Source organism: Marinobacterium ramblicola, from assembly GCF_019084545.1.
GTDB lineage: Bacteria > Pseudomonadota > Gammaproteobacteria > Pseudomonadales > Balneatricaceae > Marinobacterium_D > Marinobacterium_D ramblicola.
Genome location: NZ_JAHREP010000014.1, coordinates 87,051 through 144,721 on the forward strand (window position 1 = coordinate 87,051; position 57,671 = coordinate 144,721).

The window sequence follows — 57,671 nt, forward strand, 5'->3', positions numbered from 1 at the left end:
GCGCCCGTAGCTCAGCTGGATAGAGTACCTGGCTACGAACCAGGCGGTCAGAGGTTCGAATCCTCTCGGGCGCGCCACTTATTTCCCCCGCATACATTTCCCATGAAATTCATTATCAAGCTGTTTCCAGAGATTACGATCAAGAGCCGCCCGGTTCGCAAGCGTCTGATCGCACGTCTGCAGAACAATATTCAGATTATCCTGGCGCGGATAGAGCCGAGTGCGAAAGTGAGTAGCTTTTGGGATAAGCTCGAAGTTACCTTTGATCACGAGGCCGTTGGTGACGTCGCTGCCGTTCGTGATGCCCTGGTTGATGCCATGGCCAGAATACCGGGTATCCAGAATTTCCTCGAAGTGGAGCAATACCCACTGGGTGATTTTCATCAGGTCTACGAGCTGACTCGGCAGGCGTATGCCGAGCGTATCAAGGGCAAGACCTTCAAGGTGCGCGTGCGCCGCAGCGGTAAGCACGAGTTCACTTCGGTGGAGTTGGAGCGTTATGTCGGCGGAGGTCTGCGTCAGCATACCGAGGCCGCTGGCGTCGATGTGCATAAGCCGGAGGTCTGGGTCGATCTTGAGGTGCGGGACGACAGGCTGTTTATCATATCGCAGATCCACAAGGGGATCGGCGGTTATCCGCTGGGCACCCAGGAGCCGGTGTTGTCGCTGATCTCCGGAGGCTTCGATTCCATCGTCGCGTCCTGGATGACCATGCGTCGCGGTTGCAAGACCCACTTTCTGTTTTTCAATCTGGGCGGTTATGCGCACGAGATCGGCGTAAAACAGGTATCGCTGTATCTGTGGCGTCGCTATGGCTCATCCGCGCGGGTCAAATTTATCACCGTGCCCTTCGAAGAGGTGGTGGGTGAGATTCTGCAGAGTATCGATCGCTCGCATATGGGTGTTGTGCTCAAGCGGATGATGATGCGGGCCGCCGACCGTGTCGCCGATCGCATGAATATCCCGGCGCTGGTAACCGGCGAGAGTATCGCCCAGGTGTCGAGTCAGACGCTGCCCAACCTGAGTCTGATCGATAACGTAGCGGAGCATCTGGTACTGCGTCCGCTGATCACCATGGACAAGCCCGATATCATCGATCAATGTCGTGCGCTAGGTGCCTTTGAGTTTGCCAGCGCGATGCCGGAGTTCTGCGGCGTGATCTCGGATAAGCCTACAACGGCGGCCAAGCGTGATCGCGTCGAGCGGGAGGAGCGGGGGTTTGACTTTGAGGTGCTGGATCGGGCGCTGGCGGCGGCTGAAGTGATCAGCATCGATGAGATTGTGGAAAATCAAAATATCAACTCTGAGATCGAGGCGTTGACCCGGGTTGACGTGGATCAGGTTATTGTCGATATCCGCGCACCTCAGGAAGAGGAGAGAAAGCCGCTCAATATGCCGGGTTGTGACATATTGAAGATCCCGTTTTATAAGTTGGAGCAAGAGATTGAATTGCTCGACAAGCGTCGGAAATACCTGCTTTATTGCGAAAAAGGTGTTATGAGTCAGATGCATGCGCAGCATCTGACGGAAAAGGGATATCCCAATATCGGTGTCTTTCGACTAGCCGCTCCTAAATGAGCGGCTTTTTTGTACATGGAGGTATTTGTCCTGCGAGCACATGGATGCGCAGGAGCGGCAAGGCTCAGGAGTACTCATAATCAAAACCTTATTGTACTGATAAGGTTTTGATTATCGGTGATTTTTGTAAAAAAATTACATAATGTCGACGATGTTGCTTTTGCATTACCTCTATGGGCAGAATAACCCGCTCGGTTTCGTTGGTTTACATGTCTTGGTGACAAGTTTCCGGCAAGCCGGTTCATCTGTCCATCATGAGACTGCCCACAGATGTGCAGTCCGCGCGACCAAAAGCCGCTGATGGGCGAAAGGGTTACGTAACGAACAGGAGCACCCATAGATGGATAATCTGCTATCAGAAGGCCTTGAACTGCTGGTCTTCGGTATGGGTTTCGTCTTTGTCTTTCTGACGCTGCTGGTTATCAGCACCGGTTTCATGTCGAAGCTGGTCAACAAGTATATGCCGGCCCCTGCGCCCCAGGCCAAGCGCGCGCGCGCAAATGCTAGCGCTCTGCCCAAGGCGAATAGTGGGGCAAAAAACGACGAGCTGATCGCCGTTATGACCGCAGCCGTGCATAAATACCGCTCGTAAGCAGCACCTATAACCATAAACGAGATTGAGATAAGGCCAATCCCATGTCCGACGCTAAGAAAGCACTAGGCATTACCGACGTCGTGCTGCGAGATGCGCATCAGTCCCTGTTTGCGACTCGTCTGCGACTCGATGATATGTTGCCGATCGCCGAGAAACTCGACAAGGTCGGTTACTGGTCCCTCGAAAGCTGGGGGGGCGCGACCTTCGATTCCTGCATCCGTTATCTGGGTGAGGATCCCTGGGCTCGCATTCGCGAGTTGAAAGCCGTCATGCCGAATACCCGTCAGCAGATGCTGCTGCGTGGCCAGAACCTGCTGGGCTACCGCCATTATGCCGATGACGTGGTGGAAAAGTTCGTTGAGCGCGCCGCGGTCAGCGGTATCGATGTGTTCCGTATCTTCGATGCGATGAACGATCCGCGCAACCTGGAAACCGCGATCAGGGCGGTCAAGGCCACCGGTAAGCATGCGCAGGGCACCATCTCCTATACCACCAGTCCGGTGCACACCATCGAGATGTGGGTCGAGTACGCTAAAACGCTGGAAGAGATGGGCGCCGATTCCATTGCGATCAAGGATATGTCGGGCATCCTGACGCCTTATGGTGCTTTCGATCTCGTTTCACGCCTGAAAGCACAGACCGGTCTTGAGGTGCAGCTGCATGCACATGCGACCGCCGGTCTGTCCGATATGACCATTCTCAAGGCTGTCGAAGCCGGTATCGACCGCGTCGATACCGCGATCTCCTCCATGTCGATGACCTACGGCCACACCGCGACCGAGTCCGTTGTTGCCGCGCTGGCCGGTACCGACCGGGATACCGGTCTCGATCTGTTGCTGCTGGAAGAGATCGCTCACTACTTCCGCGAAGTGCGGAAGAAGTACGCGAAATTCGAGGGCTCTCTGCGCGGTACCGACTCCCGCATCCTGGTGGCCCAGGTCCCGGGTGGGATGTTGACCAATATGGAGAGCCAGCTGCGTGAGCAAGGCGCTTCCGACAAGTTTGATGAAGTGCTGCATGAGATCCCGCGTGTTCGCGAAGATCTTGGCTATATCCCGCTGGTAACGCCGACCTCCCAGATCGTCGGTACGCAGGCGGTGATCAATGTGCTGATGGGCGAGCGCTACAAGACCATCTCCAAAGAGGTGCAGGGCGTGCTCAAGGGTGAGTACGGTGCGGCCCCCGCGCCATTCAATGCCGAACTTCAGGCGCGTGTGCTTGCCGGCGGTGAGCCGATTACCTGCCGTCCGGCAGATCTGCTGCAACCCGAGATGGACAAGCTGGTTGGCGAACTGAAACAGCTGTCCGGCGAAAAGGGGATCAAACTGGAGCAGGGCGAGCGCGAAATCGACGATGTCCTGACCTATGCTCTATTCCCTCAAATTGGTCTTAAATTCCTGGAAAACCGCGGCAATCCCGACGCCTTTGAACCCGCACCGACGCTTGAGGACGCTAAAGCCATGTCTGCACCGAAGAAATCCGGACCGGAAGTCTACACCATCACCGTAAATGGCCAGAGCTACGTGGTACAGGTAGCCGAGGGTGGCGATATCACCAACGTCGCACAGGCACCTGCTGCATCAGCAGCTCCGGCTCCGGCGGCTGGTAGTGGTGAGGAGGTTCCTGCGCCCCTGGCTGGCAACATATGGAAGGTAATGGTCAGCGCTGGCGAGTCGGTTCAGGAAGGCGATGTACTGGTGATCCTGGAAGCGATGAAGATGGAGACCGAAGTGCGTGCGGCGCGTGCTGGCCATATCGTGTCCATCGATGTCAAAGAAGGTGATGCCGTACAGGTCGGCGATTCACTCGTTACCCTGGCTTGATCCGCAAAAGGTGTGAGTAATGGATAAGCTACTCAGTCTGTTTACGGCATCGGGCATATACAACATCAGCGCCGGTCAGGCGTTCATGATTGTGATCGGTCTGGTGCTGCTGTTTCTTGCGATCCGCAAGAACTTTGAGCCTCTGTTGTTGGTGCCGATCGGCTTTGGCGGTATTCTGGCGAATATCCCGGAAGCCGGTCTGGCGTTTTCGGCGGTGGAGAATGCGATTCACTTTGCAAAGCCGGAAGTGTTGACCGGGCTTGCCGCTGCGCTTGGCGTGGATGGTGCAGATCCTCAAGCACTGCTGCATGCGTACAAGGCGGCCTCGCACTCCGTGCATACCGCGGCAACCGATGTTGCCCTCGATGCCGGTTATAGCAACGGCATGCTGTATAACTTCTACCTGGTCGCCATCGCCTCGGGTGCTGCACCTCTGGTCATCTTCATGGGTGTCGGTGCGATGACCGATTTCGGCCCGCTGCTGGCAAACCCCAAGACTCTGTTCCTGGGCGCGGCGGCTCAGTTCGGTATCTTCGCCACCATCATGGGCGCTGTAGCGTTGACGATGCTCGGTGTCATGGATTTCAGCATCCAGGATGCTGCAGCAATCGGTATCATTGGTGGTGCTGATGGTCCCACCGCGATCTATGTGGCCAGTCTGTTGGCGCCGCACCTACTGGGCGCGATTGCTGTAGCAGCTTACTCCTACATGGCACTGGTACCGCTGATTCAGCCACCCATCATGCGCCTGCTGACCACCGAGTCTGAGCGCAAGATCAAAATGACTCAGCTGCGTCATGTGTCGAAGACAGAGAAGATTCTGTTCCCGCTGGTACTGCTGATACTGGTGGCCCTGCTGCTGCCGGATGCGGCACCGCTGCTGGGGATGTTCTGCTTCGGTAACCTGATGCGTGAGTGCGGCGTGGTTGATCGTCTCAGTGACACTGCCCAGAACGCGCTGATCAACATTGTGACCATCTTCCTTGGCCTGTCTGTCGGCTCCAAACTCAGCGCCGACAAGTTCCTGGATCTGGAAACGTTGGGCATTCTGGTACTGGGGGTTGTTGCCTTCGGTATCGGTACTGCTTGTGGCGTGTTGATGGCGAAGCTGATGAATAAGCTCGAGGGTGGCAATGCGATCAACCCGCTGATCGGTTCGGCAGGGGTATCGGCTGTACCGATGGCCGCCCGTGTGTCCAACAAGCTGGGCCTGGAAGCGAATCCGCAGAACTTCCTGCTGATGCATGCCATGGGACCCAACGTGGCCGGGGTTATCGGCTCCGCGGTTGCCGCAGGTGTGATGATCAAGTTTGTCGGCTAACGCCGGAGGTTGGAAAAAGGGCTGCCCGGTGCAGTCCTTTTTCGTTCCTGCTGCGTAGTTATTCGGCGCTCAGCGCCTCGATGTGGGCAAGGACGCTGAAGGCGAGGGCGACCGGGTTGTAGCCGCCTTCGAGTACCGATACGACGCGTCCACCGCACAGCGAATCGGCAGCCGACAGTATCTGCTCGGTTACCCAGCGGTAATCCTCCTCCTCCAGATTCAGGTCGGCCATGGGATCCTCCTTGTGGGCGTCGAATCCCGCAGAGATGAATATCATGTCGGGCTTGTGGGCATGCAACGCGGGTAGCCAGCGCTGTTCGATGGCATCGCGCCAATCGCTGGCCGGGCTGAACGCGGCCAGCGGGCAGTTGATGATGTTGGGGCGCTCGATTTCGGTATAGCGCTCCGGATAATAGGGGTGTTGGAAGGTCGAACACACCAGGACTTCCGGCCGATTCTGAAATATATCGACGGTTCCATTGCAGTGGTGCACGTCGAAATCGAGAATGGCGACGCGCTCGATTCCCTGGTGCTGAAGTGCACGGCATGCCGCGATGGCAACATTGTTGTAAAAACAGAAGCCCATCGCACTTTTGTACTCTGCGTGATGCCCGGGAGGGCGTACGGCGACGAAGGCGTTGCGGACCGAGCCGTTGAGCACGGCCTCAGTTGCAAGCACAGCCCCACCGGCTGCCAGATTGGCCGCATGCAGGGAGTCGGGACACAGGGCTGTGTCCTCGTCGGTATAGACGACCCCCTGCTCCGGCAGTTTCATCTCCAGTCGCGTCTGGTGCAGATCGGCGTGTGCCAGGCGGATCTGTTCAGCGGTGACCGGTACGGCTTCAAGTTGTAAAAGCCTGTCGAGCAGGCCGGTGCGTTCAAGTACGCGGCGAATTGCATGCAATCTGACCGGGCTTTCCGGATGCTCCGGACCCATATTGTGCAAGCTGCAATCCTGGTGGCTGACGAATGCTGTTGTCATTATTTTTCCACTGTCTCAATCTGCCGCCTATTGTAGGTGAAAAGCGCTCGCTCTCCCCTTAGGCATAGGTCTTAACTTGTTATATACCGTCCTAAATGCAGCTTGACTAATAATGGCGAGAAAGAGTGGTGCTCGATACTCCAGGAGTTGACTCAGATCATGATGTGCAGGCCGAAACTTAAGTACTCTGTACCTACAGCATAGAACTGTCTTTGGCACCGCGTGTTTTCACCCGACACCGGTGCCTTTTTCTTTGCCAGGTTTTTAAACCTGCTTGCTTCCGCACGGGCTGCAACCCTCTGTATACTCAATAAACCGTCATCTTCTCTTAGTGCGTATCGGTAAATTTGTCCGGTTCAGTAGGGTGAGCAGGGATCTGTGGCTCCATCAAAAATCAATTACGCCGACAAAAAGGTTCTGCTGGTCGAAAGCAGCGGCAATATGCGCGCGACCATCTTTTACATGCTGCGTGAACTCGGCGTTCAGAATCTGGTTGCAAAGACGGTTAACGACCGGGTTTTGGAGGCCATACGCGAAGAGTCGTTCGATATTATTTTGCTCGGGCATAACAGCAGCGACGCCGTAAGTGGATTGCAGCTGCTGGAGGAAGCGCGTTTTCGTGGTTACGTCAGACCGACCGCTGTTTGGGTGTTCATGACCTCGGACGCATCGCAGGAGGTGGTCCTGCATGCGATCGACAGTCGTCCCGATGCGCTGTTGACCAAACCCTTTTCTGTTGACGAGCTGAAGCAGCGCCTCGATCAGCTGGTTTCGCGCAAGCGCATGCTGTACCCCGTCGAGCAGGCGATCGAGATCGGTGATCTGGAGGCCGCCATCGATGCCTGTGAAGATATACCGCGTGCCCACCCCTGCTTTGATCAGGCCAGACGCTTGAAAGCCCAGTGCTTGATCGATCTTGGACGGGTGCAGGAGGCGTACGAGTTTCTCGAGCGGCAGTACTGGCAGGGGGAAGATAAGGATACCGGGCTGATCATGGCGAAAGCGCTTTACCTTCTTGATCGGCTTAAAGAGGCCGCGGAGCTGTTGAGCAAGCTGATCGAGACGCACCCGCTGTTGATCGCGGCCTATGATCTCTTGGCGCGAGTGCTTGAGCGTGATGGGCAGCTGCATCACGCCAGGGATACGCTGAAGGAAGCAACGGAAAAGGCGCCTCTGGGCATTCCCCGGCAGATGGAGTTGGGGCGTGTCGCGATGCAGACCGATGCTCTGGATGTCGCTGATGGGGCCTATAAGCGCTCAATCGTCTTGGGGCGGCAAAGCTGTTACCGCTCCGCTGAGCCTTTTCTTCGCCTGGCCAATGTGCGTCGTTTGGAGATGAAGGGAGCTCAGTCTAGGCAGGTGTTGGATCTCAGAAACGAGGTGGACACCCTGCTGAACACCGCGGAGTTCCGTTTTCCCCGTGATCCGGCGCTAAATGTGCGCACCGCCTTGTTGCGTAGCCAGGTTGCGCATGATTTGGCAGAGCCTGAAGAGGCCAGTAGGCTCAAGAGCGAAGCTCGTGCGTTGAATCAGCAGCTCGACTCGCCGCTGGATCTGACGCGTGAAGAGCTGGTGCTTAGCGGCGATAAGGTGCCGATGCTTGAGCCTGAGAGCGAGCTCAGACAGTTCTCGGAAGCTCGCAAGTCCAAGCGCGACCAGGCGATGGCGAGCAAGGTCAACCGCCTCGGTATCAAGCACTATATGGCTGGCAAGTATGCGCAGGCGATCCGGTATTTCGGCATGGCGATCGAGTATGATCCCGGCTATCCAGCGGCGTTGTTGAACCTGGCGCAGCTCTATCTGGAGAGTGCTCGCGACGGAGTGGAAAAGCGCGAGGAGCGGCTGAAGATGGTCGATCGCTATCTGCGATTGACTGAGCGTCTGCAACTGGCGGATACCGAACGGGAGCGATTGCTGCAGTTCAAAGGGCTGCGGACGCGGTCGGTAGAGTTTCTGACGGACGGGTCGCTCGGACCTCTGCTGAGGTAGTGGGCTGAGGTAGTGGCCTCCCCACCAGGATTCGAACCTGGATCTAACCCTTAGGAGGGGTTTATTCTATCCATTGAACTATGGGGAGACGGCGCGCATTGTAGCGATAAAAAGGATCTACTGCCAGGCGCGGTGAGCGGGATATCAGGCTTTGCCGATCCTGCTCTGGGTGCTGAAGTTGTTGCTCTTTCCTGAGCTGCCGTAAAGCTGGCTCTTCTGGTTTTTCCCCTGCAACATATTGAGGAGGCGCTCGGTGCTCTCCTGGCCGCGCAGAATGATCTGCTGATTGACCCTGCTTTCCTGTTGAACCTGTTCCAGAGTCTCGGACAGTGCCTGCCACTGTTCGCTTAATTTAAGCGCGTGTGCTTGCGGTAGGGAGTTCAGGTACTGCTCCCAGCCTTCCGCCGATAGCTCGACGCCGTGGCTGGACAGGAGATTATGGCGTGCGGTGAAGTTCTCCTGCACGGCAGCCAGTAGTGATTCCTTGGACGAGGTGGCACGCTGTAAGGCTTCTAGATCTCGACTTTCGAGCGCGCTGCGCTCCTCCTGCAGCCGTTTTTGCAGTTCGCGAAGCAACTCCACGCCCTGTTCAACCAGAGGGTGGAGTTGGTCAGGATTTGGCGGGTTCGACATCGGTTAGTCGTACTTCAACAGAGATCAGCTAAACAGGGACTCGATCGCGAGCATGCCCTTGGCAACGCGCTCGGCATCAACCTTGTATTCTCCACTTTCGATGGCGCTTTTCAGTTCAGCCACGCGGTCGCTGTTAACCTCGGGCTCGTCATCGCTGTTCTGTATGGCGTTGTGAATCGCCAGTGCTGCATCGCTGATCTTGACGGTGTCACTGTTACCGGGACCGGCCGATGGCTGAGCGCTGCCACCACTGCCGGTAGCGGCGGTGTTATTCTGCTGCTCATGGTTAACCCGATTGTTACGCGTCACACCCGTCTGGGTAGAGCCAACACCGGGAAGATCAATAGCCATCACATATACCTCTTAGCTGTTACGGGTAAGGGTATCGGTCTGTATTCGGAAAACTTTAGGGTAACTGATGAATTTTTTTGGCCTACCAGTACCGAGTACTGCCATCAGTATAATGTTTCCTTGGAAGGCTGGCCAAGGTGTGTCGTATGACGCGGGCGTTCAGTATAGCGTCACCACACCGGGAGCCGTAATCGTGCCCCGCACCTGGCGCCCGGAGCGACTGTTTTGTACATCGATCTGTTCGTTCAGTCGGCCATCCTCAAGCGCGATTGCGTCGGTGCGAATGAGCAGCGCTCCTTTGCGTACCTCGAGCGTTACCCGGTCACCGCGGCGCACCGCCAATGAGGGTTCCAGTACCCGTGCGGTGATGATCTCGCCATTGTTAATGGAGACCCGTGCTGTTTTGCCAACGACATCCTGCAGTCGGGTGTAATATCCACCGCTCAGGCGTGTAATATTCTGTTCGCTCAGGGCCAGTGCATCGCCGCTGATTCGGCTATCCCGGGTAATGGGTCGTCTGGCTGTTACCACTGCGATAAACTGCTGTACTCTGGCGGTAACGAAAATGCTCCAGGGCCTTGGGGTCGCGCAGCTGACCTTGGCGGTAACCCGCTCGCCGCCGCTGAAGGGGAGTTCGATCTGCAGCGTTGACCGGCAGGGCGTTAAAGAAAGTGTGCGGTTTATAGGGTTTACTGTTACGTTTACGCGACTCTCTGGTACTCTAGTCTCAAAATGCTGACGGATAGTCGACTCGACTTGTCTCTCTATGTCAGAGTTGGGCGGTTCGGCGGCCAGAAGTGCGCGGGCGGGAACGGCCAGTGTGATGGCCAGTAGTACGCACGAAACGATAAATTTGAGGAAGTTCACGCTGGAGTCCTGAAGCAGCAGGGCTTTGCGGTACGACATTACTACTCTGACCTCGGGGTTTGAAACGATCATGTCAGGTATCTTGGATAGTGTAAACCTACGTACCCAGATGGTAGGGCAGAACCGGCTGGAGCTGCTGTTGTTTGGGCTGGAAACCTCTCAGCGCTATGGCATCAACGTGTTTAAGGTGCGTGAAGTGCTGCAGTGTCCTGAACTGACGGAGGTGCCCAGGTTGACCACCTCGGTCAAAGGGATGGCGCACATTCGTGGGGAAACGATACCCGTACTGGATCTATCCGAAGCGATCGGGCGGCGTGCGATTCCCGCCGACGAGCAGCGCAAGTGCTTCCTGATCGTAGCGGAGTATAACCGCCGCACCCTGGCGTTTCTGGTACGCAAGGTGGATCGTATCTTCAATACCCAGTGGGATCAGATCATGCCGCCACCGGCGGAGATCGGTTCCGAGAACTACCTGACGGCGGTATTTGAGCTGGATGGCAAGTTGGTCGAGATTCTCGACGTGGAACAGATTCTGGCCGACCTCTACCCGATGGCGACCGATGTCAGCGAGGATGTGGCGGACAAGTCGGTGCGTGAGCAGGCGCAACAGCATCATGTGCTGATCGTCGATGATTCGGCCGTCGCCCGTAACCAGATGCAGCGCTCGCTGGAAAGCCTCGGCTTGAAGGTGACTTCGGCCAACAACGGCAAGCAGGCCTGGGATCTGCTACGGGGCATGGCTGACAAGGGGATCGATGTCGAGAAAGCCTTCCTGATGGTGATCTCCGATATCGAGATGCCGGAGATGGACGGTTACACGCTAACGGCTATGATTCGTGAAGACACCCGGATGCAGCGTATGCATGTGGTCTTGCATACCTCGCTTAGCGGCGGTTTCAACGTGTCGATGGTCAAAAAGGTCGGGGCTGATGGGTTCCTGGCCAAATTCAATCCAAATGACCTGGCAACGGTAGTGGTTAATCGAATCAGCCAGGTTCGCGAGAGTCGATGACGGACCGATCGGTGAATCAACGCTTCAGAATCACAACGGAGGATTTCCGTCAGTTCAGCGAGTTTCTCGAGCAGAGCTGCGGAATTCTGTTGGCGGAGCACAAGCAGTATCTCGTGCAGAGCCGGTTGGGCAAGATCATGAAAGAGCAGTCATGCGACTCGCTCAGTATCTTGGTCGACCGACTGAAGCGGCCCGGGGCAAGTGCGCTCAAGGATAGCGTTATCGATGCGATGACCACCAACGAAACCCTGTGGTTTCGCGATATCCACCCCTACGAGATCCTGGCCAAGCGGCTGTTGCCCGAGCTGACGGCTGAGCGGCGTGCGCAGAAGCTCAGGATCTGGTCGGCGGCCTGCTCCAGTGGTCAGGAGCCCTACTCGATCAGCATGGTGATCGATGAGTTCAAGCGCATGAATCCAGGAACGTTGTTGTCCGGTGAAGAGATTCTGGCGACCGACATCTCGACCAGTATCCTGCAGCAGGCGCAGAAGGGTGAGTACGAGATGCTAGCGCTGGGGCGTGGGTTGTCGCAGGAGCGGTTGAAAAAATACTTCCTCACATCCGGTGAGGGGAGTTGGCAGATCCGTCCCGAGATCAAGGCGCGAGTCCGCTTTCAGAACCTCAACCTGTTGGGCCCGTATACGTCGCTAGGGCAGTTCGACATCATCTTCTGTCGCAACGTGCTGATCTATTTCTCGTCGGACGTAAAACTCGAGATCCTGCGCAAGATGCGCCGTCAGCTCAAACCTGGCGGCTACCTGCTGCTTGGTGCTTCCGAATCACTATCAGGGCTTTCCGATATCTACAAGATGATCCACTGCCGTCCCGGCATCATCTACCAGGCCGTATAACCGCTTACCCCGCTGTTTGCCGCCGCCTGCAAGTCAGGCGGCAACGGCACCTCCCCTTGCCGCCCGGGGCGGAATCAGTTTGCCGCTTTCACTTTCCGTCGAGTAGTCCTGCGTCTTGTAGCCCTGTAACTGCGGCGTTTGGGTTTGATGGCACAGGCTTTGCTTAATTCCTGGCAGAAGGGAAGAGGAGCGATTGAATGGCCATCAGTTTTGAATCCGCATTGGGTATCCACGACGACGCACTGCTGTTGCGTGCCCGCCGCGCCGAAGTGTTGGCCAATAATATCGCCAATGCCGATACGCCGGGATTCAAGGCGCGAGATATCGATTTTGCCGCCGTATTGCGTGGTGAGCAGGATCAGCTCTCCACTGAGCCGGCACAGACCCAGGCTGGGCATGTCGGCGAGTTCATTGAGCCGGATTTCGCAGCAGAACTGATGTTCCGGACGCCTTCTCAGCCCTCGGTCGATGGTAATACGGTTGAAGTACAAGAGGAGATGGCGCGTTACAGTGACAACGCCATCCGGTATCAGAGCTCTTTCACGATGCTGAACAGCAAGTTCAAAGGGTTGGTAAGTGCAATTAAGGGTGAGTAACGATGTCGCTGTCTAACGTGTTTGGAATCGCGGGTTCGGCCATGAATGCCCAGAGCATTCGCTTGAACACCACTGCCAGTAACTTGGCTAACGCTGACAGTGTCAGTTCCAGCGAGGGAGATACCTATCGCGCACGTAAGCCAATATTCACCGTGCAGATGCCGGCGGAGGCGGATTATGACGCGATAGGTTCCGGCCAGGTGCCGGGCCAGGGTGTCAGGGTCAGCGATATTGTCGAGAGCGACGCGCCTCTGCGCATGGCGTACGAACCCAGTCATCCGATGGCCGATGAGAACGGCTATGTCTACTATCCGAATGTAAATGTGGTCGAAGAGATGGCCGATATGATCTCCGCCTCCCGCTCTTTCCAGATCAACGCGGAGATCATGAATACTGCCAAGCAGATGCTGCAGCGTACGCTGTCGCTTGGCCAGTGATTGAGGCATGAGAGGTAAGTGCCATGAGTACTGTTAACGGTACCAATAATAGCCAGAATATTTACGAAACGATCAATCAGCAAAATCAGCAGAACTCGACGTCGAAGACCAGCCAGGCCGCTGAAGACAGTCAGATGTTCATGAAGCTGATGATCGCTCAGTTGCAGAACCAGGATCCGACGAGTCCTGCCGATACCGCGGATTTCATGCAGCAGATCGCGACCATGAGCCAGGTCGAGAGCATCAATCAGCTTGTTGGCACGGTGGAGGATATGAGTGCATCCCTGCTCAGCAGTCAGACTGCGCTGCAGGCCTCATCCATGGTCGGGCAGCGGGCCTATGTGAATACCAATATCGCGCAACTGCACCAGGAACAGGGCTATGTGGATGGCCTGGTCAGCCTGGAAAACAGTGCCAGTGATGTGCGGATCACCATCTACGATGGTAGCGGCAACATGGTCGATGAAGTGAGCATGGGGGCGCAGCCTCCTGGAGATCACAACTTCGTCTGGCAGGCCGGTGAGGGTGTGCCTCCGGGCAACTATCGGATAGTGGCAGAAGTACCCAGTGGTTCCGACGGCCAATATGAAGAGGTCGCGACCTACATGGGCTTCAATATCAACAGCGTCACGCTCGGACAGAACGGTATTGGTATGAAGGTGAACACCAATATCGGTTCCATCGACATGAGTGAAGTGAAACAGCTCGGTTAATCAGGGGGAAATATGGCAGGTTTCAGCACTGCGGTTACAGGCCTGAAGGCATCCACTACCATGCTGGATGTGGCCGGTAACAACATCGCAAACTCAAGTACCATTGGCTTTAAAGCCTCCCGTACCGAGTTCGGTGATATCTATGCGACGTCGGTGGTCGGCGCAGGTTCGGCCAACGTCGCCGGTTCCGGCGTCACCGTGACCGATATCGCCCAGGATTTCAAAGCGGGTACCATCGAGTTCACCAACAACAACCTGGATCTGGCGATCAACGGTTCGGGTTTCTTCCAGCTGGATGATGGTCAGGGTGGCGTAACCTATACCCGGGCAGGCGCGTTTGAACTGGATAAAGAGGGATTTATCGTCTCCAAGACCGGAAAGTACCTGCAGGGCTACGGTTTGGATGAGGATGGCAACCGTCTGCCGATCGGTAACCTGGCGGTAACGCAGAAGGAAAGCCCGCCGAAAGCGACTGAAAGTATCGATCTGTCGTTCAACATCGATTCACGTAAAGACGCGGCCGAACTCTTGCCGACCTACGACAAGGACGAGCCCGGCTCGTTTACCTATACGACCACGGTGCGTACCTTCGACAGTCTGGGTAACGAGCATACGATCAAGTTCAACCTCGCCGAGCAGCGCCCGGTGAGGGAGCAGTTTGAATACGATGTGTCCGGCGATGCCGATGGTACTGTGTATATTTCGGGGCTGCCCCTTGATGCATCGACGGATTTCAGCGTCGCCAGCTACGCTGATTACTCCACCTTTGCGGCGGCGAATCCGGCGCTTTCGGCCCAGCTTGATGATATCGCTGCACGGGATCCTCGAATCGACAAGGAGTCGTTTGCATTATCCGGCGGTACACTGACCTTCGAAACCTTCGCGCAGTACACCGACTCCGGCGATATGGTGGTAACGGATGTGGATCCGCTGCTGACCACGGCAGTCAGCTACGACCGCCAGAACGCCTCGACGCCGACACGCGCAGCCAACGAAGTCAGAACCTACACCATTGACGAGACGGCAGGCGATAGCACCGTCGAAATTGGCGGCGTGACGATCAACGTCGCAGGTCTGTCAACGAAGAAGGATATCGCGGAAACCATCGAGGGGCGCGAAGCGGAGATCATCGATCGTAATCCGGCGATCGAGTCCGTTCAGGCGGTGCTGGAGGGTGGTGAGTACAAGCTGCAGATCACCTTCAAGGCCGACGAAGGCAATGTCGATGATGCCGACTATCAGCCGACCTCGGTGGCGGGCACTCTCGCCTTGGAAAGTACAGCCGAAGGTGACAACTCCTATCTCGGTGTGTATCGGATGTATGCCTACCTCAACGGCGAAGAGCAGCTGGATATCGGCAAGCTGAAAGATTGGGGTGAGGCCGGTGGCGGTCCCGCCGTTAGCGGTGGCGGCGGCGAAACCGAAGAGGGGCCGATCCTGGTCGAGTTCAACCCGACCAACGGTCTGCTGAGCGGCATTAATGGCTTGAACTTCTCGGCCGGCGGGCAGGTGCCTTCAATCACCATTGCCGGTGCTGACCCCGCCAACCCGTTGACTACCATCGATCTGGACCTGAGCAACAGTACCCAGTTCGCCTCGGCTTCGATCGTCAAGAGTCAGCTGCAGGATGGTTATACCAAGGGTGACCTGATCGGCGTGACCTTCGCCAGCACCGGTGAAATGGTGGCATCGTTCAGTAACGGCCAGAACCAGTCACTGGGGGTGGTCGCGGTGGCGACGTTTGAAAACCAGGCCGGTTTGCAGCCTAATGGCGATACCGAGTGGGCGGCGACGCTGACCTCCGGCGATGCCATCTTGAACCCGCCGGGTACCGGTTTGAACGGTACCCTGCGTTCAGCGGCACTGGAGGCGTCCAACGTCGATCTGTCCGCCGAGCTGGTCAAGTTGATCGAGGGGCAGCGCAATTTCCAGGCGAACTCCAAGACTCTGGAAACCCTGAACACCGTGACGCAGGCGATACTGCAGATTTAACGGCTTTTTTCTCCAGGTTCTAGAAGTAAAGGCGATGTCCCCTAAGGGACGTCGCCTTTTTGCATTCTATGGCACGGCGATTGCTTTAATCAGGTATGGATCGCTAAAAGCGGCAATCTTTTTCCTGATGGAGCTGTTATGGATAAGTTGTTGTACGTGTCGATGACTGGTGCGCGCGAGAACATGGTCGCGCAGCGCGTGCATGCCAACAACCTTGCCAATGTGACGACGACCGGATTCAAGACCGATCTGGAACAGGCCCGCGCCATGCGCGTGATGGGTGAGGGTTACGCCTCCCGTGTCTATGCCATGAGCGAGCGGCCGGCCACCGATACTACTGCCGGTACGCTCATTGCTACGGGGCGCGATCTGGATGTGGCAATCGATGGCGAGGGCTGGATTGCGGTCGTCGGACCGGACGGACGGGAAGCCTATACCCGTGGCGGCGAGCTGCAGATCAATGCCGCCGATCAGCTGGTAACTGGCAGCGGATTGCCGGTCATGGGCAACGGTGGCATACCGATCGTGATACCGCCGTCCGATAAGGTCGATATCGCCTCCGATGGCACGATAACGATCCGTCCGCAGGGGGATCAGGCGGCAGAACTCGCGCAGATCGACAGGATCAAGCTGGTGCGCCCTGAACCCGGACAGTTGTTCAAGGGGGAGGATGGTTTGATGCATGCCGACAACAACCAGACCCTGCCGATCGACCTGAATGTACAGTTACGTTCGGGCTATCTGGAATCGAGCAACGTCAATGCGGTGGCAGAGATGACATCGATCATCAGCCTGGCGCGTCAATTCGAGGTGCAGGTGAAGATGATGAAAACTGCGGAAGAGAATTCAACAGCAGCTGCGCGCATCTTGCAGCTGAGCTGATAGGAGGAGACCGGAATGCAAGGTGCACTGCATGTCGCCAAGACAGGGCTTAGCGCCCAGGATACTCAGCTCAAGGTTATTTCGAATAACCTGGCTAACGTCAGTACGGTTGGGTTCAAGAAAGACCGCGCCGTTTTCGAGGATCTTCTGTACCAGGTTCGCCGTCAGCCCGGCGCCGATACCGCGGCCGATTCCCAGCTCCCTTCGGGTCTGCAACTGGGTAATGGGGTGCGTACCGTTGGCACACAGAAACTGTTCGAAGAGGGCGAGTTTCAGGTTACCGGCGAGTCGTTCGACGTTGCTATCAACGGCAAGGGGTTCTTGCAGATACGGCAGCCGAATGGCGATATCGCCTACACCCGTAATGGGCAGCTGCACCTGGATGGCGAAGGACGTCTGGTCACCGCCGAAGGTTACTCGCTCGAACCGGAAATCACCCTGCCCGACGGCGTGCTGTCCATGTCCATCTCCAATGATGGCCGGGTAGAGGTCGTGGTTTCAGGCGATCCCAATCCGCAGGAGGTGGGTCAGCTGGAGCTGGCCAACTTCGTAAACCCTCAGGGGCTGCAGGCGATAGGCCAGAACCTCTATCTGGAAACGGCGGCCAGCGGTGCCCCCCAGCAGGCGGTGCCCGGGGAAGAGGGTACCGGCTTCCTGCTCCAGGGGATGCTGGAAGGCTCCAACGTGAATGCCGTTGAGGAGCTGGTCAACATGATCACCACTCAGCGGGCATATGAGATAAATTCGAAAGTGATCTCGACGGCAGACCAGATGCTGTCGTTCGTCACTCAGCAGCTGTAACGGTAAGCGGGAGAAAGTAGATGAGCATTAAGGGGTGGGTCGCTGCTGTTGCCTGTGCAATGTCGCTGACCGGGTGCGTCAATTCGCCGCCCAAGCCGGACAACCCCTACTATGCCCCTGTGCCGGTAACGCCTGTGCCCAATACTCAGCCGTCAACCGGTTCGATCTATAACGCGGCGACCTCGATGAATCTTTATGGTGACGGGCGTGCCTACCGGGTAGGCGATATCATCACCGTTGAGCTGGAGGAGAGCACCCAGTCCACCAAATCGAGCAAGACCTCGGTGGACAAATCCAGCAATACCGATGTGGGCGTCGGCTCTGTGATGGGACAAAATCTATCCTTGTTCGGTAACCCCCTGTCAGCGTCACTTGGCAGTAACCACGCCTTTGAGGGAGATGGCAGTTCCGATATGAGCAATAGCCTGACCGGCAGCATTACCGTGACGGTGCATGAGGTGAGGCCGAACGGCAACCTGCTCGTGCGGGGCGAAAAGTGGCTGACCCTGAACCAGGGCGATGAGTATATTCGCATCAGCGGCTTGATCCGGCCTCAGGATATCGATCCGTCCAATACCGTGATGTCGACAAAGCTGGCGGACGCGCGTATTACCTACAGCGGTACCGGCGCCGTGAATGACTCCAATGTCATGGGCTGGCTGGCTCGCTTCTTTATCAGCCCGCTATTTCCTTTCTGATGGTGAGCAACATGAAAACGGTCATCACGCTATTAATGCTTTGTACGCTGTTCGTCAGTCCGGTGCAGGCGGAGCGGCTCAAGGATATTACGACGGTGTCGGGTGTCCGCAGTAACCAGTTGGTGGGCTACGGTCTGGTTGTAGGTTTGGATGGTACGGGTGATGGTACCGATTTCACCTCGCAGACCTTCCGTAACATGCTGAACAACTTTGGCGTGGCGATCCCGGCCAATGTGTCCCCCGAGTCGGACAATATCGCTGCGGTTGCGATCCATGCCGAACTGCCACCCTTTGCCAAGCCGGGGCAAAGTATCGATGTGACCGTTTCCGCGATCGGCGATGCCAAGAGTCTGCGTGGTGGCAGCCTTCTGATGGCGCCGCTCAAGGGTGCAGATGGCCAGGTCTACGCCATCGCTCAGGGTAACCTCGTGGTCTCCGGATTTGGTGTCAGCGGTGATGACGGCTCGCGCCTATCGCTGAACATTCCCAGTGTCGGTCGCATCCCCAACGGAGCCAGCGTCGAGCGTGCGGTGCCCAACGCCTTCTCTCAGGGCGACTCGCTGGTGTTGAACCTGAACAATCCGGATTTCACCACGGCCCGTCGCGTTGCCGAGCAGATAAACGGATTGCTCGGACCCGATGTGGCACGTGCGCTTGATGCAACCTCTATCCGCGTCAGCGCGCCGCGTGATCCGTCCCAGCGTGTCTCCTACCTGTCGGTGCTGGAGAACCTGAGCGTGGATCCGGGCAAGGAGGTAGCGAAGGTGATCATCAACTCGCGCACCGGCACCATCATCATCGGCGAGAATGTGCGGGTGTCGCCGGTCGCCATAACCCATGGCGGTCTGACGGTCGCCATAAGCGAAGCGCCAGAAGTGTCCCAGCCGGATACCCCATTGGCCGGTGGCCAGACCGTGGTGACGCCGCGGACCGGTATCCAGGTTGATGAGGGCTCGGGGCATATGTTTGAGTTCAACACCGGTACATCGCTGCGTGATCTGGTGGAGGCGGTCAATCAGGTGGGCGTTGCACCGGGGGACCTGATGGCGATTCTGGAAGCGCTCAAACAGGCTGGCGCACTGAAAGCCGAGCTGGTGGTGATCTGATATGGACAGCAAGTTTCCGGGGCAGGTCGACTCCTCGTTCTATACCGATCTGACCGGCCTGAGCAAGATAAAGTCGCAGGCCAAGGGTGATCGCGATGCCGCGCTGCGCAATGCTGCCGAGCAGTTCGAGCAGGTGTTCATGAACATGATGCTCAAGTCGATGCGCCAGGCGACGGAGAGCTTCGCCGAAGACAATCCGTTCAACTCCAGCGATGTACAGTTTTTCCAGGGCATGCTCGATCAGCAACTGACCCTGGAGCTTTCGCAGAGTAAAGGCTTGGGGCTTGCCGACATCATCGTTCGCCAACTGGGTGGCAAGGAGATGACGCCGGATACGCTGCGCAAGGCGCTGCAGCTGCCCAGCGACGAGGAGCGGATTGACGACAAGCTGAACCAGGGACAGTCGCTGAACGAAACGCTGCTGAACCTGGCGGCACGACGTGTGGCAAACCATTCGCTGAGCGCTGTCGACCAGATCAGCGACCGGCTGGCCCAGCGCAGATCAGAGACCGCGGCCGTACCGGAGGTTGAGGATCTGGCCGCTGCATCCGCAGCAGAGGGCGCCGAACCCGCCGACTGGCAGGTCGAGTCGCCGGAACAGTTTGTCGAGCAGCTGTTGCCGGCTGCCGAGAAAGCCGCTCAGGCCCTTGGGGTGGATCCCCGTGTGTTGGTTGCACAGGCGGCGCTTGAGACCGGTTGGGGGCGCTTGATTATCCGTCGCGAGGACGGTGGCAGCAGCCACAACCTGTTCAATATCAAGGCCGATAGCCGGTGGGATGGTGAACGGGTTGGTGTCAATACGTTGGAGTATCGAGATGGGTTGCCACGCCCTGAGCGGGCTGATTTCCGAGTATACGATTCGGTCCAGCAAAGCCTGGAGGATTACGTCGATTTTATCCAGAACAATCCGCGTTACGCTGAGGCATTGCAGCAAGCAGGGGATCCGGTCGGCTATCTGCAGGCGCTGCAGCGCGCAGGCTATGCAACCGACCCTGAATATGCCGACAAGATCGCGCGCATAGTCAATGGCACGCAGTTGGCCAGCAGCGGTCATTTGCCTCAAGAAGGCTGAGTTTTTGCCGATAAATTGATCAATGGCGCCGATGCTCCGGTGCCATTATCGGGAGAGTAGAAAATGTCTTACGGTCTGTTGTCTTTGGGGGTTCAGGGTGTCAGGGCGAGTCAGTCCGGGCTCGCCGTCGTTGGTAACAACATTACCAACGTCAATACCCCGGGGTATAACCGTCAGGTCGCTCAGTTCAACAGTCTGGAGGGCGGCGGTGTTCTGCAGGACAGCACCCAGCGCATCGTCGACCAGTACATCACCCAACGGCTCTGGGCCGACAACTCCCGTTTCGAGGCTGCCAAGGCGTTCGAGGCGATGGCGAGCCAGCTCGACAATACACTGGCCAGTGACAGTGTCAGCCTTTCCGCAAAGCTTGACGATTACTTCGCTGCTTTGCAGGCCGCCAATGATGATCCGACGTCGATCACCAACCGGGAGCTGTTTATTGCCGAGGCGCAGGCGACGGCAACCCGGTTCAACGATCTCTATGACCAGGTGTCGCAGCAGACCGAAACGGTCAACACCCGTATCCGCGAGCTGGCTGAGGAGATCAACAGCGCGGCGCTGAATATCGCCGACCTGAACGATCGTATCCGTATCGCCAAGGCCGCGAACAAGGATGCATTCGAACTGCTCGATCAGCGTGATCAGGCGGTGCAGGAGCTGTCCCAGCTTGTCGACATCAATGTCATTGAGCAGGGCGATGAGTTCTCGATCTTCATCGGCAACGGTCAGCCGCTGGTGGTCGGGCAGAGCTTTAACCCGATGGTGTCGACGCCGAACGAGCTGGACCCGACCCGGCAGGAGATCGGCATACGGCTTGCCGGACGGGTGAACGATTTGACCGGCATGGTGGGCGGCGGCGAGCTGGGCGGCCTGCTCGCCTATCGTGATGACGTGCTGGACCCGACCCTCAATGAGCTGGGACGGCTGGCTGTCGTGTTTGCCGACAGCATGAATCAGCAGCACCAGTTGGGCATGGATCTCGACGGCAACATGGGGCAGAACCTGTTCGCCGATATCAACAGCGCCAACCTGCTGTCGACGCGGGTGCAGGCCGAATTCGCCGACGGTAGCGTTCAGATTGTCGATAGCAGCAAGCTCCACGCGTCGGATTACGACCTTGTCTTTACCTCCAGCGATAGTTTTCGGCTGACGCGTCTCTCCGATGGCAAGAGTTGGACCGATAGTTCGTTCAGTGTTGCGGCCACCAACACCGACGTGGATATGGATGGGGAAGCGTTCTTTGACTCCACGACCGGGGAACTGACCTTGCAGATCGATGGCTTCAGGCTCGATCTGTCCCGTTCCGGTGGCTTTGCCACCAATGAGCGCGTGTTGGTGCAGCCGGTGCGCACGGCGGCTGATGATATCGCGGTCAATATCCGGGATGGTCGCCAGTTGGCACTGGCGACGCCGGTAGTCGTAGCGCCAGACTCAAGCAATAATGGAACCGGCGCTGCCACCGTTCAATTGACCGAGCTGTCAAACCCCAAGTCGACCGATCCTCGCGACTCGATAGCCGCGCTGATGCCTAATTCGGGCTCCCAACTGACGGTAACGGCAGACTCGACCGTGGTGCCGGAAGGCTACACGGTGGTTAGCTCGGACGGCTTGGCGCTGTCGATATCGCTGGACCCCGATGACAGCAAGAACCTGATCATTCGTAACGCCGATCCCTCGCTGAACGGAGAGATCGTGATGCGGGTCGAAGGGGTGCCGCAGGATGGCGATAGTTTCGTTATCGACTTCAATTTCGACGTTGACGGTTCCGACATCATCACCAACGTTGGCGTGTCGGATAACCGTAATGGTCTGCTGATGTCAGATCTGACCAAGGCTGCCACCTCCCTGGAGGGCAGCTACCAGGAAACCTACGGCAGAATCATCGAGCGGGTCGGTATCGATACCAAGATCGCCCAAACCGATCTGCGTGCATCCGAGGCGGTACTGAAAAACACCACCGCTCAGCGCGAAGAGATCAGCGGCGTCAACCTCGATGAAGAGGCGGTCAAGCTGATCCAGTTCCAGCAGGCCTACCAGGCGGCCGCCCAAATTATCAGTGCCTCTCAGCGCATCTTCGATTCGCTGATCCAGGCCGTGTAACGGAGGTTCGGTATGAGACTTTCAACACAACAGTTCTTCTCCCAGAACCTGGATACGGTGCGCAACGGTAACGCCGAGCTGTTCAAGTACCAGCAGCAGCTCGCATCCGGTAAAAAAATCTCACAGGCATCGGACGATCCGCTGGCCGCGACGCAGATCAACAAGTATGAGCACGTCATTGCACGCAGTGAGGTGTTTGCCAGCAACGTCGATGTGGCCGAGCGCAGGCTGAAGCTGGAGGAGAGTACGCTGGCGCTGGTGTCGGACAGTGTGCTGCGTATCAAGGATCTGGCGATCCAGGCCAATAATGCCACGCTGAACGACACCGACCGGGAGATCGTGGCGGAGGAGTTACGCCAAATTCTGGATCAGCTGGCATCGGCAGCCAATACCCAGGATGCTCAGGGCGAATACCTTTTCTCTGGCTTCAAAGGCGGCGCGCCAGCCTACGCGCTGAACGCATCCGACCGGTACGAGTACCAGGGCGATCACGGCCAGCGTTTTCTCGATATCGGTGAAAACAATACCGTTGCGTCGACCGATCCCGGCAGTGCCATCTTCGGCGATGGTACGGCGAATATTTTGAACACGGTCAAAGATATGATCGAACTGCTCGATGGCACGACGCCGACAACATCCTTTTCGGATGACATCTCTGCTCTGCAGGGAGAGCTGGATCAGTTCTTCGAAGGGGTCGTAACTCAGCGCTCCAAATTGGGCGCGAGGCTTAATGTATTGGAGGCACAGGGAGAAGCGTTGGCCGATATCAAGCTGTTTACCACCAACTCCCTGTCCGTCGTGCAGGACACCGATTACTACGAAGCCACCAGCAAGCTGATGCAGCAGCAGACAGCGCTCCAGGCAGCCTACTCCAGCTTTGGGCAGATACAGCAGCTTTCGCTGTTTGACTACGTGGGGTAATGATGCAGTTCAACGCGGTTTACGAGCGCTGTGATGCTATCCTGAATGAACAGATCGACTTGCTGCAGCAGGGCGAAGTAGAGCCCATCCTCGTGCTAGAGCAGGAGAAAGATAAGCTGCTCAGGCAGGTCGAGTGGCAAGAGCTTGAGGGTAGCGAAGAGCAGTTGGCATTGGCGCAGGAGTTGTTGGCCAAGCAACAGGCGTTCGAGCACCAATGCGCTCTGGTTCGAGAGGATCTGTTCAGGCAGTTGTCAGAGGTCAGAAAACAACAGAAAGCCTTGAACAGTTATCTGGATAATCGATGAATAAATGATCATTGAGTGCTAAAGATCCCATTCAATCTGCCGATTAAGAGGCTAGATACCCGGAAGAAGATCGTCCGGACTTGGGATTGAAAGAGGCATCAACATGGCGATTGATTCACTCACAGGCGTTGGCAGTGACCGCGGTCAGGTGGTCAGAGACGCGGCAACTATTCAGAATGATCTACGCCCCGTGAAGGGTAGCGAAGTTGGCACTCGTGCGGTAGAAGAGTCGGCGGCTACGCAGAAAAAATCGGAATACAAACAGCCGGAGTCCTCGGTGGTAAAGGAGGCTGCGGCTCAGCTTGGCGAAGTGCTGAAGCTCGTCAGCAGCAATCTCAACATATCGGTAGACGATGATCTGGGTGAAACCGTAGTCAAAGTCGTTAACGCCGATAATAAGGAGGTGATCCGTCAGATCCCCTCGGAAGAGATCCTGTCTCTGATGAAACGTTTGTCGGAGATCTCAGAGCAGTATACGGCCGAATCCAGCGGACTCCTGCTGCGCGATGAGGCATAGTTGAGCACAGCGTGCTCCGGACGGTATGTAAGTGGCTAATATTACGTTTTCAGGTATTGGATCGAGTATCGATACCGCGGCAATAGTCGACGCGATTGTAGCGGCAGAGATAGAGCCGCAACGGGAGCTTCTGTCGGCGCGAAAGACGACCTACAACAGTCAGCTTTCGGCGATAGGCAAACTCAAAAGTGCGTTGGAGCAGTTCCAGTCCGTGCTCGACAACCTGAAAACGGCAAGCAAGTTTCAGTCACGGTCGGTATCGGTCGGTAACAGCGATCTACTGTCGGCCAGTGCGACCGGTTCGGCTGTGCCGGGAAGCTACGAGATCGAGATCGATCATCTGGCAAAACAGCAAAAGCTTATAACCTCAGCGGGTTCTTTTGCTACTTCGGGCGATACAGTGGGCACCGGTACGCTCAGCTTTACCGTAGGTGGAGAAAGTTTCGACGTTCCCATCGACTCGTCAAGCTCTTCGCTTTCCGGCATTCGTGATGCTATCAACTCCACGACCGGCAACAGCAGCGTTTCAGCTACCATTGTTAACGTCGATGACGGTCTCGGCGGTACTGAAGCACGGTTGATGCTGACCTCCATTGAGGGAGGTCTGGATAACAAGATCAACATCACGGCCGTTGATGATGACGGTAATTCGACGGATGCATCGGGGTTGTCGCAGCTGATTTATGACTCGACCAGTGCGACGGGCAATATGACCCAGCATCAGGCTGCCGATGATGCGCTGTTTTACATCGATGGGCTTGCGGTCAGCCGTTCCACCAACTCCGTTTCTGATGCGATCGACGGAGTCACGCTTGATCTCAAGAGCGCTGCGCCGGGAACGAAGTTCAGTCTTGATGTCGCGGTCGATAACGATACGATCGCCAACAATATCCAGTCTCTGGTCGACGCCTACAACAACGTTCGCTCCATCGTTAAATCCACCTCCGAAAATGAGGGTTCCAGCGCCCTGATGGGGGACTCGACGGTGCGGACTCTGTACAACAAAATGCGCTCGGTGTTGTCGTCGCAGGTGGCGTCTGCACCTGACAGCGCCAATTCGCTTAGCCTGGTGGGTGTCAGCATCGATCAGTATGGTGTGATGTCGCTGGACAGAGAGGCGCTAGGAAACGCGCTCGATGATGATTTCTCCGCCGTTTCGAAGCTCTTTACCAATGATGACGGTATCGCGCCGACACTGGATACTCTGCTTGAGAGTTATACCCAGTACGCCGGGTTGCTCGATGATCGGACCAAAGGGCTGAATTCGCGGCTGGAGTCCTTGACCAGTGCGCAAGAGCGCCTGGATCGACGCGAAGAATCGATGCTGGCAAGCCTGACCAAGCAATACAACGCGATGGATTCTTTGGTGGCGCAGCTCAACTCCACCGGTTCATACTTGCTGGCGCAGCTGTCAGCACTTAGCTCCTCCTAAAGACCGACTAAGAGATGACGAATGAATAAAGGTATCAATCAGTATCGTCAGATAGATGTAGAAACGGATCTGCACAACGCGTCGCCACATCGGCTGATCCAGATGTTGTTTGAAGGCGCGTTGAAAAGTATTGCGTCTGCCAAGGGGGAGCTGCAATCCGGTACCCCGGTGGGTGTTTCTCAGCATATATCGCGAGCTGTGAAAATCGTCGGTGGTCTTGAGGAGGCTTTGGACAAGGAAGCCGGTGGCGAGCTGGCGGATAGTCTTGAGAGGCTCTACCAGCATATTCAGGACTCCCTGGTGCTGGCGCAGGCTGAGAAGAGCGAGAGCCAACTTGATCAGATTGCATTGCTGTTGATTGAACTTAAAGAGGGTTGGGACCAGATCGCGCCCACCAAAGGTGCATAGCTTCGTCTCTTTAGCGATGTGCAATGCGCTAATAGATAATAAGAGAGCCGCTGCCAATCGCAGCGGTTTTTTTATGGTCTGAACTCAGTGGCGATTGAGTGCAAAAAAACCAAAATTTTTTTCTCAAGCTTCTCTCGCCGATGCCGTTAACCTGAATACACAGCATATGAGCGCAGCCTGGCAGTGGACAGGCTCTATCAGCTAGGAGATACACACATGGCAAACGTAGTAGCAACAAACCTCTTCTCTCTGTCCGCCCAGCGTAACCTGGCCAAAACCGAAACCGGTATGGCAACGGCGATGGAGCGTCTGTCTTCAGGTCTGCGTGTAAACAGCGCGAAAGATGACTCCGCCGGCCTTGCAATCGCCGAGCGTATGAACGCCCAGGTCAAGGGTATGAACGTGGCGATCCGCAACGCAGCGGACGGTATCTCCCTGGCACAGACCGCCGAAGGTGCTCTGCAGCAGGTATCCGATACCCTGCAGCGTATGCGTGAACTGTCTGTACAGTCCTCGAACGCCACCAACTCCTCTTCTGACCGCGCCAACCTGGATGCCGAGTTCTCTCAGCTGGCCGCAGAGGTTGGTCGTATCATCTCTGCTACCGAGTTCAACGGGCAGAAGGTACTTGGTGCCAGCGCAGGTGCTCAGACCTTCCAGGTCGGTGCTAACAACGCGACCGATAACCGTATCACCGTTACCACGACTAACCTGTCTACCAACTCCAACGTGACCGGCGTTACTGGTACTAACATCAAGTCTGCTGCTGGGGCTCAGTCTGCTATCGCCCTGATCGATACTGCCATCGATACTATTACGACTGAGCGTGCCAAGTATGGTGCGGCGCAGAACCGCTTCGAAACCACCATCCAGAACCTGCGTAACGCGTCTGAAAACCAGGCGGCTTCTCGCAGCCGTATCATGGATGCCGATTTCGCGATGGAAACTGCAGCGCTGACCAAGGCCCAGGTACTCCAGCAGTCCGGTATCGCGATTCTGTCTCAGGCTAACCAGGCTCCGCAGGCTGTTCTGAGTCTGCTGCGTTAATCTGATACTTAAAATCTAAAAACGGCACGCCTTGGCGTGCCGTTTTCGTTTGTACGGGCGAATAGGCCCAGGTTTGGGGGGGGGATGTATAGTCTAGAGGCAAAATATAGGATCTTAAGTGAGCGTTGGCCGGAGGTGGCCGCAAGGTTGGATATTAACTCTACCGAAGCTCGCACGGTGCTGGGTGATACACCTGAAACCGTTTTGGTGCATTCAGGACTCCATATATCCAGTGCTTTTGATCCTGAGAGGGAAGCTAATCTTCAGGCAGCGCGGGTTCCTGTTGAGAGCTCAACTGTGTCGGTATATGGCGTTGGCTCAGGCTACCTCGTGCAGACGTTACTTGAGCGGCCGCAGGTGAGGAAGCTGAATCTCGTCTTCTTCAGTTACCAGCTATTGGCTGAATCAATGGCAACCTATCCCCATCGCTGGATAGAAGATCCTCGGGTCGAACTGCAATTTGGCGGAAGCGTAAAATATCCCCAGTTACCATTCGCAGCCGTATATGCAGAGTTGATGTCGGCTGAACCCGATGCTCTGCCTCTACGTGATCGTGTGTTGACTGAATTGAATGAGGAATTCAGGCGTGCAGGTCTTGCTAGGCACTATGCCAAATTTGAGCGACCTAACCTGATTAATAATCGTAAAAATATGATATCGGATCCTGATGTCGCTTCCTTGTTTGGAGTGGCCTCCGGAGGCTGTGTTACGGTTGTTGCCGGAGGACCCTCCGCCGACTACTTTCTCGATAACATGGTCGAATCAGACTTTCTCATTGTTGTTTCCACAGCATTAAAAGGCGTTTTAAATAGAGGGTTGAAACCTGATGTGGTTGTCGCAATCGATGGGCATAAAGAGCTACTCAGGCATTTCGACACGGTTGGTCCTTATTGTAAGCAATTGAATAAAGCTATTTTGGCTTACGCGCCTGTTATTCAGCCTTTTATTGTTGATTCATGGCCAGGCTTCCGCTGTGCATTCTACTTGGAAAACACGCTGTTTTCGGAGATCCGAAAACAGGTTCTCCGTTCGGTGCTATTTTGCTCAGGTACAGTGACTCATTGTGCCGTTGATTTGGCTGTCAAGATGGGAGCTGAGGAGGTGCGCTTGGTCGGAGCTGATTTTGGCTTTCCAGGAGGCTTTTCCCACGCCGAGCAGACCGATCACCGCCAGCAGCAGGTTGGGGAGACTCAAGTCATGTCAGGCGCAGGGGTGCTTATTGATTCCACTCCGGCGTTAGTCGGTTACTTGCGGGATCTCGAGGCCTATATCGAACTTAATCCTGACGTACGTTTCGTGCAGATGTCGAATCTCGGAGCTGCCATTGCGGGTGCAAAAATATTTGACTGGAACAGCATATGCGAAACCTAATTGAACAGGCTGATGCCATATTTGAAAGCTTGGTTTCCGGGCAGATTGCAAAAGGGTTTGAACTTTATCCAGATTTTATTGATGCGTTTATTAATACATTGACTGATAGTGAGATACTATCCTTTCAGCCTCTATTGCAGGAGATGTTGAAGGCTCAAGAGGAGAAAAATGTCGTATGGCTAGCTGATTTATTAGCATATTTATTGATTCCAGCTCTAAAAGAGCTGCACCCGAGATAAAAGCATTTCGAGTGCATTTTTTCAAAGAGCTTATTACATGGGTCCTAAGTGGCTTAGTCGTTATCGAGGAGGGGGAACTCCGATAAAAGCCGCTTAGCAGCCAAATTGTCTGGCTGATGATGAAGCGCTTCCTCCAGAACGATTCGCGCTGCTTTGAACTCTGAGATAGAGATATAAATATCAGCCAAGTTGAGAAGGTTGTAAGTGTCGTTCGGGAAAAATTCGTAGTGGCGGGTCATGCTCTCTATTGCACCGGCCAAATCGCCCGCGGTTCTCTGGAACTTTCCATAATGCTTCAGATAGTGCGGCGAAATGAGGGATAGGCACTCGATTGCCTGAAGTGTCTGCGCATGGTTTTTCTCGGCACTACTGATAGCGAGCACGCGTTGTAAAGATGCTTCCATGATATCCATATGCTGAGCTTCGATTATGCTTTGATGCTCTCTAATCGCATCCTGATTGTGGCCTTCCAGCTCTGCAATGTACGCTTTGATCAGTGAGGTGTACCCCGAGTGAAACTCGGGTCGGTCGTTTGATTCAAGGAAGGAGAGAATGCTTTTTAGCTCCTCTATTCGATTTCGCTGCAGCATGCGAGTGGCTTTATCAACCAGTTGGTGGGGGGTCGCGCCTCCGTTGCAGCGTGCCTGGTCTGCGGACTCTGCTTTGAGTGTCAGGCTTTCGAATTCGCCCTTCATTTTGCTCCGCAGCTCTTCGATAGTATTGAGATCAAAATTAACCTTATGGTTTTTTAGCCAGGTTTCTGCTCGCAGGAAGGCGCTCTCTTTTATCCAGCCTTTGCAGAGTGCATCGATGTTTGGAGAGATACTCAGTTCCTCCAAACGCAGAGAAATTTTGTCGCCGACAAATTCAAGGAGTTGAATAACTTCTTTGAGAATGTGGCTAAATGTACCAAAATAACGCTTTCCAAAATCGAGAATATCGATATGTGTCCATTGATCGGTGTCTTTATGGTTGGTGTCGGCCAGAAACTCTCCCAGACCATACACTTTACAAAAGCGCATCATCGGCGGTGAAAGTGACTCTATTTCAGCTTCATAGGTATTGAGTTTCTGCTGTATCTCCGGATTGATGCTACCGTTTTGGGTTAGCAATAGAGGGCTCAACTCTTTAGCCTTATCAGCAGCAGCCTGTGCTTTCATAAAACTCTGCTGTACGCTACCAAGCTGTTCTCGTAATGCCAATAAATAGAGATGCCGTTGTTCAGGCGTAGGACTGGAAACCTTCACCGAAACCTTTTGCGTGGGTGGGAAGGTAAGCTGGTTTGTTGATATGTAGTCGATACCGTTAATGTGTGCGGCATTTCCTGAGAGGTTGATTAACTGGATGTCATGCTCATGGGCTGAGGCAGCCTGAGCTTCAAGTGCCTCGATAGCGGCGAAGTAGTCAGGTGATGTATCCGCTTCTTCACCCAAATTTGTTTTTACCCGACGTGTATCTGAACGTAAAGATGGGCCGCTTGAGGCTTCATTACTGCCTTTGGCGTGGCTGAATCCTTGTTTGTCGAAACAGAGATCCAGTCCTGCGAACAGAATACGTGTGAAACCCATAGCGATTGCTGATGACAGCGCTACGTTGGTTACGGTAGGGCCATGCAGATCCAGGGTTGGCTCATTTAGATCACTCTCCCATGGAAGCCGAGTGCCTGAAAAGTAAACATTGGACTGCCATTGCGAGACGAGAAGGGGTTGGGCGTGGTTTGCTGCTATCAGCGGCACTTGCTCCGATAGCTGAAGTGCTTCCTTCGATACGTTAAATGCAATGTCTTGAGGGTCGACGTGTACAAAGAAATCAGGTGTAATTTTTTCCCTGATCAAAATTTTAGCGATTCTGGAGACCGCTAAAATGTAAATCTGCTCACGGTTTTGCCGAATCCACTCGAAATGATCGTTTAAAGATGGCCCAGCTGCCAGAATGAGTGCTGTTTGCTCCTTGTATTGCCCTTCAAGCACGCCCGATGATATTTGGTAGTCAGCAGCGTTCAACAGCTGGGTTTGTAAAAAGGCTTTTAGCCCGAGGGAGTAAGCCTGGCTCCAGCACAGATTGATGCTCTTTTGTTCCGTATCCCAGATCAGCGGGCCGTAACATTTTGTGTAATCGGATTGAGCAGCGAGGGAGCGGTATACCCTGACACGGTCGAGAAAAGCGTATTCATTAAAATGAAAATCCTCGAGAGCGCGTTCCCATGAGTCGGGCGTCTCGATGCGTACTTGAGGATGAGGTTGCGTCTCTAGTCCAAGTCTCTCGATGATTTCGGGCAGTTCGATAAAGACGTAGCGGGTGTTATCGGGTTTGTCACTTTCTGATACGTATTGGCTCAGCAAACCTGAGTCGGTGCCGATGATTAGGTATAGCACTTTGCTATCGAAGAGCACTCTTGAGAATCGCTGTTGCAGGACTTCTACAGCGGGCTGCCGGCTGAACTGGCTTTGATGAAGCTCTGTTAGATAGCGGTCGTTGAAGGCGTTGATCGTTACGTCTAATGAAACTGACATTCGTCTGCTCTGCGATAGATTTGTGGCTTGATCTTTTAGTGTGCCACAAATGGTCCTATATCTATAACTGCTGGCGCGGTACAGAATGCGGAAGGCGTTCTAGGCCTGAAGCAAGTGCTGGTGGGGAGGAGCCTTCCCTTACGCATTCAGTCCGACTAGCATCCTAGGCTCAGGGTCCACTTTGCCGCACACTTGCCTGCTTCTGATTAAGGTATAGAGTACAGATGACTAGCAATATCGCACTTTATGAAGTTTTTTCCACAGCTCTCAACATCCCGCTTGAAGAGGTGCACGAAGATCTAAAATACAACTCTATCCCTCAGTGGGATTCGGTCGCCCACATGACGCTGATTGCGGCACTGGAGGACCGATTCGATGTCATGCTCGATACCGATGACATTATCGATATGAGTTCAGTCAGCAAGGCGATTGAGATTTTAAGCAGATACGGCATCGATTTTCAGTGATTCCTCGTAGTCGGAGAGGTAATGACCACTAAGCTTATTCCATACGGGCGCCATAGTATTTCTGACGATGACATTGCAGCTGTCGTCGAAGTGATGAAGCACGGCAATCTAACGCAGGGAGATCGAGTACCGGTCCTCGAGCGTGCGTTAAGTGAGTATGTCAACGCACCCTACGTGACGCTGGTTAACTCGGCCACCTCTGCACTGCATCTGGCATGCAAGGCGTTAGGGGTTGCGTCGGGCGATCTTGTTTGGACCTCTCCTGTATCCTTTGTTGCAAGTGCAAACTGTGCGCGTTATTGCGGTGCCGATGTCGATTTTGTGGATATAGATCCCAAAACACTGAACCTTTCCCTCGATGCGCTGCAGGAGAAGCTTCTTCAGGCGAGAAGTAAAGGCAGATTGCCAAAGGTTATAGTGTGTGTTCATTTTGCCGGCCTGACTGTTGATATGCGCCGGTTGCGTCTATTGACCGCCGAATACGATATAGCGCTGGTTGAGGATGCCTCCCATGCGCTGGGAGCCGACTATGCGGGTGAAAAGGTGGGTGCGGGCCGCTACTCGGATGCGGTGGTTTTCAGCTTCCACCCGGTGAAAATGATTACGACCGCTGAGGGTGGGGCGGTGGTAACCCGTAACGAGACGCTGCACACAAGAGTTCGTCGTCTTCGCAGTCATGGTATCGAGCGGGATATGCTCAAAATAGAGAACAAGGAACAGCCGCCTTGGTACTATGAGCAAGTGGAGCTTGGCTTTAACTTTCGTCTGAGCGATTTGCAGGCGGCGCTTGGGCTGTCTCAGTTGCAACGCCTGGACAAGATGGTTGTCCGAAGAAGGCAATTGGCTGCACAGTACGATCATAGTTTGCAGGGACTGCCTCTTGTGCTGCCGCCTCGGGGTAATGAGCCCGAAACATCCAGCTGTTGGCACTTATATCTGATTCGTCTTGAGGAGCCGGAGCTGCGATTGGCCTTGTATCAATATCTGCATAAACATGGTATTGGGGTTCAAGTTCACTATATTCCGATCCATTTTCAACCTGACTATCGGCAGTTGGGATTCGAATATGGCCAGTTTCCTCAATCTGAGAATTACTACGAAAGGTGTCTGACGTTGCCGCTCTATCCGGATCTTACCGATGCTGAGCAGATGTATGTAGTGGAGCGAATAACGCGCTTTTTCAAGACGGTGGCTCGGAGTGACTCCCCATGACTCGCACGGTGGCAATTATTCCTGCGCGCGGGGGGAGCAAGCGCATTCCAAGAAAAAATATTCGAGATTTTGCAGGTCAGCCAGTGATTGCGTACTCGATCAAGGCGGCGCAGGAAAGCGGTGTTTGCGATCGAGTAATCGTTTCTACGGATGACGATGAGATTGCAGATGTAGCGAGATCTTTCGGTGCTGAAATCCCCTTTATTCGCCCGCCGAGCTTGGCGGACGATCATACCGGCACGGGTGCTGTCGTTGAGCATGCAGTGCGTTGGCTTACGGAACGCGGCGCAGATCCCGAATTCGTATGTTGTATCTACGCAACGGCGCCGTTGATTAGCGCAGAGCGGCTTTCAGCCGCGTTTAAACTGTTGGAAGCGCAGCCTGATATGCTGCATGCGTTTAGTGTGGGGCGCTTCAGTTATCCGGTACATCGAGGGCTCTTGCGTGATGGTGACGGAGTTCGAATGCTATACCCCGAACACCTGATGACAAGGTCTCAGGACCTGCCTGAAGTGTTGCATGATGCGGGGCAGTTCTATTGGTCCCGTTTGGGTCAGAAACCAAACGTTCCTATGTTCGGGCCATTATCGATCCCAATCTTGCTTCCCGACTGGCAGGTAAAGGATATCGATACTGAAGAAGATTGGCGTCATGCCGAAATACTCTACAAAGTAATACAGGCAGAACGGTCATAATGAGTATTCGTTTGGGTAAGTATCTGGTAGGGCGGGGACAGCAGCCGTTCGTTATCGCGGAGTTGTCAGGTAACCATGATCAGTCGCTAGATAAAGCATTGGCTTTGGTCGATGCCGCCGCACAGAGTGGTGTTCAGGCAATTAAACTGCAGACCTATACCGCCGATACGATGACGTTGGACGTAGACAGCGGCGAGTTCTTTATCCGTGATACAGACAACCTTTGGCAAGGGCAGACGTTGCACCAGCTTTATGCCAAGGCTAACACGCCCTGGGAGTGGCATGCGCCAATATTCGAGCGAGCAAGGCAAAAGGGCTTGATTGCGTTCAGTACTCCTTTTGATGCTACGGCAGTAGAGTTTCTCGAGACTCTCGATGTCCCCTGTTACAAAATTGCATCTTTCGAGAACAATGACCTGCCACTAATTCGCAAGGTGGCGAAGACCGGCAAACCGATCATTTTGTCCACGGGAATGGCTTCGGTCGGTGAGCTTGAGGAAGCGGTCAATTGCGCACGAGAGGCCGGCTGCAAAGATTTGATATTACTTAAGTGTACAAGTGCCTACCCGGCACCTGTTCATGAATCTAATCTGCTGACGCTTCCACATATGCAGGCGCTTTTCGGTTGCGCAGTTGGACTGTCCGATCATACGCTTGGGCTTGCAGTACCGATTACAGCGGTGGCATTGGGCGCTTGCGTAATAGAAAAACATTTTGTGCTGGACCGAAACGAGGGCGGTGTTGATGCTGCCTTTTCCTTAGAGCCTGACGAGTTACGGCAGTTGGTCGAGCAGGCCGGGCAGGCGTTTGATGCACTCGGAGGTATCTGTTACGGAGGCGGTGCCAGCGAGCAGCCTTCGAAGAAATATCGCCGCTCTCTCTATATTGCCCGAGATATTAAAGCAGGGCAGCGTTTGAGTTCAGAAGATATCAAGTGCATACGGCCGGGGCTGGGGTTGGCTCCGAAACATTGGGATCGGGTGATTGGTCGCTGTGTGCGGGACGATGTCTGCAAGGGAACGCCTCTGGCTTGGTCGCTGCTGGAGTAGCGATCATGAAGTTCGTTTTTCGTATGGATGCCAGCATCAAGATGGGGGGCGGACACTGGCTGCGCTGCCTCGCGCTGGCCGATACTCTGCTGGCGAAGGGGCATCAAGTGTCCTTTGTCTACGCAGAGTCGATCCCTGCACTTTTAAAACGCGTTGAACAACGGCCGATTGCTTTGTTTGAACTCAGCGCATCGCGGGCAACCGAGCGGGATGCCCGTCTCACCGGGGAGTTGGTCCGTCGAGAATCTGCCGATTGGCTGATCCTTGATGGCTATCATTTCGATTCTAGCTATCGACAAGTGTTGTCGCTTTCGAGTGGAGTACGGTTACTGCTCATCGATGATTTGAATGATTCCGGCCCTCTGTACGTAGATGCCGTGCTTAACAGTACGATCTATGCCGAAGAGCTGTCTTACTCGGTCAGTGGCAACGCGTTTGATTCACCTTGTGATCTTCTTCTGGGGCCTAAGTATGTCTTGTTGCCGCAGGCTTACTACCGAGTTCCGGTATCTGATATGGCACAGCGCCGATATTTGTTTGTCAATTTTGGGGCCACAGATGCGGCAGGATTGACGCTTCCAGCATTGAAAATGTTGAATGAGCTTGGCTTCAGGGGGGATGTTTGTGTCGTCACTGGGCCGGCTATAAAGCAACACCTTGACGTATCTTCGCTCTGTCGTCGATACGGCTATACCCACTTACATGATCTCCCAGACCTTAGGAATGTATTGGCGCAGAGTCGATTGGCGCTGACTGCAGCTGGTTCCACGCTGCACGAATTGGCCTTCATGGGTGTGCCAGCGGTGTTTTTGGTCGTGGCTGACAACCAATTGCGCTCAGCGCGCTGCCATCAGGCTCGTGGCTGGTGCAATTGGTACGATGGTCGGGATGCTGAGGGGTTAAGGCGCGCAGTGACAGAGATAATCAACTGGTGGAACGATAAGGATGAGCTGTATAAGCGTGCAACGCAGGCCTGTAGCCTCGTTGACGGTCATGGAGCCGAACGCGTAGCCGAGTACCTTCAGCAGTCGCGATAACGGCCGATAACCTGTCAGAGGAGTTGTAGTGCGACCGATAAAGTTTGAGCGTTATGGTATCCGTCTCGAGTCGCTGGATAAAAATGACATCGAGATGGTGAGGCAATGGCGTAACGATCCTAAAATTTCCAGTCTCATGTTGAACCAGGAGTACATCTCTTCGGAGATGCAGCAGCTGTGGTTCGAGCGTATCCGGCGCGCAGAGGATCAATGCTATATGCTCGCCTACTTCAAGGGGGAACCTATAGGTGTTGTCTCCCTCATTGCGATAGATCCTGAAGCCGGGAGTTGCGAGCCGGGTCTTTATGTTTATGTCGACAAGTATCGCAATAACATTGTGCCGTTTTGCATGGCATTCGCGCTCAACGATCTGGCGTTTGAAGTATTTGGAATGAACAGACTTTATGCCAATGTGCTGGATGGAAACGTCGCTGCACTGCGGTTCAACGAAACTATGGGCTATCAACGTTGCTCCTCTGAAATCGAAGGGGTCAGCCGTTTCCGGCTTGAGCACGAAGCGTATTTGGCAGCACGTGATAAGATTGCGCGCTTTATTCGTTACTGAATAAGTCACTTGGCGAGGATATGAGGCGTGATGAAAGAGCAGCAACAAGAGGCTGAACAGCGCATATCATTCGATAGTCCCCAGCCTTTTGGTTCTTTGCTTCGAGGGAAAACGATACTGATTACCGGAGCCACGCGCGGGATTGGATTGGCTGTGGCTAGGCGTTTCGCCTCAGAGGGGGCGAGACTCTGGTTGAATGGCCGCTCTCCGGACGATGTGGATGCATTGGCTCAGGCGCTCAGTCGAGAGTTTGGCGTGGAGTGTTACCCGCTTGCGTTCGATGTATCCGATCCCGCTCAGGTCAAAAATGGTTATCGAAGCATGTTCGAGCAGACCAGGACTCTGGATGTTCTGGTAAACAATGCCGGAGTCATGAGTGATGCTCTAATCGGAATGGTCACACAGGCACAGATTGAAGCGTGTTTTTCCACCAATACCTTCGGTAACTTGTACTGCACCCAGTATGCAGTGCGCATGATGAAACGTGGTGGCGGCGGCAGCATTATTAACCTGAGTTCGGTCATGGGGCTGGTCGGAAGTGCGGGACTTGCCGTTTACAGCGCAAGCAAAGCTGCAGTTATCGGCATAACGCGCTCATTGGCGAAGGAGTTGGCGTCAAGCCATATTCGCGTTAACGCTCTTGCTCCAGGGCTCATAGCGACAAATATGGCCTCGTCGATAGACGGGGATCTTTTTCGGCAGCGTCTGGGGAGTATCGCAATGGAGCGCATCGGAGATCCGGATGAGGTCGCGAAAGCCGCGCTGTTTCTTGCCAGCGATCTATCCAGTTACGTAACGGGGCAGGTTTTAGGTGTAGATGGGGGGATGCTGGTTTGACGCTGTTTGACCGGTGGCAATGTTGGTCCGAGCGTCTGGCCGTGCTGACGTCAGAGGGCGAGTCGCTGACGTACAGCCAGCTGGCCGAGTGTGCTGACAGCTTTTTTCCTCAGGTTGCAGCCAACAAAGAGCTTCTGCTGTTGGTGGCCGATAACTCTCTGAAATCCCTCATAGCATACATAGCCGCGTTACGTACGGGCCGGGCGGTGATGTTGCAGCCCGCTTCGATATCCGCTCAGCAGCTGCAGGCACTAGTGGAGATCTACCAGCCTGAGTGGCTGTATGATCCCCGAAACTTGGGTGTCCTTGACAGACTATCGACACAGTCACAGGCGCTGTATTCGGAACTGGCAGTTTTACTGTCTACTTCCGGTAGTACTGGCTCCCCTAAACATGTGCGCTTAAGTTGCGGAAATATCTATTCAAACGCCGCCGCCATAGCTGAGTATTTGACTCTCGGGGCTGCGGAAAGGCCGTTAGCGCATTTGCCACTTTCATACTCCTATGGTCTCTCGGTGGTGAACTCTCACCTGCTGGTTGGAGCGACGCTTCTACTAACGCGTGACTCGATGATGGAGCGCCGTTTTTGGCAATTTTGTAAGGAGCAGGGCGCAACTAGTTTGGCTGGTGTGCCTTATCACTACGATATGATGGAACGACTTCGCTTTCAGCGCATGGATCTTCCGGCTCTGCGAACCTTGACTCAGGCAGGTGGCCGAATGCCCAAGGACAAGGTGTTGCATTGGGCTACCTGGAGTCGGCAGCAGGGCAAAAGATTTCTGTCCATGTACGGTCAGACGGAAGCTACGGCGCGAATCAGTTATATGCCGGCGGAATTGATCTTGGAGTACCCGGAAGGAATAGGCATTGCAATCCCCGGTGGGCAGCTCGGCTTGATCGATGAGCAGGGTGAAACGGTGACGGTTCCCGATACTGCAGGTGAACTTGTTTATGAAGGCCCGAATGTGATGCTGGGCTATGCTAGATCGCGCGCTGATTTGAAGAGGGGGGCAGAAGTTTCAAGGCTGCATACGGGAGATCTCGCCTGCGTTAATGGTAAGGGTATTTATTACATCGTGGGTCGGTTGAGGCGTTTCATTAAGCTCTTTGGCTTAAGGATCAATCTCGACGAGGTTGAGCAATCACTGCGCATGGACTTTGGCACGGTGGCATGTGTTGGTCGGGATCAGAGCCTAACAGTAGCCTATGTGGGGCAAGAGGAGCTTGAGGGGCAGATCAAGAAGCGGTTGATGGAAAGGTACGGCTTCCATCCTGGTGTTATTCGGGTGACCTCCCTGGAGGCTTTGCCGCTGACCGATTCGGGAAAAATCGATTACAGGTTGTTAGCAGATCATTGCGACAAACTTTCCGTACAGGAATGTTTATGAGTCCGGTAAGTTTTATCGATGAGCCTGTATATGGTTGGAGTGCTGGACGCAAGCGGCCTTGGCTACTGGAGCAACTCAATCGGCTTACGCGTAATCATCTGGAGCGCTGCACTGACTACCGGCGTTTAATGGAGAGTGTGGAGGGGGGCAGGCATGCGCAGACCTTGGCTGACCTGTACCCCCTTTCAGTGCGACTATTCAAACAAAACAGGCTTCTAAGCATAGATGATGACGAGGTATTCAGGGTCTTGACATCCTCGGGTACCACGTCGCAGCAGGTTTCCCGAATTTATCTGGATAGAGAAACCGCCGCACTGCAGTCGAAGGCCTTGGTCAAGATCATGCAACCCTGGCTGGGTCGCCAGCGACTGCCGATGCTTATAATAGATCACCCTGGGGTCATCACTGAGCGGAGCAGCTTCTCGGCTCGTGGTGCCGGCATACAAGGGATGATGGTATTCGGGCGGCGGCCGGTCTATGCCTTGAACGCCGACCTTTCTCCGAATTGGGGAGCTATTGATGAATTTGTGGAGTCACATCGGGGACAGCCAATACTGCTTTTCGGATTCACTTTCATGGTTTGGCAGCTATTACAGGCGTTGAACGAAAAAGAGCGGTCACTAGCGCTGCATGGTGGTGTTCTCGTACACAGTGGCGGTTGGAAAAAGTTGCAGGATCAAGCTGTAGATAACGCGACGTTCAAGGCTAGGAGTCAACGCCTGTTTGGCGTGGACCGAGTGCATAACTTTTACGGTATGGTTGAGCAGGTCGGGTCGGTATTTGTTGAATGTGAGCGAGGGCATCTGCATACACCGCTGTTTGCCGACCTTTTGATACGTGATGCGCAAACCGGCAATTTAAAACCCAATGGCGAGACAGGAATTATCGAAGTCCTGTCAGTATTGCCTCGCAGCTATCCGGGGCATGTCCTGTTGACCGAGGACCGTGGACGGATTTTGGGGGAGGATGACTGTGCTTGTGGCCGGATGGGTAAGTATTTCGAGGTACTCGGGCGGGTACCACGTGCCGAAGTAAGGGGGTGCAGCGATACGGTTGAACCCTCCAAGGCAGAGGAATACTGATGAAGGTTCTCTTTCCACGCTCGTTGACAATGGACAGATTGGAAGCAATTTGCCCCGCCCCTGCCTGGCGAGATGAAGTACGAGGGCTGCTGGGGAAGCTGTCGGAGAAGCTTATGTCCGAGCCAGGTGCAACATTGAATGCACTCGGATTTTGGCTGAGACCGGCACATCTTAAACAGATGGCGTTGCTGGTTGATGGCACCCGCATGCGTCCCAGGGGTAAGGTTTTGCAGGTAGCTCCAGGCAATGTGGATACGTTATTTATCTATGTTTCGCTGTTGGCGCTGTGGCTGGGAAATGTTGTCGTTGTCAGGCTTTCATCCCGACAGGGGGAGGATGAAGCAAGGCTGCTGGATATCCTGCATGCGCTTGCCGAGACCCAGTGCTGGAGCGAGGAGCTCCAACGCCTAGTGCTTGTGCGTTGCGAATATGATGACCCCGATTGGACTGCTCAGATGAGCAGCGCCGATATGAGGATCTTCTGGGGCAGTGATAACACGATCCGACGTTTATCCACCGTTCCTAAGCCTTCACACTGTATTGACCTTGGAATGGGACACAAGCATTCGCTATGTCTGCTTCATGCAAAGAAAGTGCTTGATAATAACGATGGACAGCTAGCGGCACTATTTTTACGCGACACGTTAGAATTCGCACAGCAAGGATGTGCTTCGCCTCGGACGTTGATTTGGTTTGGCTCGGCAAGTTGTGTTGCTGCTGCGCAGGAGGTTTTTTGGCCCGCGGTAGAAGAGGCGGCTAAAGATTTCATCGCCACCGGCCGCTATCAACTGGATGATGCTTCGGCTCTGGAACGTCTGTCGGGACTTCAGCAACTGGCACTTGATGGTTGTGTCCATGATCCTTGGCAAAGAGTCGGCTGCCTAGTTCGTTTGCCGGTTGGAGGGCTGAGTAAAAGGCAGGAGCTTGGGCACCCGGCGCATGGTGTCGTGTACGAGTGGGCTATCAACGACCTGTCTGAACTGGCCGCTCAGCTAAAGCCTTGGCATCAAACGCTAAGCTACTTCGGCTGGGATCGTTCAGAGTTGACGGAATGGGCCACGCATCAGGCTGTATTGGGTCTGGATCGGATCGAGTCGGTTGGGCAAGCGCTCATATTTCATCCCATTTGGGATGGGCTAAATCTGTTACAACAGCTGGGACGGCAGCTTCGCTGAGGCGTTGGTCCGAGTGATATACGCAGGAGTATTGCGTAAATAATGAAAGTTAGCGTTATTGTCCCAGTTTACAATCTGCAGTACTTCGTCGAATCCTGTCTTCTGAGTTTACTCGAACAGGAAACCGATTTTGCTTATGAGGTGATCGCTGTCGATGATGGTTCGACAGATGACTCGTGGCAGATTATGCAGGCCTTGGCGAGAAAATTCCCCCATTTGAAAGCACTGCAAAATCCGCACAATATGGGGTTGGCCAAAACGCAGCGGAGGCTACTTCGGGAAGCGCGGGGTGACTATATAGCGTATGTCGATGGTGATGACCTTGCTCTGCCGGGAAAGCTGCAAGCGCTGAGTAACCATCTCGATGCTCATCCGGGTTGTCAGCTGTGCTACCACGAAGCTGATATGTTTGACCATGAAAGCGGAAAGACTATCAAGTTATACACTCAAGGCTACTATAATTTCAGTTTACTTAAACCCTCGGGCAATGTTGAAGATCTGATTCTTTACGGGAATTTCGTCAACGCAAGCTCGGTCATGTTCCGTCGTCACGAGCGCATGTTGTCCGCTATCGACGAGGGCTGCAAGATCATCCTCGACTATCCATGGCACATACTCAATCTGCTCTTGCGTCCAGGAACACTGGATTTTTTATCGCAAGTGCTCGGGCGCTATCGCATGCATAGCCAGAGCTTCGGCGGCATGACTCGCGCTTCAGCGACGCGCAGAGAGCAATCCCTGCAGGATATGCTCCGCGCCTGTGATAACGCACTTGCATTCGATGTTGATCAAGAGATTGTTGCGCGAGGTAAGTCGCATCATCTTTACTCTGCTGCACTCTACTTTCTTCGGGAACTCGATTTTAAACGGTTCGCTAGGCTGGTCGAAGACTCGGTTCGACCGCCCGGGGAGGCTGGTCGCTGGTTTTTTGACGATAGGCATCAGCTTGCATGGGAAAACCGGAACGATCCCGAAAGAGTGTACGAAACGTTGTTCGGAGGATGTAAGTGAGTTACCAGGCGATAGTAGTGGGTGCCGGTATCTCAGGTGCCGTTATGGCAGAGCGGATGGCCTCCCAATTAGGGTGGAAAGTTTTGGTCCTCGATCAGAGGCCGCATATTGGCGGCAACTGTTATGACGAAATCGATGAAAACGGGATCCGAATTCACCGATACGGACCGCATCTTTTCCATACTGACAACACAGTTGTGTGGGAGTATCTGTCCCAATTTACGCAGTGGGTTGAATACGAGCATCGTGTACTGTCGCACATTGACGGACAACTTGTCCCTATACCGTTTAATCTCACCAGCATTGAACGATGCTTCGAACCGGCCAAGGCGATCTGTATTATCGAAGCGCTGGTTGACCGTTTTGGCGAGGGAGCGCGAATACCAATACTCAATCTTCGGCAAGAACATACCCCATTGTTGCGGGAGTTGGCTGAGTTCGTCTATGACAAAGCCTTCGTTAACTATACAAGCAAACAGTGGGGGGTTCCGCCAGAGGATATATCGCCAGAGGTAACCGCAAGAGTTCCGGTCGTGGTTAGTCGAGATGACCGTTACTTTGTCGATTCGTGGCAGGCTCTTCCGAGCGAGGGATATACCGAAGTTTTCAGGCGTATGCTTGATCACCCACTGATCGACATAGAGCTCGGAATATCGATGGAAACTAAGCTCAGTTTAGATTGGGAAGGTCAGCGTCTCTTTCTGAAGCATGAGGGCGATACGATTCCGTTTCACGGAAAAGTTATCTATACCGGAATGATTGACCAATTGTTTGCGTGTGATGCTGGCGCGCTGACCTACCGTTCTCTTAGATTTGACTTTAAAACAATTGCTCAGCCCTATCTTCAACCAGTGACGACGGTGAACTACCCCAACGAGCATGCCTATACGAGAATCACGGAATTCAAGCACTTGATGTTCGATGGGAGTCGGTCGTCAAACACCGTTGTTGTTTACGAGTACCCAAAACCATTCGAAGCCGATAAGGGGGATGAGCCCTATTACCCTGTTTTCACAGAAGAGGCTCGTTTAGCGTACGAACGCTACATGAATCGTGTCGAAGAGATGCCGGGACTCATGTGTGTAGGGCGTTTGGCACAGTACCGCTATTTCGACATGGACGATGCGGTATCAAATGCTCTGTCGAGTTTTGAAACCTTATGTAACGAGCTGTGACTGGTCTAAGTGCGCAGCCTTAACAGGATAGAACCACCTTTTTATACGGTTTATGTATCAGCGCCGATAAAAAAGAAAGTTTCAATTCAGAGGAAACCAGATGAGTGAGCAAGGCGAACTGCGCTTTGAGTTCGGCAAGAACTGGCAAAGTTACCTGAAGGATAAACTTTCCCAGGAGAGAATAGATAAGGCCCGTCATGATCTGCTGGCATTCCTCGGCAAGGATGACCTCAAAGGGATGAGAGTTCTCGATATAGGCTCAGGCAGCGGTATCCACAGTTTGGCTGCTTACGATGCCGGTGCGGCAGAGGTTTTCAGTTTTGACTACGACCCGAATTCGGTGGCGGCAACGAAAAGCTTGAGGGAATTTCGCGGCACACCCGATAACTGGACCGTATGTCAGGGGTCTGTGCTGGATACAGAATTCATGGGCTCTCTGGGTACATTCGATTTGGTCTACTCCTGGGGAGTACTTCACCACACCGGGTCGGTGTGGCAGGCACTGGAAAACGCAATGCGCTGTCTGCGGGCCGATAGCCTTTTTTACATCGCGTTGTATGATTCCGACTGGTCAGCTGAAACACCCGAATTTTGGTTGGATATCAAGCAGCGTTATACCGCGGCCGGGTCGTTTCGACGTCTTGGGTATGAGCTTTGGTATATTTTGAGATTCATGCTCGGTTATAACCCGATGCGCTTTGGGCGTCTGTTAAAACGTGCTCATGAATATCAAAAGCATAGAGGTATGTCCCTGTATCACGATATTCGAGACTGGCTCGGTGGCTGGCCTATGGAGTACACCCGCATCTACGAAGTGTTGCCGTTGGTTCTGGGGCGTGGGAATAATTTACTGAAAACCAAGGTTGGGGAAGCCAATACCGAATACCTGTTCGCGGGCAAGGCTTTGCCCCCTGAGGCGAGCCGTTGGAAGCCGGTAACTTTGCCGGAACCTTTGCGATGGCAGGTGGATACCCTGCGCCTTAACGACGATTTTTCGCTGCTTGACTCCGCTAAGCCGATCTACCTCTATGGAGCCGGCAAGGCAGGTGATCTTGTTCGTCAGGGGCTGTCGAGGCGCGGCCTCAATATTGCCGGATTTATTACCACTGATGGCGGAGGATCAGCAGAAGGTGCGCACTTAATGAGTCTGGAGGAGTTTATCCGTTCGGATAACCGTGAAGCTCAGATCGTGATCACTAGCAGCTACTTCGATAGCATCTCTATCGCTCTGGCAAATCACGGAATATGCAAGTTCTACAATGCATTTCCATACGCATTGGCGCAACTTCAATAACGGAGACTGAATGGAGACCGAGCTGTCCTGGAGACAGGTACCGAACTGGTCGAAGATCGATTGGCAGTGCTACAGCTTGGTGTCATTCGATATCTTCGACACTTTGTTGCATCGCTCTCTGGCCACACCCAAGAGTTTGTTCATTGAGTTGGGGCAGCTGGCGGCAGCGCGTGGGTTGGTTGATGGAACTCTTTCACCGGCCGAGTTTGCCCAATTACGGGTTGATATCGAGTTGCAGGCTCGGAAAGAAAGTACAGGAGAAAGTTCGGAAGTCACCCTAGACCAGATCTGGCAACAGGCTCCGAGCGAGCTGCCAACTGAAGAAATCCTCTCGCTGGAGTTAGATCTTGAATATAGCCATTCGTTCGTTAATCCATACACTCGTGACCTTCTGTGCTATTTACTGAAACAAGGTATACAGGTTTACCTGACAAGCGATACTTATTTTCCGCGATGGTTCATTGAGCGCTTATTGCGTAAAGCGGGACTAGATCCTGATGGGGTGAATATATTGCTCTCCTGTGAACAGGATGCAAACAAGTCTTCGGGTGCATTATTTAAGCGGTTGTTGGAGTTGGAGCCGGTACCGGCCAATCGGATTTTGCACATCGGGGATGATCTCACTGCAGACTATCTTCAGGGTCAAAAGGCTGGTCTGGCCGTATGCTATGTTGGAGATATTCATCTGCCGGCATCCCTCTATCAGGGCGACATGTTATTGGGATTGGATCATGTGCAGGATCCTCTGCGCTCCCTTCGTCGGCTGGGGCATTTTGTTTCGCCCGAACGTGATGAATCGGCCGCTTTTTTCCGTTATTTAGGCGCAAGTGTTCTGGGCCCTGGGCTCGCCGTCTTTGCACTTTGGGCTGTATTGGATGCCCAAGCGCGCGGTATTAGGCTGATCTGTCCAATTATGCGCGAGGGCGGTTTGCTGGCGCCTCTGCTGCGAAGCGCCTGCAAACTGGTCGACGCCAAAATGGGCGTTCGCCCCCTGTTTACGTCCCGCCGAGCTGCGTTTCTGCCAGCAATGGGCGAACTGGATGAAACTGCATTGAAGCAGTTCGCTGAACGCCGACACTTTACGTTGTCTGATCTGATCACCGAGCTGAACTTGCCGGACGTGCCCGAGGGGATGAGGGCTCAGCTCGGTTTAACACTCAATGAGGTTTTGAGCCGGGAAGAGTGGCGTCAGTATTTACAGTCGGATGAGGTCAAGGCGGCGGCAAGAAACAGCAGTCTGGCAAGTAGACAGTTACTCAGGGAGTACGTCGACACCCTGTGGCATGAGCATGGTCCAGTCGCGCTGATGGATCTTGGCCCGGGCGGGAACTCCCTCGCTTGGCTGGCAGATAGCATTGGAGAGCTGGCTGATCGCATCAGCATCAATTATCTGTTTTATGGTATTCCGGAACTATCAAGACACCGTCGTCGCGGGCATCGTTATGCCGTTTTTCTGCCCAATACTCCAGAGTCGTTACCCGTCTTACGGCTGTTTAACCGGAGCCCAGAACCTATCGAAGTCCTGTTGACCGGGCGGTATCAGACCACTTTGGGATATGGGCGAGATACGGAAGGCAACGTAGCTCCTCTTTTAGGTGAGGTGTTCAAGGCTTCTGAACAGGAGTCGCTGCTTGGAGCGTTTGCCGAAGGGGTTGTGTTGGCCTGGCGGCACCTGGCTCACCTTTTCCCGTTAGTGGAGAACGAACGGCTTACAGGGCTGGAGAGTCGGTACTCGGTACTCAAGCAGATCCAGCGCTTACTTGAGCTGCCGACGCCTTTGGAGGCAGAGCGGCTGGGTGATCTGCAGTTTGACGATAATGCGGGGTCTTTATCGTACAGCCGTATTTGCTCGGATGAAGACCATCTCCGACTTGTGCAGTGGGGGCCAGAGGAGTTTATGCGGCAGTCGCGGCAGCTTTGGGGGTATAAGGCACATAACATTCGGTGGCCGCAAGCAGTAGTCAGCAGAGTGTATCCAGATTTCCTTTGCGCTCAGTATCGAGCGCTATTCAATGATGTTGAGCACCGACTTCTCTGTGTGACGTTGCTAGAGCAGCTCAAGTCTGACGGCCATACTCGGACCACCCTTTATGGTGGTGGCAAGCTGGGTTACGAGATGTTGCGGGAGGCCGGAAACAGGGGGATCCATGTAGACTGGGTGGTCGACAGTAATGCGACTTTGCACGGTCTTAGTCTGATGGATCGGGAGATTGTGTCGCTGCGGCAGGCAGTAGAGAAGGGGTGCGGTATATTTCTGGTAGCATCTGCGGCTTTTGCACAGCCAATCGAGCAGGGTATTCTTGACTACTACGATAGCCGTGGCTTGCCACCTCCTCCAATCTACGCCATCCACAGGAGAAAACATTGAGAATCGCCTTCATCTCCAAGGCGGATGCGGCAGGAGGTGGTGCAAGCCGTATCGCTCAAGATCTTGCCGAAGGTTTGCAGGCTTTGGGGCATGAAACGGTCCATTGGGTGTCCTGGAGCAAATCCGGATATGACGCCCGAAGGAGACGCCTGTATGGAGAGCGATGGCAGCGGCAGTTTTATCGTTACAGTAGAAAGGTCAAGCGTTGGTTTGCGCCAGATATTATCCCTTTTGAGTGGCCCAACCTGTATTGGCAAAACCTTCCGGCCAATTTCGATCTGCTTCACGTTCACGATATCTCCTCCGCCATGTCAGCATGGAGCCTCCGAAGGCTCGCAGGAGATATGCCGGTATTATGGACCCAGCACGATTGCTCCGCATTTACTGGTGGCTGTATCTACCCACTTGGGTGCCAGCGTTACCGACAAGGGTGTGGCGATTGTCCACAACATGGCCGTTGGCCATTAGATAGTCGGTTCGACTACAGTCGTTTAAAACGAAAAGCTAACCAGAAGGCTCTCTCTACGGCGTCATTAGCTCTGGCGACGCCGTCCCAATGGCTGCAACAGTGGGCACTGGATAGTGGACATGTGTTTACCGTCCCGAGGGTGTTGCGAAACGGTGTGGACACTAATGTTTTTAGGCCAGGAGTCAAACCGGTAACTGGGTTGCCAACCATCATCTTGGCTGCGGCATCATTATCCAATCCTTACAAGGGTGTTGAGGATGCAATCGATGCACTTCGTTGGGTAGTTAAGCAAAAACCTTTCAGGTTGTTGGTTGTAGGCGATGTGGATGAACGACTCAAGTGCGCTTTTGAAGGGCTACCAGTACATTTCACCGGACTTATCAGTGACCAAAGGCTGTTGGCTGAGCAATATAACCAGGCGAATCTGCTGCTGTTTCCGAGTCTAGCGGAGAATCAACCCTTACAACTGCTGGAAGCAATGGCCTGTGCAGTGCCTGCCGTTGCTTACGCTACAGGCGGCATACCCGAAATCGTCCAGCAAGATCGGGGTTGGCTGGTTGAGAAGGGGAATAAACAACGGTTGGGCGAACAGCTGCTCACAGCACTCTCAGATCCTCGGCTGGCGGAAGTCGGTAAGAGGGCTCACCAATGGGTCGTGGCTAATCATCGACAGGAGCTTATGCTGGAAGAGCATCTCCTTCACTATTCAAGCATTATCGAAGAGTGGCAGCGCTCGAAGAGATTAGTCGTAAGTAACAGGTAAAGATATGTGCGGCATCGCCGGTGTTTTAAATATAGATAGTCGACTCAGAGTAGATCAGTTGCGTGATCTGACTTCGGCCATGGCTGCATCAATGGGGCACAGGGGGCCTGACGATCATGGTGTTTGGGTTTCCGATGATGGCTTCTGTGCGTTAGCTCATCGGCGGCTCAGTGTTATCGATACATCAAATGCTGGACATCAGCCGATGCTAAACGGTGATCACGCATTGGTATTCAACGGTGAAATATACAATTTTCAGACATTGGGTGCCTGCGCAACGTCACAGGGGCGCCGTTTTAACGGTCATAGTGATACAGAAGTTCTACTCGATGGTTTGGGCTATGAAGGGCATCATTTCATTACGCGGCTTGACGGCATGTTCGCATTCGGATGGTACGATATTACTCGATCCGAGTTGACACTGGCACGTGACCCCTTCGGTGAAAAGCCCCTCTACTACTGCATGCAAAATGGTTTATTCGCTTTCGCATCGGAACTTCAGGCGTTAACTCTGCTACCCGGTTTCGACGCCACAATCAGTAAGGCAAATATTGCAACCTATCTTGCTTTCCAGCATCCGCCGGCCCCTTACACAATCTACAAAAATTGCTCCAAGCTATTGCCTGGTACTTACCTTCGGGTGAACAGACAAGGGATAGGTGGAGCGTGTGGCTATTTTCAGTTTCTAACGGACTCGACTCCATCCAGCCTGTCGTTGGATGAGCAGACTGATCAGCTTGAGGAGTTGATGGTTGATTCGCTGCAACGGCGCTTGATCTCCGATGTGCCCCTGGGGGCGTTTTTGTCAGGGGGGGTTGATTCGTCAACCGCGGTCGCGCTGGTCACTCAAAAAGTGGGCAGAAACCTCAAAACGTTCTCGGTCGGATTCAAAGGTGTGCCGGAAAGTGAGCATCTGGAGGCTCGATTCATGGCCGAACGACTGGGCACGGAGCATTACGATGAGATGATCGATCCGGCAGAGTATGGTGCATACGCGGATCTGGCTGCTGCGATGGATGAGCCTAATGCGGACAGCTCGTGTGTTCCAACCTATGCCATCTCTGGACTTGCCAGGCGTTATGTCACCGTAGCATTAACGGGAGATGGTGGTGATGAGATGTTTGGTGGCTATCAACGATATTACGATTGTATTGAGGCGGCTACGGATCATGCCAATGATATTCTGGCGCGCCGTTGGCATATAGGACGTGACTATACCTACAGAGTGCTTGTGTATAACGATGCACAGCTTGCGGGTCTGTTTGGTGAGGTACCGAGTGCTACCGCAGACTACTTTATGCAGTGGCGGCGGCGTATCGACTTGGACAGCCGTCCGGTACTTAACCGTCTCAGGGAGATGGATGTCGCCAATTATCTGCCGCTTGTCCTCGCGAAGGTAGATCGCATGAGTATGCAGCACTCTCTGGAGTGTCGAACACCCTATCTTTCACCGGAGTTAGCACAATTCGCCGCAGGCTTGGCGCCTGATAGGCTGACTCAACAAGGCAAAGCCAAATTCTTGCTAAGAAATTTGGCTAAGCGGTACTTGCCTGCAGAATGGATAGACAGGAAAAAAAAGGGTTTTGGTGTAGATCCGATGAACGATATTGCCAGGACCTCTGTAGTCGAGCGTCTTGCCGCGTTGTTAGAGGAGCCTGAGTGTTGTCTAAAAGATCTGCTTCCTCCCCAGGCTCTATCAGATTTTGTCTCAGGACCTTTACGGCAATTGGGTTTCTATCACGCGTGGTCACTTCTTGTATTGGAGCTCTGGCTGCGAAGCCACCCCTGGCGTGCGGAGGCTTAAAGGCGTGGTGATGCATAACGCCGATAGGCATGAAGAGGTCATATCTGGAAGGCGCAAGGCATGGGCTTGGGGACTATCAGGCAACTTGCCGTATTTGCTGCTGCAATCACCCTATCGTTTTGAAGGTGTAATTGATGGTCAGTCGAGTGGACGAAACGCGCTTTCCAATGTGGCGGGCTTACCTGTGTATGGAGCGGACAAACTGAAGGATTTAAACCCGGCCGATACACTTATCGTAGTATTCGCGGATCTCAAGCTCCATGGCAGCGCCATTTTTGATCAAGCCCGTCGATACGGGCCGTTTGATCTTGTCGCCCCACATATACCCGCGCTACATGATGTCCCGGCTGCGTTGCAAGCGCGCACTCAGAGACTAGGGGAAATGCTGATCGAAAAACGCCATGATACACGTTACACAGCTGTTCCAAAACGCGTGGCGCTCTGGCTGCACGGATTGGTTAAAGGTGGTGCCGAAAGGCAAATGGTATTGTTGGCGTGTGGCTTGAGAGAGTTAGGCTGGGATGTAGATCTTATCTGTACTGCGAAGGACAGTAGCCAAACCACTTTGTGGGCAGATGAGCTACGCGACGCGGGTGTAAATCGTATGTATCTACCTGATATGCGGGCATCCTGGGATTGGTTGGAATCTGAGTCGGGTGTACCGGAGCAAGTCCCAACTCTCGCGCCCTACTTCACGACAAGAGGGTTGCATGACATCTTGCAGACGGTAGATATTTTACTAGAGCGACGGCCTGAGTTGGTTATCAGCTTTTTGGATGACGGCAATATTGCAGCGGGCGTCGCGTCCGTATTAGCTGGCGTCCCGAATATTCTGATGTCGGGGCGTAATGCTGAGCCCCACCACTTCACCGATTTGCAGTATTTTCCAGTCGCCAAGAGTCAACTCAAGAGTTGTTATCAGGCGTTATTGAGTCTGGACGGCGTGGCGCTAGTTAATAACAGCCAAGCGGGTGCGGAGTCATACAGTCAATGGTTGGGGCTACCGGATGAAGCTATAGAAGCGATCCCGAACGCGGTTCAAGCGCCGACCGGCCAAATGGTTAGCAGTATTCGAGAACAATATGGGATCGCGGCAGGGGTACCGCTTGTTCTGGGTGTGATGAGGTTGGCGGATGAGAAGCAACCGCTACGCTTCGTAGACATGATCACAAGGCTTAAAACTAAATTGCCGGAGCTGCAGGCCATTCTGTTGGGAGATGGGCCGCTTTATGAAGATGTACGGCAGGCTATAGATAGTAGTGCGCTACAGTCATCTCTGATTATGGCCGGGGCGCAGGAGTCGTCACTGCCATATCTTGCAGAAGCCGATTTGCTGCTCAGTACATCAAGAATGGAAGGGATGCCGAATGTGATTCTCGAAGCCCAGTTAATGGCGTGTCCGGTCGTCGCAACAAATGTTGGAGGCGTCGCTGAAGCTCTGATGTCAGAGATGAAGGTGGGACTGGTGTCTAAAGATGATTGGATGACAATGGAAAAAGTTGCACTGAATTTATTGCTCCAAAAATCAGGCGCCAAAGATATAGCAAAAAAGGCTCGGGCGGCCATTATTGTGAGCAGAAGTGTACAGGAGCTTGCAAGGCGTTATATTGATGCCGGCCTTGGTCGTAAAAACATTTAACTGATAAAGCACTATAGTATCTTTAACTTCGAATCGGTGAAAATCAATGATGTCCTCTCAGCCTATAATATTGTGTGCTAATCAGCGATCGGGCACTACGGCTCTTGGGCAGGCCTTGGAAAGTCAAAAGCGGGTAACCAGCTTTGCTGAGATCTTCATGACTTCTGAGTATCATGTAACGGAAGTCCCTTCCAATTATTTTTATTGGATGTCTAAGTACCGCAAGAATAATATTGGATTCTATAGAAGGGGAGAAGTTACACGATATATTGGAGAGTACTTTGATTATCTATCTAAGCTTTCAGGCACAGATTATTTTCTTGTGGATATTAAGTATGATCAGTGGTCATATGTGGTTGGAGAATCGAATAATATATTTTACCCGCCTGTGCTTTTGTCGTACTTTATCAATAGAGGCTACCCAATAGTTCATCTGATTCGAGATAATTTATTCGAACAGTATTTGTCAATTAAATACGCTAACGCTGTAGGCGAATCTCATTATAGAAAAGGAGAGTATTCAAATGGTAAAACTGATATTGGCTTATATGTTGACGTGGAGGAGTGTGATTATTTTATTGGGGCGTTATCTAAAAATATCAACTTATTTAAAGGTTTTATAAAAGGATATAATCAAAGTGTCGAGTTGCACTACGATGAGTGTTTTTTGAATAATTGCGTCACAAATTATGCTAAAGAAAAGTTGTCATCTGTGATACCAGATTCTGAATGGATGACTAAAGTAGAAACTCCGTTGGTAAAAACCCCCGTCGATATAATGAAAAAAATATCAAATTCTAAGGAAGTTGTATCTTATTTCAGTAATTCTGATTATCACTGGATGTTCGAAAATTTATCTAATATCTAAAAGGGCCATTCGCCACCACGCTTGCCGGCGGATGACACTAAATATTTATTTCTTAAACATCCAAATCGGGTTTTTGCTGTTTTTGTTGTTGAAGAATGTTACTTTCTGATTTATTACTTCAGAAAATAGATCTACATCCTTTTTTACTGCGGGGAAAATGTTGTAATCGTCGCCGAATATAACGCCACCATCTCTGAGTAGATCAAAATATAGGTTGAGTTCCATAAATGTCTCGCCGGACTCATGTGCTGAATCTAGGTAAACAGCATCTATTTTGTATGCGAGGACCTCCAGAATTCTGGCTGCTACAACCGAGCTGCTGCGCAATGGTATAATGCTGTCTTCTTTCTCAAACTTAATGACAGAGTTGATGAAATGCTTGAATAGATCAGGGTTTCCATCTGACTTGTTCATGTAGATATCAAACTCTGGTCTTAGCCACATGTTAATATCGCCACACCAAGTGTCGATGCAGATAATAATTGCGTTTATATTATGCTGTTGAAAATAATTGGAGAAGAATAGTGCTGAAGAACCACAAAAAGACCCAACTTCTACGAATATTTTCAATTCTTGATTAGATACCATGTTCACGATATCTGTAAAGTCTTTTTCGTCAATATGGGCAAGGTTTGGATCTCCCAGGACTTTATCAGTTGTACCATAGTCCTCACTCAAATTTTCGTACATGCTATCGCAACGGAAAAGATCCCGGCTGATCTGCTGATACGTAGGATAAAATTTTTCACCTTTTCCTTTGCTGCTGAGGTAGTCTTTTAGTTGATAGTCAGGATCTGTTTTTGAAGTAAACCAGTCTGACATATTTTCTATAGAGATCTTGTCTAATTTTTTCATGTTTTGCCAATATGAAGTGCTGATGTTGAATTGTTTATATCCAATATTTCTGATTATTACATATCAAGTTTGATTATGTTTTCTTCATGAATTTTTAGTTCTAGAAGTTGTGCTTTTATACTTTCTGTCGCTGAACTTGCTAATATGACAAGGTCATGATCTATAGAATGGATGTGAGATGGGGCAATAATCGGAGCGCCGAATAATGAATCTCCTTGTTTTTCTAGGCTGTTATCTGCAAAAGCAACGATATTGAAGTTTCTGTTGATCTTTTCGATCACTTTATTTAAGTAGCCGCCAGTGCCAAATACAATTGCTTTAGGGTATTTTGATCTTGACGCAAGCTGATCTATTATGAATTTACATTTGCTAATCGTGATTTCTTGCCCGAACTTTTGCAAATATTGTGATTTAATACTGTCTTTATTATGTTCGCCGCGGGTTATTTCGATTAGCCCTTCGGCAACTGAAAATGGATCGTTAGGGTCTACAGATACTCCGGTTTTGCCATGTTCTATATATTCTGCAATACCCGTTTTTTCTGAGAATAGCAGTGGTAAGCCATTGCTTAGACACTCCACGGAGAACATGGAGTGCCCCTCATACGTGGATATTAATATGCCGGCATGAGAGATACGGGTAAGGTGCAGGATATCCTCATGTGAAAGTTTAGATACAAATAAAACGAGATCGGATATATTTATCGACCTAGCTTGTATCTCAAGACTCCTTCGAAGCTCACCATCACCAATGATTAAGACTTTACTACCTAGTTTTTTTAATTCGTCCTGTGCTATTGCGATAGCATCGAGTAACGTTCTGAAGTTCTTCTGGCTTACCCCTTGTTCGGACATTCTCCCCAGAGCAAATAGAGTTTTGTTTTTATTGTTTTTGCTTAATATGTCTATTATATGTGCTGATGGCTCTGGCAACAGCTCTTTTTTACGCTTATCTGGAATGTTGGGTATGATCGAGTATCTTTTTAAATAGCCTTCAACCTGTGTAAGTCCGTATTGGTCCTTGAAAAAATCTATGTAGTACTTTGTGGTAGACCAGATGTTAGGAACCTTCGATGCAAGACATTTTGCCTCGTCAAACATTCTGCTGTAGTACTCATTTGGTGTCGACGCATAGATTTCAGTTTCTGTGGCAGCGTGAATTCTGACGGCAGTTGAAACGAGAGGAATATTGAGGGTGTCGATCAGCCAGTTGCAGACATCACTGTTTTCGAACGTTTCAATAATGAGAGCATCCCAATTTGAACCAAGCTGCTCTTTAAAAATAGTTTTCATTTCATCCCGGCTCGATCGCAGAATTGACTTTATTGCGATGTTGTCGTGAGGAGTAGGCAGTTCTGCGGGCTTAAAACTCAGAATAAGAACTTCATATCCAAGGTCAGCAACAGCGTATATGAAGTTTTCGCAAGCATGAGCGTAGCCACTGGCCGACGGGAAAAAGTCCGGCACTACATATAAGAGTCGAGAGGGTTTCGTTTTGACATTCATGCTTGTATTAAAGTCTATCTGTTTGCGATCCTGGTATTGACTAGCCGGATATTGCTTTCTGATTGAATTCTTTGATCTCGTTGATAGTCAGAAAGCGGGCATTGCCGCCTGAGGAGTATTCAAATCCTCTATTTACTGGGCGGCCAGACTCTCCCAGTTCATTAATCTCAAAGTTATTGCTTCTGCTGTTGAATATGATGGAGGGGCGTATCACATAGTGATCGTCAAACTCCAGGGTCAGATGACAATCATCCATTGGACACATGACTTCGTGCAGCTTTTCACCTGGGCGAATGCCGACTTCGCGCTGCTCAAGGTCGGGAGCCATGGCGGTAGCCAGGTCTACGATCCGAACGGAGGGAATCTTGGGAACAAAGATCTCTCCGCCATGCATCCGTTCAAAGTTCTTCAGAACAAAGTCGACGCCCTGTTGAAGACTGATCCAGAAGCGGGTCATCTCCTTGTCGGTAATCGGTAGGTGATCTGAACCACTCTCGATCAGCTTCTTAAACAGTGGGACGACCGAGCCACGGGAGCCGACCACGTTGCCGTAGCGGACTACCGAAAATTCGGTATCAAGCCCGCCGGCCATATTATTGGCAGCAACAAACAGTTTATCTGAAGCCAGTTTAGTAGCGCCGTAAAGATTGATCGGATTCGCCGCCTTGTCCGTGGAGAGTGCAATGACCTTTTTGACGTTGTTGGTCAGTGCCGCATGGATGACATTCTCGGCACCATGAATATTGGTTTTGATGCACTCTGTCGGGTTGTACTCCGCTGCCGGCACCTGCTTCAGCGCCGCCGCGTGAATGATGTAGTCGACCCCGCGGGTAGCCTGAATCAGCCGGGTCTGATCGCGAACATCGCCGATAAAGTAGCGCATGCAGGGGGCATTGAACTCCTGCTGCATCTCATACTGCTTGAGCTCGTCTCTGGAGTAGATGATCAGCTTTCTGGGTTTGTAGCGGGTCAGCAGCGTCTGGGTATAGAGCCGCCCAAAAGAGCCTGTCCCACCGGTAATCAGAATGACTTTATCATTGAACATGTACCAGAGTTTCCTGTCGGCGTAGTTGTCTAGTCGTTATCTATTTGAAACCAAAGGGCCGTAGAGCCTTTATAACACACTATTCTTCGTGAAGAACCTGATCAGGGATTGTTCACCTGCGTATTTGAGCAAATAGAGTTGTTATTGACGCTCCTCTGTCCTGTATCGGCCGAATCGTCGATAAAATAAGCGTCAAATGATTGACTTATGGCCGTCTGAAAGGCACTTTAGCAACAAACGCAGCGTATGTATAAGTCATGGATAGTGAAAAAATTGACGCTTTGATTCTTGACGATGACCTTGAGCGCTCGTCACGGCTGGCGGAGCTTCTTGCCTTTATCGACGTTGCCGCTCATCGGTTTGACTATGTCAGCTGGCTACAGCGCGGCAGTTCGGTCGATCTCGAGAAGTTCGGCCTGATCCTGATTGGCCGCAGCAGTTTGCCGATCTCGCTGGAAAAGCTTCTGGTCGATCTCAACAGCAAAGGCCGTGTGTTGCCCAAAGTGATGCTTGAGCATTGGGGAGATGAAGAGTCCAGCTACGATGCTCAGTCGATGGGGGTGGTAGGGGAGTTGATTCCCCCTTACCGTTACGACGATGTGCTCGATCTTATCCACCGCTGTAACCTGTTCAAGCGCTTGGGGTTGAACGCCGTCGCGCCCGAGTTTGACGGCTTCGTCGGCCAAAGCGAGGCGATTAACTCGGTAAAAAGACTGATCTCGCAGGTCGCGTCACGGGATGTGAGTGTGCTGATTACCGGCGAGTCCGGCACCGGCAAAGAGGTGGTCGCTCGCATCCTGCATGAAAACTCGCCACGCGCAGCAGGCCCCTTCGTTCCGGTGAACTGCGGTGCAATCCCATCCGAACTGCTTGAGAGCGAACTGTTCGGCCATGAAAAAGGGGCATTCACCGGTGCTATCTCCAGCAGAGCCGGGCGTTTCGAACTGGCCCAGGGCGGCACGCTGTTTCTTGATGAAATCGGTGATATGCCGCTGCCGATGCAGGTCAAGCTGCTGCGGGTGTTGCAGGAGCGTCAGTTCGAGCGCGTCGGTGGCAGCAAGACGCTCGATGCCGATGTGCGGATTATCACAGCGACACACAAAGACCTCGAACAGATGATCGACGAGGGCGGTTTTCGAGAGGATCTCTATTACCGACTGAATGTTTTCCCCATCGAGATGCCGGCGTTGCGGGATCGCCTGGAGGACCTGCCGTTACTGATTAATAACCTGGCTGAGCGTTTAGCTGATCAAGGGCTGATGCCTTTTCAACTTCACGCATCCGCTGTGGAATCCCTCAAGCGCCACACCTGGTCAGGGAACGTCAGGGAACTGGCAAATCTGATGGAGCGTCTGGCCATTATTTACCCCGGTGAGGTTGTCGGGGTATCGGAGTTACCGCCAAAATTCCGGCATCTGGATGAGCCCGATCCATCTCGCTATGACACTCCTCATGTCACGGATCTGTGTGCGATAGCGTCGACAGTCAAGCCAGGTGAGCGCTTGGAAAACTCTGCTGTCGTTCTGCCGGAGAAGGGGATAGAGCTGAAACCCTTTCTGGAGAAGTTGGAGCAATCGCTGATCAATCAGGCTTTGACGCGCTGTGGCAACGTGGTGGCGCGCGCCGCGGACGAGTTGGGCGTCCGCCGCACCACCCTGGTTGAAAAGATGCGTAAATACGGGATAGAGCGCCAATGAGCGATACGGCGAGAATCGCCGAGCTGGAGCGCGAGTTGGAGCAGTTGCGCAGCGAGCGGGACGCGGCACAACGACTTCGGCGGCTGATCGATCAGATGCCCAGCGGTGTGCTGGTAATCGACCACAAGGGCGAGATATCCGAGTGCAATCCCGCGGCGGAATTGCTGCTGGGGGTTGAGCTGTTTGGCAAACGCTGGGTCGATGTCATTGCCGCCTGTTTTGCTCCACGGCCCGACGATGGCCATGAAGTTTCCCTGAAGAACGGCAAGCGGGTCAGTCTTGCGACCCGGGCGCTCGAAGGCGAGCCGGGGCAGCTGGTGTTCGTCTCCGATCAGACCGACACGCGGTTACTGCAGCAGAAGGTAAACCACTACCAGCGTCTGTCCGAGATGGGGCGGATGATGGCGTCGTTGGCGCATCAGGTCCGCACGCCACTGAGTGCTGCGTTGCTGTACGCCAGTCATCTGGCAGCCCCCGAGCTGACCGATGAGCAGCGGATCCGCTTTGCCGGCAAGGTCA

At 53.3% G+C, this 57,671-nt stretch carries 53 protein-coding genes and 2 tRNA genes (1 of these 55 only partly in view); 46 read left to right on the forward strand and 9 right to left on the reverse strand.

What is annotated here, in order from left to right; all coding sequences use genetic code 11:
• The 5 genes from KQ940_RS12340 to KQ940_RS12360 all read left to right on the forward strand — a co-directional run bounded on the left by KQ940_RS12340 (window position 1) and on the right by KQ940_RS12360 (window position 5,317).
• Window positions 1-77 (forward strand) — tRNA-Arg (locus tag KQ940_RS12340).
• 25 nt (window positions 78-102) lie between these two features.
• Entirely contained in the window at window positions 103-1,578 is a 1,476-nt protein-coding gene (thiI, locus tag KQ940_RS12345; protein WP_217413941.1) for a tRNA uracil 4-sulfurtransferase ThiI, read from the forward strand.
• Window positions 1,579-1,918: 340 nt separating this feature from the next.
• Entirely contained in the window at window positions 1,919-2,170 is a 252-nt protein-coding gene (locus tag KQ940_RS12350; RefSeq protein ID WP_217413942.1) for an OadG family protein, read from the forward strand.
• 44 nt (window positions 2,171-2,214) lie between these two features.
• The gene (oadA, locus tag KQ940_RS12355; RefSeq protein WP_217413944.1) at window positions 2,215-3,996 is read left to right on the forward strand and encodes a sodium-extruding oxaloacetate decarboxylase subunit alpha; all 1,782 of its coding nucleotides are present in this window, start codon (window positions 2,215-2,217) and stop codon (window positions 3,994-3,996) included.
• Between the two features lie 19 nt (window positions 3,997-4,015).
• Window positions 4,016-5,317: a sodium ion-translocating decarboxylase subunit beta gene (locus tag KQ940_RS12360; protein WP_217413945.1), complete on the forward strand. Its 1,302-nt coding sequence runs from the start codon at window positions 4,016-4,018 to the stop codon at window positions 5,315-5,317.
• 58 nt (window positions 5,318-5,375) lie between these two features.
• Here KQ940_RS12360 and KQ940_RS12365 read toward each other — a convergent pair whose 3' ends face one another.
• A complete protein-coding gene (locus KQ940_RS12365; protein WP_217413946.1) occupies window positions 5,376-6,299 on the reverse strand; it encodes a histone deacetylase family protein in 924 nt (307 codons plus the stop codon).
• Between the two features lie 378 nt (window positions 6,300-6,677).
• Here KQ940_RS12365 and KQ940_RS12370 point away from each other — a divergent pair, with 378 nt between their 5' ends.
• Window positions 6,678-8,288, forward strand: coding sequence for a tetratricopeptide repeat protein (locus KQ940_RS12370; protein WP_217413947.1), 1,611 nt, complete (start codon window positions 6,678-6,680; stop codon window positions 8,286-8,288).
• A gap of 13 nt (window positions 8,289-8,301) precedes the next feature.
• Here KQ940_RS12370 and KQ940_RS12375 read toward each other — a convergent pair.
• The 4 genes from KQ940_RS12375 to flgA form a co-directional block, all read right to left on the reverse strand.
• Window positions 8,302-8,376: transfer RNA gene (locus KQ940_RS12375), tRNA-Arg, on the reverse strand.
• A 56-nt stretch (window positions 8,377-8,432) separates the two neighbouring features.
• On the reverse strand, window positions 8,433-8,921 hold the full coding sequence (locus KQ940_RS12380; RefSeq protein ID WP_217413948.1) for a flagella synthesis protein FlgN: 489 nt from the start codon (window positions 8,919-8,921) through the stop codon (window positions 8,433-8,435).
• A 24-nt stretch (window positions 8,922-8,945) separates the two neighbouring features.
• Window positions 8,946-9,272, reverse strand: coding sequence for a flagellar biosynthesis anti-sigma factor FlgM (gene flgM, locus KQ940_RS12385; RefSeq protein WP_217413949.1), 327 nt, complete (start codon window positions 9,270-9,272; stop codon window positions 8,946-8,948).
• Between the two features lie 159 nt (window positions 9,273-9,431).
• Window positions 9,432-10,178 carry a flagellar basal body P-ring formation chaperone FlgA gene (gene flgA / locus KQ940_RS12390; RefSeq protein WP_217413950.1) on the reverse strand — a complete coding sequence of 249 codons (747 nt, stop codon included), beginning with the start codon at window positions 10,176-10,178 and terminating at the stop codon, window positions 9,432-9,434.
• A gap of 31 nt (window positions 10,179-10,209) precedes the next feature.
• On the opposite strand from flgA, the gene KQ940_RS12395 reads away from it, so the two are divergent.
• The 20 genes from KQ940_RS12395 to KQ940_RS12490 all read left to right on the forward strand — a co-directional run bounded on the left by KQ940_RS12395 (window position 10,210) and on the right by KQ940_RS12490 (window position 28,639).
• Window positions 10,210-11,151, forward strand: a complete 942-nt coding sequence (locus tag KQ940_RS12395) for a chemotaxis protein CheV (RefSeq protein ID WP_217413951.1) — start codon at window positions 10,210-10,212, stop codon at window positions 11,149-11,151.
• Window positions 11,148-12,002, forward strand: coding sequence for a CheR family methyltransferase (locus KQ940_RS12400; RefSeq protein ID WP_217413952.1), 855 nt, complete (start codon window positions 11,148-11,150; stop codon window positions 12,000-12,002). The genes KQ940_RS12395 and KQ940_RS12400 overlap by 4 nt, the downstream gene beginning before the upstream one ends.
• A gap of 197 nt (window positions 12,003-12,199) precedes the next feature.
• A complete protein-coding gene (flgB, locus tag KQ940_RS12405) occupies window positions 12,200-12,598 on the forward strand; it encodes a flagellar basal body rod protein FlgB (protein WP_217413953.1) in 399 nt (132 codons plus the stop codon).
• Window positions 12,599-12,600: 2 nt separating this feature from the next.
• Window positions 12,601-13,035 carry a flagellar basal body rod protein FlgC gene (flgC, locus tag KQ940_RS12410; RefSeq protein ID WP_217413954.1) on the forward strand — a complete coding sequence of 145 codons (435 nt, stop codon included), beginning with the start codon at window positions 12,601-12,603 and terminating at the stop codon, window positions 13,033-13,035.
• A 23-nt stretch (window positions 13,036-13,058) separates the two neighbouring features.
• Window positions 13,059-13,748: a flagellar hook capping FlgD N-terminal domain-containing protein gene (locus KQ940_RS12415; protein WP_217413955.1), complete on the forward strand. Its 690-nt coding sequence runs from the start codon at window positions 13,059-13,061 to the stop codon at window positions 13,746-13,748.
• 12 nt (window positions 13,749-13,760) lie between these two features.
• Window positions 13,761-15,740 carry a flagellar hook protein FlgE gene (locus KQ940_RS12420; protein WP_217413956.1) on the forward strand — a complete coding sequence of 660 codons (1,980 nt, stop codon included), beginning with the start codon at window positions 13,761-13,763 and terminating at the stop codon, window positions 15,738-15,740.
• 138 nt (window positions 15,741-15,878) lie between these two features.
• Window positions 15,879-16,622 carry a flagellar basal-body rod protein FlgF gene (gene flgF / locus KQ940_RS12425; protein WP_217413958.1) on the forward strand — a complete coding sequence of 248 codons (744 nt, stop codon included), beginning with the start codon at window positions 15,879-15,881 and terminating at the stop codon, window positions 16,620-16,622.
• Window positions 16,623-16,637: 15 nt separating this feature from the next.
• Window positions 16,638-17,423 carry a flagellar basal-body rod protein FlgG gene (flgG, locus tag KQ940_RS12430; RefSeq protein WP_217413959.1) on the forward strand — a complete coding sequence of 262 codons (786 nt, stop codon included), beginning with the start codon at window positions 16,638-16,640 and terminating at the stop codon, window positions 17,421-17,423.
• 20 nt (window positions 17,424-17,443) lie between these two features.
• Window positions 17,444-18,121 carry a flagellar basal body L-ring protein FlgH gene (gene flgH / locus KQ940_RS12435; protein WP_217413960.1) on the forward strand — a complete coding sequence of 226 codons (678 nt, stop codon included), beginning with the start codon at window positions 17,444-17,446 and terminating at the stop codon, window positions 18,119-18,121.
• Between the two features lie 11 nt (window positions 18,122-18,132).
• Window positions 18,133-19,227: a flagellar basal body P-ring protein FlgI gene (locus KQ940_RS12440; protein WP_217413961.1), complete on the forward strand. Its 1,095-nt coding sequence runs from the start codon at window positions 18,133-18,135 to the stop codon at window positions 19,225-19,227.
• A 1-nt stretch (window position 19,228) separates the two neighbouring features.
• Window positions 19,229-20,299 carry a flagellar assembly peptidoglycan hydrolase FlgJ gene (gene flgJ, locus KQ940_RS12445; RefSeq protein ID WP_217413962.1) on the forward strand — a complete coding sequence of 357 codons (1,071 nt, stop codon included), beginning with the start codon at window positions 19,229-19,231 and terminating at the stop codon, window positions 20,297-20,299.
• A gap of 63 nt (window positions 20,300-20,362) precedes the next feature.
• Window positions 20,363-22,399 carry a flagellar hook-associated protein FlgK gene (gene flgK, locus KQ940_RS12450; protein WP_217413963.1) on the forward strand — a complete coding sequence of 679 codons (2,037 nt, stop codon included), beginning with the start codon at window positions 20,363-20,365 and terminating at the stop codon, window positions 22,397-22,399.
• Window positions 22,400-22,411: 12 nt separating this feature from the next.
• The gene (flgL, locus tag KQ940_RS12455; RefSeq protein ID WP_217413964.1) at window positions 22,412-23,320 is read left to right on the forward strand and encodes a flagellar hook-associated protein FlgL; all 909 of its coding nucleotides are present in this window, start codon (window positions 22,412-22,414) and stop codon (window positions 23,318-23,320) included.
• 2 nt (window positions 23,321-23,322) lie between these two features.
• Entirely contained in the window at window positions 23,323-23,625 is a 303-nt protein-coding gene (locus KQ940_RS12460; protein WP_217413965.1) for a hypothetical protein, read from the forward strand.
• A 103-nt stretch (window positions 23,626-23,728) separates the two neighbouring features.
• Window positions 23,729-24,142, forward strand: coding sequence for a flagellar protein FlaG (locus KQ940_RS12465; protein ID WP_217413966.1), 414 nt, complete (start codon window positions 23,729-23,731; stop codon window positions 24,140-24,142).
• Window positions 24,143-24,173: 31 nt separating this feature from the next.
• Window positions 24,174-25,574: a flagellar filament capping protein FliD gene (gene fliD / locus KQ940_RS23080; RefSeq protein WP_217413967.1), complete on the forward strand. Its 1,401-nt coding sequence runs from the start codon at window positions 24,174-24,176 to the stop codon at window positions 25,572-25,574.
• Between the two features lie 21 nt (window positions 25,575-25,595).
• Window positions 25,596-25,982: a flagellar export chaperone FliS gene (gene fliS, locus KQ940_RS12475; protein ID WP_217413968.1), complete on the forward strand. Its 387-nt coding sequence runs from the start codon at window positions 25,596-25,598 to the stop codon at window positions 25,980-25,982.
• A gap of 216 nt (window positions 25,983-26,198) precedes the next feature.
• Window positions 26,199-27,029 carry a flagellin N-terminal helical domain-containing protein gene (locus KQ940_RS12480; protein ID WP_217413969.1) on the forward strand — a complete coding sequence of 277 codons (831 nt, stop codon included), beginning with the start codon at window positions 26,199-26,201 and terminating at the stop codon, window positions 27,027-27,029.
• A gap of 147 nt (window positions 27,030-27,176) precedes the next feature.
• Window positions 27,177-28,400: a motility associated factor glycosyltransferase family protein gene (locus KQ940_RS12485; protein WP_217413970.1), complete on the forward strand. Its 1,224-nt coding sequence runs from the start codon at window positions 27,177-27,179 to the stop codon at window positions 28,398-28,400.
• Window positions 28,388-28,639 (forward strand): hypothetical protein, encoded by a 252-nt coding sequence (locus tag KQ940_RS12490; RefSeq protein WP_217413971.1) that lies wholly within the window; start codon window positions 28,388-28,390, stop codon window positions 28,637-28,639. The genes KQ940_RS12485 and KQ940_RS12490 overlap by 13 nt, the downstream gene beginning before the upstream one ends.
• 53 nt (window positions 28,640-28,692) lie before the next feature.
• On the opposite strand, the gene KQ940_RS12495 is transcribed toward KQ940_RS12490, so the two are convergent.
• Complete coding sequence (locus KQ940_RS12495) at window positions 28,693-31,152, reverse strand: motility associated factor glycosyltransferase family protein (protein WP_217413972.1); 2,460 nt, start codon at window positions 31,150-31,152, stop codon at window positions 28,693-28,695.
• Between the two features lie 224 nt (window positions 31,153-31,376).
• On the opposite strand from KQ940_RS12495, the gene KQ940_RS12500 reads away from it, so the two are divergent.
• The 18 genes from KQ940_RS12500 (at window position 31,377) to KQ940_RS12585 (ending at window position 52,050) form a co-directional block, all read left to right on the forward strand.
• Entirely contained in the window at window positions 31,377-31,619 is a 243-nt protein-coding gene (locus KQ940_RS12500) for an acyl carrier protein (protein ID WP_217413973.1), read from the forward strand.
• 21 nt (window positions 31,620-31,640) lie between these two features.
• Window positions 31,641-32,831 (forward strand): UDP-4-amino-4,6-dideoxy-N-acetyl-beta-L-altrosamine transaminase, encoded by a 1,191-nt coding sequence (pseC, locus tag KQ940_RS12505; RefSeq protein ID WP_217413974.1) that lies wholly within the window; start codon window positions 31,641-31,643, stop codon window positions 32,829-32,831.
• Complete coding sequence (gene pseF, locus KQ940_RS12510; RefSeq protein WP_217413976.1) at window positions 32,828-33,526, forward strand: pseudaminic acid cytidylyltransferase; 699 nt, start codon at window positions 32,828-32,830, stop codon at window positions 33,524-33,526. The genes pseC and pseF overlap by 4 nt, the downstream gene beginning before the upstream one ends.
• Complete coding sequence (gene pseI / locus KQ940_RS12515; RefSeq protein ID WP_217413977.1) at window positions 33,526-34,575, forward strand: pseudaminic acid synthase; 1,050 nt, start codon at window positions 33,526-33,528, stop codon at window positions 34,573-34,575. Before pseF ends, pseI begins: the two co-directional genes overlap by 1 nt.
• Window positions 34,576-34,580: 5 nt before the next feature.
• Window positions 34,581-35,612 carry a UDP-2,4-diacetamido-2,4,6-trideoxy-beta-L-altropyranose hydrolase gene (gene pseG / locus KQ940_RS12520; RefSeq protein ID WP_217413978.1) on the forward strand — a complete coding sequence of 344 codons (1,032 nt, stop codon included), beginning with the start codon at window positions 34,581-34,583 and terminating at the stop codon, window positions 35,610-35,612.
• A gap of 28 nt (window positions 35,613-35,640) precedes the next feature.
• A complete protein-coding gene (locus KQ940_RS12525) occupies window positions 35,641-36,177 on the forward strand; it encodes a GNAT family N-acetyltransferase (protein ID WP_217413979.1) in 537 nt (178 codons plus the stop codon).
• A 30-nt stretch (window positions 36,178-36,207) separates the two neighbouring features.
• Window positions 36,208-37,014, forward strand: coding sequence for an SDR family NAD(P)-dependent oxidoreductase (locus KQ940_RS12530; RefSeq protein ID WP_246590041.1), 807 nt, complete (start codon window positions 36,208-36,210; stop codon window positions 37,012-37,014).
• Window positions 37,011-38,402 carry an AMP-binding protein gene (locus tag KQ940_RS12535; protein WP_217413981.1) on the forward strand — a complete coding sequence of 464 codons (1,392 nt, stop codon included), beginning with the start codon at window positions 37,011-37,013 and terminating at the stop codon, window positions 38,400-38,402. The genes KQ940_RS12530 and KQ940_RS12535 overlap by 4 nt, the downstream gene beginning before the upstream one ends.
• On the forward strand, window positions 38,399-39,484 hold the full coding sequence (locus KQ940_RS12540) for a LuxE/PaaK family acyltransferase (protein ID WP_217413983.1): 1,086 nt from the start codon (window positions 38,399-38,401) through the stop codon (window positions 39,482-39,484). Before KQ940_RS12535 ends, KQ940_RS12540 begins: the two co-directional genes overlap by 4 nt.
• Window positions 39,484-40,659, forward strand: a complete 1,176-nt coding sequence (locus KQ940_RS12545) for an acyl-CoA reductase (RefSeq protein ID WP_217413984.1) — start codon at window positions 39,484-39,486, stop codon at window positions 40,657-40,659. Before KQ940_RS12540 ends, KQ940_RS12545 begins: the two co-directional genes overlap by 1 nt.
• A gap of 42 nt (window positions 40,660-40,701) precedes the next feature.
• A complete protein-coding gene (locus tag KQ940_RS12550) occupies window positions 40,702-41,670 on the forward strand; it encodes a glycosyltransferase family 2 protein (RefSeq protein ID WP_217413985.1) in 969 nt (322 codons plus the stop codon).
• Entirely contained in the window at window positions 41,667-42,845 is a 1,179-nt protein-coding gene (glf, locus tag KQ940_RS12555; RefSeq protein ID WP_217413986.1) for a UDP-galactopyranose mutase, read from the forward strand. The genes KQ940_RS12550 and glf overlap by 4 nt, the downstream gene beginning before the upstream one ends.
• A 100-nt stretch (window positions 42,846-42,945) precedes the next feature.
• A complete protein-coding gene (locus tag KQ940_RS12560; protein ID WP_217413987.1) occupies window positions 42,946-44,139 on the forward strand; it encodes a class I SAM-dependent methyltransferase in 1,194 nt (397 codons plus the stop codon).
• A gap of 10 nt (window positions 44,140-44,149) precedes the next feature.
• A complete protein-coding gene (locus tag KQ940_RS12565; RefSeq protein ID WP_217413988.1) occupies window positions 44,150-46,507 on the forward strand; it encodes an HAD family hydrolase in 2,358 nt (785 codons plus the stop codon).
• On the forward strand, window positions 46,504-47,739 hold the full coding sequence (locus tag KQ940_RS12570; protein WP_217413989.1) for a glycosyltransferase: 1,236 nt from the start codon (window positions 46,504-46,506) through the stop codon (window positions 47,737-47,739). Before KQ940_RS12565 ends, KQ940_RS12570 begins: the two co-directional genes overlap by 4 nt.
• Window positions 47,740-47,743: 4 nt before the next feature.
• On the forward strand, window positions 47,744-49,543 hold the full coding sequence (gene asnB, locus KQ940_RS12575; RefSeq protein ID WP_217413991.1) for an asparagine synthase (glutamine-hydrolyzing): 1,800 nt from the start codon (window positions 47,744-47,746) through the stop codon (window positions 49,541-49,543).
• A gap of 10 nt (window positions 49,544-49,553) precedes the next feature.
• Window positions 49,554-51,182: a glycosyltransferase gene (locus KQ940_RS12580; RefSeq protein WP_217413992.1), complete on the forward strand. Its 1,629-nt coding sequence runs from the start codon at window positions 49,554-49,556 to the stop codon at window positions 51,180-51,182.
• A 49-nt stretch (window positions 51,183-51,231) separates the two neighbouring features.
• Window positions 51,232-52,050, forward strand: a complete 819-nt coding sequence (locus KQ940_RS12585; protein WP_217413993.1) for a hypothetical protein — start codon at window positions 51,232-51,234, stop codon at window positions 52,048-52,050.
• A gap of 45 nt (window positions 52,051-52,095) precedes the next feature.
• Here the strand turns inward: KQ940_RS12585 and KQ940_RS12590 are convergent, their stop codons facing one another.
• From KQ940_RS12590 to pseB, 3 genes are read right to left on the reverse strand one after another with little or no spacing between them, the layout of a single operon-like run.
• A complete protein-coding gene (locus KQ940_RS12590; RefSeq protein ID WP_217413994.1) occupies window positions 52,096-52,905 on the reverse strand; it encodes a class I SAM-dependent methyltransferase in 810 nt (269 codons plus the stop codon).
• 56 nt (window positions 52,906-52,961) lie between these two features.
• On the reverse strand, window positions 52,962-54,410 hold the full coding sequence (locus KQ940_RS12595) for a glycosyltransferase family 4 protein (RefSeq protein ID WP_217413995.1): 1,449 nt from the start codon (window positions 54,408-54,410) through the stop codon (window positions 52,962-52,964).
• A gap of 40 nt (window positions 54,411-54,450) precedes the next feature.
• Complete coding sequence (pseB, locus tag KQ940_RS12600; protein WP_217413996.1) at window positions 54,451-55,455, reverse strand: UDP-N-acetylglucosamine 4,6-dehydratase (inverting); 1,005 nt, start codon at window positions 55,453-55,455, stop codon at window positions 54,451-54,453.
• 257 nt (window positions 55,456-55,712) lie between these two features.
• Here pseB and KQ940_RS12605 point away from each other — a divergent pair, with 257 nt between their 5' ends.
• The gene (locus KQ940_RS12605) at window positions 55,713-57,152 is read left to right on the forward strand and encodes a sigma-54 dependent transcriptional regulator (protein ID WP_217413997.1); all 1,440 of its coding nucleotides are present in this window, start codon (window positions 55,713-55,715) and stop codon (window positions 57,150-57,152) included.
• Window positions 57,149-57,671: the 5' portion of a sensor histidine kinase gene (locus KQ940_RS12610; protein WP_217413998.1), read on the forward strand. It continues 524 nt past the right edge of the window; 523 of the gene's 1,047 nt are visible here — the first part of the coding sequence; the start codon lies at window positions 57,149-57,151; its stop codon lies beyond the right edge, outside the window. The genes KQ940_RS12605 and KQ940_RS12610 overlap by 4 nt, the downstream gene beginning before the upstream one ends.

Coding starts and splice junctions, on each gene's coding strand:
- asnB (WP_217413991.1), top strand. CDS start 47,744: ATGTGCGGCATCGCCGGTGTTTTAAATATAGATAGTCGACTCAGAGTA.
- flgC (WP_217413954.1), top strand. CDS start 12,601: ATGTCGCTGTCTAACGTGTTTGGAATCGCGGGTTCGGCCATGAATGCC.
- KQ940_RS12415 (WP_217413955.1), top strand. CDS start 13,059: ATGAGTACTGTTAACGGTACCAATAATAGCCAGAATATTTACGAAACG.
- KQ940_RS12490 (WP_217413971.1), top strand. CDS start 28,388: ATGCGAAACCTAATTGAACAGGCTGATGCCATATTTGAAAGCTTGGTT.
- KQ940_RS12350 (WP_217413942.1), top strand. CDS start 1,919: ATGGATAATCTGCTATCAGAAGGCCTTGAACTGCTGGTCTTCGGTATG.
- flgA (WP_217413950.1), bottom strand. CDS start 10,178: ATGTCGTACCGCAAAGCCCTGCTGCTTCAGGACTCCAGCGTGAACTTC.
- KQ940_RS12560 (WP_217413987.1), top strand. CDS start 42,946: ATGAGTGAGCAAGGCGAACTGCGCTTTGAGTTCGGCAAGAACTGGCAA.
- KQ940_RS12400 (WP_217413952.1), top strand. CDS start 11,148: ATGACGGACCGATCGGTGAATCAACGCTTCAGAATCACAACGGAGGAT.
- pseF (WP_217413976.1), top strand. CDS start 32,828: ATGACTCGCACGGTGGCAATTATTCCTGCGCGCGGGGGGAGCAAGCGC.
- pseC (WP_217413974.1), top strand. CDS start 31,641: ATGACCACTAAGCTTATTCCATACGGGCGCCATAGTATTTCTGACGAT.
- flgH (WP_217413960.1), top strand. CDS start 17,444: ATGAGCATTAAGGGGTGGGTCGCTGCTGTTGCCTGTGCAATGTCGCTG.
- KQ940_RS12585 (WP_217413993.1), top strand. CDS start 51,232: ATGTCCTCTCAGCCTATAATATTGTGTGCTAATCAGCGATCGGGCACT.
- fliS (WP_217413968.1), top strand. CDS start 25,596: ATGAATAAAGGTATCAATCAGTATCGTCAGATAGATGTAGAAACGGAT.
- KQ940_RS12595 (WP_217413995.1), bottom strand. CDS start 54,410: ATGAATGTCAAAACGAAACCCTCTCGACTCTTATATGTAGTGCCGGAC.
- pseG (WP_217413978.1), top strand. CDS start 34,581: ATGAAGTTCGTTTTTCGTATGGATGCCAGCATCAAGATGGGGGGCGGA.
- flgM (WP_217413949.1), bottom strand. CDS start 9,272: ATGGCTATTGATCTTCCCGGTGTTGGCTCTACCCAGACGGGTGTGACG.
- KQ940_RS12395 (WP_217413951.1), top strand. CDS start 10,210: ATGTCAGGTATCTTGGATAGTGTAAACCTACGTACCCAGATGGTAGGG.
- pseB (WP_217413996.1), bottom strand. CDS start 55,455: ATGTTCAATGATAAAGTCATTCTGATTACCGGTGGGACAGGCTCTTTT.
- flgL (WP_217413964.1), top strand. CDS start 22,412: ATGAGACTTTCAACACAACAGTTCTTCTCCCAGAACCTGGATACGGTG.
- KQ940_RS12565 (WP_217413988.1), top strand. CDS start 44,150: ATGGAGACCGAGCTGTCCTGGAGACAGGTACCGAACTGGTCGAAGATC.
- KQ940_RS12380 (WP_217413948.1), bottom strand. CDS start 8,921: ATGTCGAACCCGCCAAATCCTGACCAACTCCACCCTCTGGTTGAACAG.
- pseI (WP_217413977.1), top strand. CDS start 33,526: ATGAGTATTCGTTTGGGTAAGTATCTGGTAGGGCGGGGACAGCAGCCG.
- flgJ (WP_217413962.1), top strand. CDS start 19,229: ATGGACAGCAAGTTTCCGGGGCAGGTCGACTCCTCGTTCTATACCGAT.
- KQ940_RS12550 (WP_217413985.1), top strand. CDS start 40,702: ATGAAAGTTAGCGTTATTGTCCCAGTTTACAATCTGCAGTACTTCGTC.
- flgF (WP_217413958.1), top strand. CDS start 15,879: ATGGATAAGTTGTTGTACGTGTCGATGACTGGTGCGCGCGAGAACATG.
- KQ940_RS12545 (WP_217413984.1), top strand. CDS start 39,484: ATGAAGGTTCTCTTTCCACGCTCGTTGACAATGGACAGATTGGAAGCA.
- KQ940_RS12480 (WP_217413969.1), top strand. CDS start 26,199: ATGGCAAACGTAGTAGCAACAAACCTCTTCTCTCTGTCCGCCCAGCGT.
- KQ940_RS12590 (WP_217413994.1), bottom strand. CDS start 52,905: ATGAAAAAATTAGACAAGATCTCTATAGAAAATATGTCAGACTGGTTT.
- KQ940_RS12605 (WP_217413997.1), top strand. CDS start 55,713: ATGGATAGTGAAAAAATTGACGCTTTGATTCTTGACGATGACCTTGAG.
- KQ940_RS12440 (WP_217413961.1), top strand. CDS start 18,133: ATGAAAACGGTCATCACGCTATTAATGCTTTGTACGCTGTTCGTCAGT.
- KQ940_RS12420 (WP_217413956.1), top strand. CDS start 13,761: ATGGCAGGTTTCAGCACTGCGGTTACAGGCCTGAAGGCATCCACTACC.
- flgG (WP_217413959.1), top strand. CDS start 16,638: ATGCAAGGTGCACTGCATGTCGCCAAGACAGGGCTTAGCGCCCAGGAT.
- oadA (WP_217413944.1), top strand. CDS start 2,215: ATGTCCGACGCTAAGAAAGCACTAGGCATTACCGACGTCGTGCTGCGA.
- KQ940_RS12530 (WP_246590041.1), top strand. CDS start 36,208: ATGAAAGAGCAGCAACAAGAGGCTGAACAGCGCATATCATTCGATAGT.
- KQ940_RS12365 (WP_217413946.1), bottom strand. CDS start 6,299: ATGACAACAGCATTCGTCAGCCACCAGGATTGCAGCTTGCACAATATG.
- KQ940_RS12500 (WP_217413973.1), top strand. CDS start 31,377: ATGACTAGCAATATCGCACTTTATGAAGTTTTTTCCACAGCTCTCAAC.
- KQ940_RS12460 (WP_217413965.1), top strand. CDS start 23,323: ATGCAGTTCAACGCGGTTTACGAGCGCTGTGATGCTATCCTGAATGAA.
- KQ940_RS12360 (WP_217413945.1), top strand. CDS start 4,016: ATGGATAAGCTACTCAGTCTGTTTACGGCATCGGGCATATACAACATC.
- KQ940_RS12495 (WP_217413972.1), bottom strand. CDS start 31,152: ATGTCAGTTTCATTAGACGTAACGATCAACGCCTTCAACGACCGCTAT.
- KQ940_RS12580 (WP_217413992.1), top strand. CDS start 49,554: ATGCATAACGCCGATAGGCATGAAGAGGTCATATCTGGAAGGCGCAAG.
- flgK (WP_217413963.1), top strand. CDS start 20,363: ATGTCTTACGGTCTGTTGTCTTTGGGGGTTCAGGGTGTCAGGGCGAGT.
- KQ940_RS12540 (WP_217413983.1), top strand. CDS start 38,399: ATGAGTCCGGTAAGTTTTATCGATGAGCCTGTATATGGTTGGAGTGCT.
- KQ940_RS12465 (WP_217413966.1), top strand. CDS start 23,729: ATGGCGATTGATTCACTCACAGGCGTTGGCAGTGACCGCGGTCAGGTG.
- thiI (WP_217413941.1), top strand. CDS start 103: ATGAAATTCATTATCAAGCTGTTTCCAGAGATTACGATCAAGAGCCGC.
- flgB (WP_217413953.1), top strand. CDS start 12,200: ATGGCCATCAGTTTTGAATCCGCATTGGGTATCCACGACGACGCACTG.